This window comes from Lentzea roselyniae (assembly GCF_039537795.1).
In the GTDB taxonomy this organism is placed as follows: Bacteria; Actinomycetota; Actinomycetes; order Mycobacteriales; family Pseudonocardiaceae; genus Lentzea; species Lentzea atacamensis.
This window is the reverse complement of record NZ_BAABBE010000019.1, coordinates 55,069-110,106: the sequence shown is the minus strand read 5'-3', so window position 1 is coordinate 110,106 and position 55,038 is coordinate 55,069. Positions and strand designations below refer to the sequence as shown.

General features: G+C 69.1%; 58 protein-coding genes (2 of these 58 cut by a window edge). 27 read left to right on the top strand and 31 right to left on the bottom strand.

Going from position 1 to position 55,038, the window contains the following annotated elements; translation table 11 throughout:
- Positions 1-15: the 3' end of a maleylpyruvate isomerase N-terminal domain-containing protein gene (locus tag ABFX45_RS30270; RefSeq protein WP_109638583.1), read on the top strand. It extends 627 nt beyond the left edge of the window; only the last 15 of its 642 coding nucleotides appear in the window; the start codon falls outside the window, past its left edge; the stop codon is at positions 13-15.
- A 35-nt stretch (positions 16-50) separates the two neighbouring features.
- Here the strand turns inward: ABFX45_RS30270 and ABFX45_RS30265 are convergent, their stop codons facing one another.
- Positions 51-410 (bottom strand): DUF5997 family protein, encoded by a 360-nt coding sequence (locus ABFX45_RS30265; RefSeq protein ID WP_211337487.1) that lies wholly within the window; start codon positions 408-410, stop codon positions 51-53.
- Positions 411-467: 57 nt separating this feature from the next.
- Between ABFX45_RS30265 and ABFX45_RS30260 the strand changes: the two genes are divergently transcribed.
- The 3 genes from ABFX45_RS30260 to ABFX45_RS30250 all read left to right on the top strand — a co-directional run bounded on the left by ABFX45_RS30260 (position 468) and on the right by ABFX45_RS30250 (position 3,059).
- Positions 468-1,166 (top strand): LysR family transcriptional regulator substrate-binding protein, encoded by a 699-nt coding sequence (locus ABFX45_RS30260; protein WP_346133574.1) that lies wholly within the window; start codon positions 468-470, stop codon positions 1,164-1,166.
- A gap of 141 nt (positions 1,167-1,307) precedes the next feature.
- Complete coding sequence (locus ABFX45_RS30255; RefSeq protein ID WP_109638586.1) at positions 1,308-2,219, top strand: PucR family transcriptional regulator; 912 nt, start codon at positions 1,308-1,310, stop codon at positions 2,217-2,219.
- Between the two features lie 84 nt (positions 2,220-2,303).
- Positions 2,304-3,059, top strand: a complete 756-nt coding sequence (locus ABFX45_RS30250; protein WP_109638587.1) for a PucR family transcriptional regulator — start codon at positions 2,304-2,306, stop codon at positions 3,057-3,059.
- Here the strand turns inward: ABFX45_RS30250 and ABFX45_RS30245 are convergent.
- A complete protein-coding gene (locus ABFX45_RS30245; RefSeq protein WP_109638588.1) occupies positions 3,053-3,475 on the bottom strand; it encodes a YciI family protein in 423 nt (140 codons plus the stop codon). The genes ABFX45_RS30250 and ABFX45_RS30245 overlap by 7 nt on opposite strands.
- A 117-nt stretch (positions 3,476-3,592) precedes the next feature.
- Here ABFX45_RS30245 and ABFX45_RS30240 point away from each other — a divergent pair, with 117 nt between their 5' ends.
- Together ABFX45_RS30240 and ABFX45_RS30235 are read left to right on the top strand one after the other, a co-directional pair.
- Positions 3,593-3,985, top strand: a complete 393-nt coding sequence (locus ABFX45_RS30240; RefSeq protein ID WP_109638589.1) for a CoA-binding protein — start codon at positions 3,593-3,595, stop codon at positions 3,983-3,985.
- Between the two features lie 80 nt (positions 3,986-4,065).
- A complete protein-coding gene (locus ABFX45_RS30235; RefSeq protein ID WP_109638590.1) occupies positions 4,066-4,959 on the top strand; it encodes a ParB/RepB/Spo0J family partition protein in 894 nt (297 codons plus the stop codon).
- A gap of 4 nt (positions 4,960-4,963) precedes the next feature.
- Here ABFX45_RS30235 and ABFX45_RS30230 read toward each other — a convergent pair whose 3' ends face one another.
- The gene (locus tag ABFX45_RS30230) at positions 4,964-6,061 is read right to left on the bottom strand and encodes a helix-turn-helix transcriptional regulator (protein ID WP_170155073.1); all 1,098 of its coding nucleotides are present in this window, start codon (positions 6,059-6,061) and stop codon (positions 4,964-4,966) included.
- Positions 6,062-6,188: 127 nt separating this feature from the next.
- On the opposite strand from ABFX45_RS30230, the gene ABFX45_RS30225 reads away from it, so the two are divergent.
- The gene (locus ABFX45_RS30225; protein ID WP_233439836.1) at positions 6,189-6,776 is read left to right on the top strand and encodes an NUDIX domain-containing protein; all 588 of its coding nucleotides are present in this window, start codon (positions 6,189-6,191) and stop codon (positions 6,774-6,776) included.
- A 316-nt stretch (positions 6,777-7,092) separates the two neighbouring features.
- Here ABFX45_RS30225 and ABFX45_RS30220 read toward each other — a convergent pair whose 3' ends face one another.
- Positions 7,093-8,052, bottom strand: a complete 960-nt coding sequence (locus ABFX45_RS30220; RefSeq protein ID WP_146231658.1) for a hypothetical protein — start codon at positions 8,050-8,052, stop codon at positions 7,093-7,095.
- Positions 8,053-8,278: 226 nt separating this feature from the next.
- Between ABFX45_RS30220 and ABFX45_RS30215 the strand changes: the two genes are divergently transcribed.
- A complete protein-coding gene (locus ABFX45_RS30215; protein WP_346133570.1) occupies positions 8,279-10,117 on the top strand; it encodes a S8 family serine peptidase in 1,839 nt (612 codons plus the stop codon).
- 3 nt (positions 10,118-10,120) lie between these two features.
- Here the strand turns inward: ABFX45_RS30215 and ABFX45_RS30210 are convergent, their stop codons facing one another.
- Together ABFX45_RS30210 and ABFX45_RS30205 are read right to left on the bottom strand one after the other, a co-directional pair.
- The gene (locus ABFX45_RS30210; RefSeq protein WP_109638594.1) at positions 10,121-10,741 is read right to left on the bottom strand and encodes an L-threonylcarbamoyladenylate synthase; all 621 of its coding nucleotides are present in this window, start codon (positions 10,739-10,741) and stop codon (positions 10,121-10,123) included.
- Between the two features lie 19 nt (positions 10,742-10,760).
- Positions 10,761-11,942: a zinc-dependent alcohol dehydrogenase gene (locus tag ABFX45_RS30205; protein WP_346133567.1), complete on the bottom strand. Its 1,182-nt coding sequence runs from the start codon at positions 11,940-11,942 to the stop codon at positions 10,761-10,763.
- 77 nt (positions 11,943-12,019) lie between these two features.
- Between ABFX45_RS30205 and ABFX45_RS30200 the strand changes: the two genes are divergently transcribed.
- Complete coding sequence (locus tag ABFX45_RS30200; protein WP_109638596.1) at positions 12,020-13,666, top strand: glutamate--tRNA ligase; 1,647 nt, start codon at positions 12,020-12,022, stop codon at positions 13,664-13,666.
- A 528-nt stretch (positions 13,667-14,194) separates the two neighbouring features.
- Positions 14,195-16,792, top strand: coding sequence for a glycoside hydrolase family 3 protein (locus ABFX45_RS30195; RefSeq protein ID WP_346133565.1), 2,598 nt, complete (start codon positions 14,195-14,197; stop codon positions 16,790-16,792).
- 12 nt (positions 16,793-16,804) lie between these two features.
- Here the strand turns inward: ABFX45_RS30195 and ABFX45_RS30190 are convergent, their stop codons facing one another.
- The 6 genes from ABFX45_RS30190 to ABFX45_RS30165 all read right to left on the bottom strand — a co-directional run bounded on the left by ABFX45_RS30190 (position 16,805) and on the right by ABFX45_RS30165 (position 20,955).
- On the bottom strand, positions 16,805-17,098 hold the full coding sequence (locus tag ABFX45_RS30190) for a WD40 repeat domain-containing protein (RefSeq protein WP_109638598.1): 294 nt from the start codon (positions 17,096-17,098) through the stop codon (positions 16,805-16,807).
- A gap of 109 nt (positions 17,099-17,207) precedes the next feature.
- Positions 17,208-17,813, bottom strand: coding sequence for a YigZ family protein (locus ABFX45_RS30185; RefSeq protein WP_109638599.1), 606 nt, complete (start codon positions 17,811-17,813; stop codon positions 17,208-17,210).
- Positions 17,810-18,874: an ATP-dependent DNA ligase gene (locus ABFX45_RS30180; protein ID WP_112228279.1), complete on the bottom strand. Its 1,065-nt coding sequence runs from the start codon at positions 18,872-18,874 to the stop codon at positions 17,810-17,812. The genes ABFX45_RS30185 and ABFX45_RS30180 overlap by 4 nt, the downstream gene beginning before the upstream one ends.
- Positions 18,875-18,890: 16 nt before the next feature.
- Positions 18,891-20,000 (bottom strand): MAB_1171c family putative transporter, encoded by a 1,110-nt coding sequence (locus ABFX45_RS30175; RefSeq protein WP_346133562.1) that lies wholly within the window; start codon positions 19,998-20,000, stop codon positions 18,891-18,893.
- A 1-nt stretch (position 20,001) separates the two neighbouring features.
- Positions 20,002-20,514 (bottom strand): ImmA/IrrE family metallo-endopeptidase, encoded by a 513-nt coding sequence (locus ABFX45_RS30170; RefSeq protein WP_109638601.1) that lies wholly within the window; start codon positions 20,512-20,514, stop codon positions 20,002-20,004.
- 3 nt (positions 20,515-20,517) lie between these two features.
- Positions 20,518-20,955 (bottom strand): helix-turn-helix domain-containing protein, encoded by a 438-nt coding sequence (locus tag ABFX45_RS30165; protein ID WP_109638602.1) that lies wholly within the window; start codon positions 20,953-20,955, stop codon positions 20,518-20,520.
- A gap of 148 nt (positions 20,956-21,103) precedes the next feature.
- Between ABFX45_RS30165 and ABFX45_RS30160 the strand changes: the two genes are divergently transcribed.
- Complete coding sequence (locus tag ABFX45_RS30160) at positions 21,104-21,493, top strand: hypothetical protein (RefSeq protein WP_109638603.1); 390 nt, start codon at positions 21,104-21,106, stop codon at positions 21,491-21,493.
- Here ABFX45_RS30160 and ABFX45_RS30155 read toward each other — a convergent pair.
- Both ABFX45_RS30155 and ABFX45_RS30150 read right to left on the bottom strand, forming a co-directional pair.
- Complete coding sequence (locus ABFX45_RS30155) at positions 21,490-22,722, bottom strand: ThuA domain-containing protein (protein WP_346133559.1); 1,233 nt, start codon at positions 22,720-22,722, stop codon at positions 21,490-21,492. The two genes, ABFX45_RS30160 and ABFX45_RS30155, sit on opposite strands and share 4 nt — an antisense overlap.
- A gap of 84 nt (positions 22,723-22,806) precedes the next feature.
- Entirely contained in the window at positions 22,807-23,667 is an 861-nt protein-coding gene (locus ABFX45_RS30150) for a lytic polysaccharide monooxygenase auxiliary activity family 9 protein (RefSeq protein WP_346133557.1), read from the bottom strand.
- A gap of 68 nt (positions 23,668-23,735) precedes the next feature.
- Between ABFX45_RS30150 and ilvA the strand changes: the two genes are divergently transcribed.
- Positions 23,736-24,971, top strand: a complete 1,236-nt coding sequence (gene ilvA, locus ABFX45_RS30145; protein ID WP_346133555.1) for a threonine ammonia-lyase IlvA — start codon at positions 23,736-23,738, stop codon at positions 24,969-24,971.
- On the opposite strand, the gene ABFX45_RS30140 is transcribed toward ilvA, so the two are convergent.
- From ABFX45_RS30140 to ABFX45_RS30130, 3 genes are all read right to left on the bottom strand, one after another.
- Positions 24,972-26,174: a hypothetical protein gene (locus ABFX45_RS30140; protein ID WP_346133553.1), complete on the bottom strand. Its 1,203-nt coding sequence runs from the start codon at positions 26,172-26,174 to the stop codon at positions 24,972-24,974.
- Positions 26,175-26,265: 91 nt separating this feature from the next.
- Positions 26,266-26,913: a DUF4360 domain-containing protein gene (locus ABFX45_RS30135; protein ID WP_346133551.1), complete on the bottom strand. Its 648-nt coding sequence runs from the start codon at positions 26,911-26,913 to the stop codon at positions 26,266-26,268.
- A gap of 58 nt (positions 26,914-26,971) precedes the next feature.
- Complete coding sequence (locus ABFX45_RS30130) at positions 26,972-27,592, bottom strand: DUF4360 domain-containing protein (RefSeq protein WP_112228187.1); 621 nt, start codon at positions 27,590-27,592, stop codon at positions 26,972-26,974.
- Between the two features lie 306 nt (positions 27,593-27,898).
- On the opposite strand from ABFX45_RS30130, the gene ABFX45_RS30125 reads away from it, so the two are divergent.
- On the top strand, positions 27,899-29,017 hold the full coding sequence (locus ABFX45_RS30125; protein WP_346133549.1) for a DUF2341 domain-containing protein: 1,119 nt from the start codon (positions 27,899-27,901) through the stop codon (positions 29,015-29,017).
- Between the two features lie 83 nt (positions 29,018-29,100).
- On the top strand, positions 29,101-29,346 hold the full coding sequence (locus ABFX45_RS30120) for a mycoredoxin (protein WP_109638611.1): 246 nt from the start codon (positions 29,101-29,103) through the stop codon (positions 29,344-29,346).
- Here ABFX45_RS30120 and ABFX45_RS30115 read toward each other — a convergent pair.
- From ABFX45_RS30115 to ABFX45_RS30095, 5 genes are all read right to left on the bottom strand, one after another.
- Positions 29,343-29,834 carry a DinB family protein gene (locus ABFX45_RS30115; protein WP_346133547.1) on the bottom strand — a complete coding sequence of 164 codons (492 nt, stop codon included), beginning with the start codon at positions 29,832-29,834 and terminating at the stop codon, positions 29,343-29,345. The two genes, ABFX45_RS30120 and ABFX45_RS30115, sit on opposite strands and share 4 nt — an antisense overlap.
- Positions 29,835-29,872: 38 nt before the next feature.
- Entirely contained in the window at positions 29,873-30,934 is a 1,062-nt protein-coding gene (locus ABFX45_RS30110; RefSeq protein WP_428834202.1) for a glycoside hydrolase family 19 protein, read from the bottom strand.
- A gap of 104 nt (positions 30,935-31,038) precedes the next feature.
- On the bottom strand, positions 31,039-31,728 hold the full coding sequence (locus ABFX45_RS30105) for a chitinase (protein ID WP_109638614.1): 690 nt from the start codon (positions 31,726-31,728) through the stop codon (positions 31,039-31,041).
- 98 nt (positions 31,729-31,826) lie between these two features.
- Positions 31,827-32,210, bottom strand: coding sequence for a VOC family protein (locus ABFX45_RS30100; RefSeq protein ID WP_109638615.1), 384 nt, complete (start codon positions 32,208-32,210; stop codon positions 31,827-31,829).
- A gap of 40 nt (positions 32,211-32,250) precedes the next feature.
- Positions 32,251-33,513: a BNR-4 repeat-containing protein gene (locus tag ABFX45_RS30095; protein ID WP_109638616.1), complete on the bottom strand. Its 1,263-nt coding sequence runs from the start codon at positions 33,511-33,513 to the stop codon at positions 32,251-32,253.
- A gap of 53 nt (positions 33,514-33,566) precedes the next feature.
- On the opposite strand from ABFX45_RS30095, the gene ABFX45_RS30090 reads away from it, so the two are divergent.
- Together ABFX45_RS30090 and ABFX45_RS30085 are read left to right on the top strand one after the other, a co-directional pair.
- Positions 33,567-36,761 carry a GH92 family glycosyl hydrolase gene (locus tag ABFX45_RS30090; protein WP_346133545.1) on the top strand — a complete coding sequence of 1,065 codons (3,195 nt, stop codon included), beginning with the start codon at positions 33,567-33,569 and terminating at the stop codon, positions 36,759-36,761.
- Complete coding sequence (locus ABFX45_RS30085; protein WP_346133543.1) at positions 36,761-37,654, top strand: phosphotransferase family protein; 894 nt, start codon at positions 36,761-36,763, stop codon at positions 37,652-37,654. Before ABFX45_RS30090 ends, ABFX45_RS30085 begins: the two co-directional genes overlap by 1 nt.
- On the opposite strand, the gene ABFX45_RS30080 is transcribed toward ABFX45_RS30085, so the two are convergent.
- Entirely contained in the window at positions 37,649-38,557 is a 909-nt protein-coding gene (locus ABFX45_RS30080; protein WP_346133541.1) for an RluA family pseudouridine synthase, read from the bottom strand. The two genes, ABFX45_RS30085 and ABFX45_RS30080, sit on opposite strands and share 6 nt — an antisense overlap.
- Positions 38,558-38,650: 93 nt before the next feature.
- On the opposite strand from ABFX45_RS30080, the gene ABFX45_RS30075 reads away from it, so the two are divergent.
- Positions 38,651-39,514 (top strand): EamA family transporter, encoded by an 864-nt coding sequence (locus ABFX45_RS30075; RefSeq protein WP_346133539.1) that lies wholly within the window; start codon positions 38,651-38,653, stop codon positions 39,512-39,514.
- Here the strand turns inward: ABFX45_RS30075 and ABFX45_RS30070 are convergent.
- Positions 39,417-40,304 carry a LysR family transcriptional regulator gene (locus tag ABFX45_RS30070; protein WP_109638621.1) on the bottom strand — a complete coding sequence of 296 codons (888 nt, stop codon included), beginning with the start codon at positions 40,302-40,304 and terminating at the stop codon, positions 39,417-39,419. The genes ABFX45_RS30075 and ABFX45_RS30070 overlap by 98 nt on opposite strands.
- Positions 40,305-40,384: 80 nt before the next feature.
- Here ABFX45_RS30070 and ABFX45_RS30065 point away from each other — a divergent pair, with 80 nt between their 5' ends.
- Positions 40,385-40,987, top strand: a complete 603-nt coding sequence (locus ABFX45_RS30065; protein WP_109638622.1) for a hypothetical protein — start codon at positions 40,385-40,387, stop codon at positions 40,985-40,987.
- The gene (locus ABFX45_RS30060; protein WP_109638623.1) at positions 40,984-41,655 is read left to right on the top strand and encodes a fibronectin type III domain-containing protein; all 672 of its coding nucleotides are present in this window, start codon (positions 40,984-40,986) and stop codon (positions 41,653-41,655) included. The genes ABFX45_RS30065 and ABFX45_RS30060 overlap by 4 nt, the downstream gene beginning before the upstream one ends.
- Before the next feature lie 179 nt (positions 41,656-41,834).
- On the opposite strand, the gene ABFX45_RS30055 is transcribed toward ABFX45_RS30060, so the two are convergent.
- Positions 41,835-42,479, bottom strand: coding sequence for a methyl-accepting chemotaxis protein (locus ABFX45_RS30055; protein WP_109638624.1), 645 nt, complete (start codon positions 42,477-42,479; stop codon positions 41,835-41,837).
- Positions 42,480-42,664: 185 nt separating this feature from the next.
- Between ABFX45_RS30055 and ABFX45_RS30050 the strand changes: the two genes are divergently transcribed.
- Genes ABFX45_RS30050 through ABFX45_RS30030 form a run of 5 tightly spaced genes read left to right on the top strand, consistent with a single transcriptional unit; the run spans position 42,665 to position 49,117 of the window.
- A complete protein-coding gene (locus ABFX45_RS30050; protein WP_346133536.1) occupies positions 42,665-44,836 on the top strand; it encodes an NHL repeat-containing protein in 2,172 nt (723 codons plus the stop codon).
- Positions 44,833-45,798, top strand: a complete 966-nt coding sequence (locus ABFX45_RS30045) for an AAA family ATPase (protein WP_211337475.1) — start codon at positions 44,833-44,835, stop codon at positions 45,796-45,798. Before ABFX45_RS30050 ends, ABFX45_RS30045 begins: the two co-directional genes overlap by 4 nt.
- 13 nt (positions 45,799-45,811) lie before the next feature.
- Complete coding sequence (locus tag ABFX45_RS30040; RefSeq protein WP_346133534.1) at positions 45,812-46,918, top strand: DUF58 domain-containing protein; 1,107 nt, start codon at positions 45,812-45,814, stop codon at positions 46,916-46,918.
- The gene (locus ABFX45_RS30035) at positions 46,915-47,040 is read left to right on the top strand and encodes a hypothetical protein (protein ID WP_346133532.1); all 126 of its coding nucleotides are present in this window, start codon (positions 46,915-46,917) and stop codon (positions 47,038-47,040) included. Before ABFX45_RS30040 ends, ABFX45_RS30035 begins: the two co-directional genes overlap by 4 nt.
- A 10-nt stretch (positions 47,041-47,050) precedes the next feature.
- Positions 47,051-49,117 (top strand): transglutaminase TgpA family protein, encoded by a 2,067-nt coding sequence (locus tag ABFX45_RS30030; protein WP_346133530.1) that lies wholly within the window; start codon positions 47,051-47,053, stop codon positions 49,115-49,117.
- Here the strand turns inward: ABFX45_RS30030 and ABFX45_RS30025 are convergent.
- Together ABFX45_RS30025 and ABFX45_RS30020 are read right to left on the bottom strand one after the other, a co-directional pair.
- Positions 49,114-50,718, bottom strand: a complete 1,605-nt coding sequence (locus ABFX45_RS30025; protein ID WP_346133528.1) for a serine/threonine-protein kinase — start codon at positions 50,716-50,718, stop codon at positions 49,114-49,116. The two genes, ABFX45_RS30030 and ABFX45_RS30025, sit on opposite strands and share 4 nt — an antisense overlap.
- A 62-nt stretch (positions 50,719-50,780) precedes the next feature.
- A complete protein-coding gene (locus ABFX45_RS30020; protein ID WP_112228201.1) occupies positions 50,781-51,389 on the bottom strand; it encodes a DUF4230 domain-containing protein in 609 nt (202 codons plus the stop codon).
- A 129-nt stretch (positions 51,390-51,518) separates the two neighbouring features.
- Here ABFX45_RS30020 and ABFX45_RS30015 point away from each other — a divergent pair, with 129 nt between their 5' ends.
- Genes ABFX45_RS30015 through ABFX45_RS30005 form a run of 3 tightly spaced genes read left to right on the top strand, consistent with a single transcriptional unit; the run spans position 51,519 to position 53,299 of the window.
- Positions 51,519-52,409: a proteasome assembly chaperone family protein gene (locus ABFX45_RS30015; protein WP_233439840.1), complete on the top strand. Its 891-nt coding sequence runs from the start codon at positions 51,519-51,521 to the stop codon at positions 52,407-52,409.
- 9 nt (positions 52,410-52,418) lie between these two features.
- Positions 52,419-52,778 (top strand): MmcQ/YjbR family DNA-binding protein, encoded by a 360-nt coding sequence (locus ABFX45_RS30010; RefSeq protein ID WP_109638627.1) that lies wholly within the window; start codon positions 52,419-52,421, stop codon positions 52,776-52,778.
- Positions 52,778-53,299 carry a YciI family protein gene (locus ABFX45_RS30005; RefSeq protein WP_346133525.1) on the top strand — a complete coding sequence of 174 codons (522 nt, stop codon included), beginning with the start codon at positions 52,778-52,780 and terminating at the stop codon, positions 53,297-53,299. Before ABFX45_RS30010 ends, ABFX45_RS30005 begins: the two co-directional genes overlap by 1 nt.
- On the opposite strand, the gene ABFX45_RS30000 is transcribed toward ABFX45_RS30005, so the two are convergent.
- The 4 genes from ABFX45_RS30000 to ABFX45_RS29985 all read right to left on the bottom strand — a co-directional run.
- Complete coding sequence (locus ABFX45_RS30000; RefSeq protein WP_346133523.1) at positions 53,296-53,751, bottom strand: dihydrofolate reductase; 456 nt, start codon at positions 53,749-53,751, stop codon at positions 53,296-53,298. The two genes, ABFX45_RS30005 and ABFX45_RS30000, sit on opposite strands and share 4 nt — an antisense overlap.
- Positions 53,748-54,545, bottom strand: a complete 798-nt coding sequence (locus ABFX45_RS29995; protein ID WP_346133521.1) for a thymidylate synthase — start codon at positions 54,543-54,545, stop codon at positions 53,748-53,750. Before ABFX45_RS29995 ends, ABFX45_RS30000 begins: the two co-directional genes overlap by 4 nt.
- Before the next feature lie 130 nt (positions 54,546-54,675).
- A complete protein-coding gene (locus ABFX45_RS29990) occupies positions 54,676-55,002 on the bottom strand; it encodes an acyl-CoA dehydrogenase family protein (RefSeq protein WP_346133519.1) in 327 nt (108 codons plus the stop codon).
- On the bottom strand, positions 54,959-55,038 hold the end of the coding sequence (locus ABFX45_RS29985) for an acyl-CoA dehydrogenase family protein (RefSeq protein WP_346133518.1). 379 nt of this gene lie beyond the right edge of the window; only the last 80 of its 459 coding nucleotides appear in the window; its start codon lies off the right edge, out of view — the gene reads right to left on this strand; the stop codon is at positions 54,959-54,961. The genes ABFX45_RS29990 and ABFX45_RS29985 overlap by 44 nt, the downstream gene beginning before the upstream one ends.

Below are 55,038 nucleotides of genomic sequence, written 5' to 3'. Positions count from 1 at the left end.
TTCGTCCTGGGCTGAGAACTGCCGGGCGTCGAAACCCTGACCACGGCCTACTAGGACTCGTCCTCGAGGCGCGCCTTCTCCGCGAGCCGTGCCTCCTCGGCGCGGAACTCCTTGTAGGTCTCTCGCTCGCGCACCAGCCAGTCCGGGTTCTCTTCCTTGATCGCGTTGATCTGGTCGGTGGTGAGCGCCTCGGTGATGCCGGCACGCACCAGGCCGCTGGTCGAGATGCCGAGCTTCTGCGCGATCAGCTGCTTGGGGTGCGGGCCGTTGCGGCGCAGCTCCCGCAGCCACTCCGGCGGGTTGGCCTGCAGCTCGTTGAGCTCGTCGCGCGACACGAGACCCGCACGGAACTCCTCGGGCGTGGCCTCGAGGTACACGCCCAGCTTCTTGGCGGCGGTGGCGGGCTTCATGGTCTGCTGCGACTTCATGGCACAAAGAGTAACCGCAGCGTCCGGTAGCCTCAGCACGTGACCGGATCGTTCACGCTCGCGTACGTCCCAGGTGTGACGCCGGGCAAGTGGGCACGGGTCTGGCAGGAACGCCTGCCGGAGACCTCGCTGACCCTCGTACAGGTGACCGCCGCCGAAGCCGCTGGGAAAGTGCGGTCAGGTGAGGCTGACGCCGCGCTGCTCAGACTGCCCGGCGACCGCGAGGGCCTGCACGCGATCCCGCTCTACACCGAGACCACCGTTGTCGTCTTCCCCAAGGACCACGAGTTCGCGGCCGCCGACGAACTGTCCCTTCAGGACCTGAAGGAGCAGGTCCTGTGGCAGCCGCTCGACGACACGCTGGAGTGGGACGAACCGCCGGGGCAGCCGCCGGTCGAGCGTCCGGAGACCACCGCGGACGCGATCGAGATCGTGGCCGCCGGTGTCGGGCTGCTGGTCGTGCCGCAGTCGCTGGCGAGGCTGCACCACCGCAAGGACCTGAAGTACGTGCCGCTGAGCGACGCGCCGCAGTCACGGGTGGCGCTGTCGTTCCCGATCCGCGACGAGAACCCCGAGCTGGTCGAGCACATGATCGGCATCGTCCGCGGCCGCACGGTCAACAGCACCCGCGGACCGCAGCAGGAGCCGGCCAGGAAACAGCAGCAGCAGCGACGGAACCCCGCACCCAGGCAGCAGAAACAGCCGGCCAAGCGCGCGAAACCCCGCCGCGGTCGTTAGTGCGGTCGTGCACGGTGATCGTCTGACTCCGTCGTGCTCGAACCGCTGTTCTTCCAGCGGCAACGCTGCGTAGCCGGGAAGACGCCGGGTTGCCACGGCCGGTGCCGATTCACCGCAGACGTGCGAAAGAGGGGAGGGATCGTGCTCTTCGACGTCGGTCGCCTGCTGCACGAGGAGTTCCTCCCCGTCTACCGCGCCGCCGCCGCCGACACCGACGGGTGGGAGGAGATGGCCGTGTCCGTCGCGCACCGCGCCGGCTCGCGTCTCGCTTCGGCGAGGATCTCCATCGCGCACATGGTGATGGCGCTGCGGTCGACCGACAGGTTGCTGACCGAGGCCATGCTGGACGACGGCGGTGACGCCCGTGCGCTCGCCGCTGCCGGTACCGCGTTGGCCGCCGAGCTGATGTCCGCGTTCTGCGCCGGGGACGACGGGCTGGCGGACGCGGTGCTCGCCGGAAGCGCGCCCGACGGCGCGGCCGCGTTCTACACAGTCGTCTCGGTGCGCGGCGCCTTGCCAAACCAGGTGGTAAGCGCTTTCCGTGACCGTGGGCCAGTGCTTCTGGCGACATCCGGGCACCTTCTGCTGCCCGCCGCCGAAGCGGCGGCACTGTCGTTGTGCCTGGACGTGCAGGAGGAGTTCGGCGGTGAGGTGTGGTTCTCCGTCGCGGAACGGCCTGTCGCGCGCATGGCGTTGGCGCGCAGGGAAGTCGACGAGATCGATGCGTTGGTCGCGTCACTCGGCCGTCCGCCCGGGGTGTACCGGATCGACGACGTGCTGCTCGAGAGCGCCGTGATGGAGACCCCGGAGGCGCGCGACGAGCTCGGGAAGGTCCTCGCGCCGTTGCTGGCGAACCCCGTTCTCGTCGAGACGGTCCTCGCCTTGCTCGAAGCGGACGGCAACCGGGCGGTGGCTGCCAAGAAGCTGTTCATCCACCGCAGCACGATCGACTACCGGTCGTGGCAGATCGAGCAGCTCACCGGACTGTCCCCCGTCAACCCTCGCGACCTCGCCGTTCTCGGCACTGCGATCGGCATGGGCGGCGAACGTTAAGGCTGTCCCAAGCCATCTGTGCCAACTGTCGACAGTTGCCTACCGTCCTGGTGTGACACCGCAAGCCCTCCAGGGAGGCGACGCGTGACCACCGTGGTGGACAGCCGACTGCTCAACGACGTGCTGCGTGACATCCTCAGCCCGTTCGACCTGCCTCCCGTGGAGGACGTGGCCACCCGCCGTCAGCTCGCCAGGGCACTGCTTTCCGGTCGCGACAACGGGTTCGAGGGCCTCGCACTGGCCTACGCGGTGGTCGCGTTCAGTGCGTCCACTGAGGACGGTGTGGCCGAAGTGCTCGCGGCCGTGCGGGACAACGCCGACGTGCTCGTGCTCGACGGCACTCGCGGCGGCTACCTCTTGCTGCCGTGCGCTCAGGACCAGCACGCCGGACTGGCCAGGGAACTGCACGACCGCGTCGGCGGCGAGGTGTGGATGGCGGTCGCGTGGGCTCCCCGGCGCGACCTCGCCTCCGCCCGTGCGACGGCGGCGGACGTGCTGCGGATCGCCAACGGCCGTGCTCCGGGCGTCTACGAGCTGCGCCACGTGTTGGCGGACTTCGCGGTGCTGCGCCAGCCGCACGTCTCCGAACGGCTGGCCCGCATGATCGAACCCGTGGTGGCGCAACAGCACCTGCTGGACGCGTTGCGGGCGTTCATCTCCGAGGACGGCAACCGGGCGGCGGCGGCGCGGCGGCTGGACATCCACCGCAGCACGCTCGACCACCGCCTGCGGCTGGTCGAACGGCTCACCGGCCACCGCCCGGCCTCACCGCGCGCGCTGCTGACGCTGAGCGTCGCGCTGACCGCCCACTCGTGCCCGGAAGTGCCGCTGCCTCACTGACTCCGCGCGCTGATCTGCTCGCGGAGCCGGTCCTCCTGCGCCTTCTGCTCGTCCGTCATGACGTCCTCGAACGCCTCGGCGCCGTGGACCTGCCGGATCTCGACCTCGCCGCTCTGGAACGGCGCCTTCTTGAGCCACTCCACGGCGTCCTGCAGCGAGGGCAGCTCCCAGATCCAGAACCCGGCGATCAGTTCCTTGGTCTCGGCGAACGGGCCGTCGATGACCGTCGTCGCGCCCTTGGCGTCGAACGCGACCCGCGCGCCCTTGGAGCTCGGGTAGAGGCCGTCGCCCGCGAGCATCACACCGGCCTTCACCAGCTCCTCGTTGTAGTTGCCCATCGCGGTCAGCTCCTCGGCCGTGGGCATCTGGCCGTTCTCGGACTCGGGGGACGCCTTGACGATGACCATGAACCGCATCTCGATCTCCTCGTGTCTGGTGTGTCCGTGCGTTTCTACCGACGCGTCGATCGGGGCTCCCGGCTTTCGACGAGCTTGACCGAATTGTGACCGGCGTCACGCGGCTACGCTGGCCGCATGCGCGAAGACGTCGACTGGATCCTCGAGAACTGCCAGGTCTGGGCCATCGTCGGGCTCGCGGACAACCCGTCCCGCGCGGCCCACGGCGTGGCCAGGTTCCTGCAGCAACGCGGCAAGAAGATCGTGCCGGTGCACCCGTCCGCCGAGACCGTGCACGGCGAGCAGGGCTACCCGACGCTCGCGGACATCCCGTTCCCCGTCGACGTCGTGGACGTGTTCCGCCGCTCGCAGGACGCCGGCCGGTTCGCGGACGAGGCGGTGTCGATCGGCGCGAAGGCGGTGTGGTTCCAGCTCGGAGTGGTGGATCCCGAGGCGTACGAACGGACCAAGGCCGCCGGGCTGCGGATGGTCATGGATGTTTGTCCCGCGATCGAGTGGCGCTCCGGTTGACCAAGTAGCTAGTCTGCGACGTGAGGTTCCCGGACACCTGGGGGTACTGGGGACACCAAGCCTGGGGGGCTTTGTTTCGCATGCTCGTCGACATCAACGTGCTGCAGCCCGCGGACTCGCCGCGACTCGGTGGCTGCAGCGAGGAGTTCGTTCGTTCGCTGGCGTCCTCCGGTGCCGCGCTCGCGCCGATCGTGGTGCACCGGGGTTCCATGAGAGTCGTCGACGGAGCGCACCGCCTGCGGGCGGCCGCGCTGCGCGGGGAGAGATCCGTCGAGGTCGAGTACGTCGACGGACCGGCGGAGGACGTGTTCGTCCTGTCCGTCTCCCTCAACGTCGCGACGTTGTCCACCGCCGACCGCGAGGCCGCCGCCCGGCGCCTGCTGCGGTCGCGCCCGCAGTGGTCCGACCGGGCCATCGCGGCGTCCACCGGCCTCGCGGCCAAGTCCGTCGGGGTGCTGCGGCGCGCCGTGGGCGGCCGCGCCGCCAACCGGGTTGGGCGCGACGGCAAGGTCCGGCCGGTCAACTCGGCCGCCGGGCGGCGGCTGGCCGGACAGATGATCGAGGCACAACCATCGGCGTCGTTGCGGGACATCGCCCGCGCGGCCGGGGTGTCGCCGGGGACCGTCCGGGACGTCCGGCGACGGCTCAGCGCCGGGCTGGATCCCGTGCCGGAACGGATGCGGGCCGCCGAGCAGGCCGAGGTCGAGGTCCCGGCGGCACGGACCGAGGTGCGGGCACCGGGCGCGACCCTGCCGATCCTGCGGCGCGATCCGTCGTTGCGGTTCAACGAACACGGGCGGCTGGTGCTGCGGTGGCTGGAGGCGCACGCGGTGTCCTCCGGGGAGTGGGCCGCGGTCGTGGACGGGGTTCCGTCGCACTGCCGCGAGCTCGTCGCGGACATGGCGCGCGGCTGCGCCGAGGTGTGGGCCCAGATGGCAGAAGCCCTGGAACAGGAAAGCCGGCGCACCGCCTGAGCCGCTAGTCGCCGAAGAGGATCTCGCTGATCTCGCCAGCCACCTCGCGGCCCGCCGCGGGACGCAAGCGGGACAACAGCTTGCTGAACGCCGTCAGGTCGACGTGCACGGTCGCCGACTGCACCTGGCGGATGTCGTCCAGCAGCCCGACGACGAGCTCGCACGCGTGGTCCACGTCGCCCGCCGCGGCGTGGGCCAGCGCGCGGCGCAGGCCGAAACGGGTGCGGGCGCGCAACGCGGTCGGCGAGATCAGCGGGACCTGCTTGTCCAGGATGGCGGCGGCCTCGGCGTGGCGGCCGAGATCGTGGAACGACCACGCTCGGACGATCGCCACCTGGTCGACGAGACTCCTTGAGCCGTAAGGGGATTCGCCGGCCGCACGCTGGAGCTCGTCCGCGCGGTCCAGCGCGTCCTCACAGAGGGAGGAAGCGCCTGCGAGAGCGAAGCCCAGGGCTTCGCGTTGCGCGGCAGCGGCTTGCACGGCGGTGGAGCGGGACCTGCCCGCGCGGCGGGCGTAATCGACGGTCGCGCGCGCGTCTCCCCGGTACAGCGCGAACTCGGAGGCGCGGACCAGCGCCCAGGACTCCAGCTCCCGGTCACCGCCCTTCGCGGCGTACAGCACCGCGCGCCTGGTCAGTTCGGCGGCGGAGGCGTCGTTGCTGCGTTCCTGCTCCATCCAGCCCGCGTACTCGGCGTACCGGGCGGCCAGCAGCCACAGCGCGCGGCCCAGGCCGGGGTCGTCGGCGGAACGGGCCAGGGAGTCCAGGGCGTCCACCTGGGGGCGCAGGCTCGCGAGCACCACCCGAGGACTCAGCCGGTGGCCCAGCGCGCGATGGTTGTCGAACATCGCGTCGTAGGTGAGCAGAGTGGCGTGGTCGCTCGGGATCGGCCGGGCCGGGGCGTCGGCCAGCTCGATCAGGCGGCCGTCCGCCCGCAGCGCGTCGTCGAAGATCCGCGCCATCTCCTGGCTGGGCTGGACCTGACCGTTCTCGATCTTGCTGAGGTGACCTTTGCTGTACGGCACGAGGCCGGTCATCCTGCTGAGCGAGAGTCCGCGCTCGTTGCGCAGGCGGCGAACCTCCTGTGCGAACGTGGGCGACAACGGTTTCACCCCCTCCCGGACAGTGTGCCGGGTTCAAACACGGGGATACCGAATGTCCACGATTTGGCCGTTGATTGACGATCAACTGGGGATAACTGAAGCGGTTGTCGATGGTTCCATGTGAGTCATGGTGATGATGCGCTCCGACGAGGCGGCCGGCGTGGTGATGGTCTGGCAGCGCCTGGCGACCAACGTGGTCCACAAGTCCCGGATCCCGTGGTTCGAGGTGCACACCGACGACGTCGTGGCGCCGGATGGCGGACACTGCACCTACTCCCACGTCGTGGCGCCGGGTTCGGTCACCGTCCTCGCACTCCAGGACGACGATCACGTCGTGCTGACAAGACAATGGATCTACACGCACGGCGGCACCGAATGGCGGCTGCCCGGCGGCGCCGTCGACGACACGGACCCCGATCCGCTGGCCGCCGCACGACGCGAGCTCGCCGAGGAGACGGGGCTGAGCGCCGAGAAGTGGGAACAGCTGGGCGAGATCCACGGTGCCGACGCCCTGAGCAACCACGTCGACCACATCTTCCTCGCCACCGGCCTCACTCAGGGCGAACCCGATCTCGGTCCCGGTGAGGCCGACCTGCGCGTGCGGACCCTGCCGTTCCACCACGCGCTCGACCTCGTCCAGCGCGGCATGCTGCCGCACGCCGGAAGTTCGCACGCATTGCTCGTGATGGCGTTGCGCCGCACGGTCCAGAAATAACATCACCGGGGTTTCCTGATTTCGGAGGAAACAGGAAACCCGTTCTCATCCGACTGGCGGAAAGCCACTCTTGGTGCATCGGCGAGAACTTCAGCCGAAAGCCAGTCAGAATGAGAAGGTGAATTTCTCGATGAGAATGATCTGCTCACTCGCCACCGTCGTGAAGGTTGCCGCGATCTGCCTGTTCGTGGGATTCGTCGTCGGCAGTTTCCTCACGGTCTCGGTGATCTGACCCGGCTTCGGACTGCGGTTCTCCCTGATTGACAAAGGGAGGTGTCAGCCGTGGAACCGCATTTCATGATCTGAACGTGCCCAGCTAGACGCGTGGTGTCCACTGAACGCCGTAGCCGCGGCCCTGACGGGGGTGCGGGAACGACACGTCGATCTCGCCGATCTCGTCGATGGGCAGCTTCTTCGGCCAAGGAGTCAGGTCGTCGGTGTCGCGCGCCAGGGCCTCCTCGACGCGCCACACCGAGTCCGGCAGGTCGTCCCGGTCGAACCGAACGCGCAACCGGAACGACTCGCACATCCGCTCCGGCCAGAACACGTAGGTCGGACGCATCGACTGTCCTCGCGGCACTTTGACCTCGAGCGCGAACTGGTGTGTTTGTCCTGCGTTGAGGGGTCGGGGCAAGCGCAGCTTCATCAGGAAGCGCCGCGGGGACGGCCGTTCGTGACCGATGAGCTCCACCCCGTGCAACACCTCCACGTCCACGTCGCCAGGAGCGCCGTCGGGCGTGGGGGAGGGGATCGTGATGGACCACGCGATCTCGTTGACACCATCGGTGTCGGCCACGACGGTCCGGCGTTCCGTGCACGCGGGCGTCGGACCGTCCAGTTTGAGCAGCGCGTCGAACTCCTTGACGTGCCAGAGTTCCGACGGCGTCACGTGCGCCGTCGACGGTGCCGGCTGCAGTGCCACCTCCACCAGGCGCTGCAGCCCGGCCTCCATCCTCCTGCGCACCGTGCGCGCGCCGCGGTCCTGTTGCTTCGCGAGCCACTCGATGCGTTCGTTGAGGAACCGGAACTGAGCTTCCTCGTGCAGTCCGAGCGGCGCCAGAACGGCGTTGCGGACCTCCGCCGGGAAAGCGCGGACCGCGTTCGTGACCCAGTCGCGCAGTTTCGTTCGCACGGCTTCCGCGCCGTCGGTCTCCACGATGCCGCACACCTGGCGCAGCGCGGGCCCGACGTGCAAGTCGATTCCCGGAGTCTGCACCCCGCGCCCCCGGCACAACGTGCGCAGTTCTTCCATCAGCTGCTCAGGTGAGACAGACATCCGTCCTCCGCGCGGAAATGCTTTGCCGGGCATGTCGGGCATACCTGCTCCGACGTTACTCCGGATGCACCATCCGGGTGAACGTGAATATCGGCGGTCAAAGGGATTGTTCTACACCCTCGTCAAGATGATCACCGCCGTTCGACTGATGTTCTGACCTGGCCCTTCACGGTAACGTGCTGGTCACGGGCGGTGACTCCCTCCGGTCACCGCCGACCCTGCCGATGTGGAGGTTCGATTCGTGCTGCGCACAATTTTATCGGCCATATCCGCGTTCGCGCTGATCAGCGGCGTCCCCGCCGTCGCTGCCCCGGCGGAGAGCGCTTACCTGCTTCAGTTCCGCACGACCCTGAACGACGCCCAGCGCCACCAGCTCAAGGGCCTCGGCGTGCGGCTCGGCGCGTTCGTGCAGGACGGCACCTACGTCGCCCGCATGACGAGCACCTCACGCGTCTCGCGGCTGAGCTACGTCCGCGAGGTGCGCCCGTTCCAGGCCCAGCCGCAGATCATGGCGCTGGGCGGCGCCGCGGACTACCTGATCACGCTGGCCGAGCAGGACGCGCGCGACCAGCAGACCGTCGCGGCCAAGGTGAAGTCCCTGGGCGGCAAGGTGAACGTGATCTCGGCGAGCCGTGAGCACATCATGGCGACGCTGGACGCCGGTCAGGCGGCGCAGCTCGCGAAGCTGCCCGCCGTGATCGCCATCGACCCGGTGTCCGCGCCGGAGACGGACATGGCGATCTCGCGGGAGTCGTCCGGTGCCAACCACATCGAGGCCGCGGGCGGATACCGCGGCCGGGGTGTGCGGGGCGAGGTGATGGACGGCGGCCTGCGCACCACGCACCAGGAGTTCCGCGCCCGGCCGCCGTTGATGCACACCGGCAACTCGACGAGCACCTCGCACGGCACCTCGACGTACGGGCAGATCTTCGCGTCCGGCGTCTCGTCCGCGCACCGCGGCCTGCTGCCCGAGGCGCAGGGCATCTTCGCGGTCTACAACTCGGGCGACCGGTACGCGCACACCAAGCAGCTCGTCGACCCGGCCGGCCAGTACAAGGCCGTGTTCCAGAGCAACAGCTGGGGCAGCTCGCTCACCACGTCGTACAACTCGATCTCCCAGGAGATGGACCGGATCGTCTTCGACCACGACATCCTGATCTGCCAGTCGCAGAGCAACGCGGGCACCCGCAGCTCGCGCCCGCAGGCGTGGGCGAAGAACGTGCTGTCGGTCGGTGGCCACTACCACTACAACACCATCGGACGCGGGGACGACAAGTGGAACGGCGGCGCGTCGATCGGCCCCGCTGCCGACGGCCGCATCAAGCCGGAGCTCTCGAACTACTACGACCGCATCGACACCACGACGTCCACCAACGACACCGCCTACACCACGTCGTTCGGTGGCACTTCCGGCGCCACGCCGATCACCTGCGGCAACGCCGGTCTGATGTTCCAGATGTGGGCGGACGGCGTGTTCGACGGCGGTCCCGGCAAGGGACGTGACGCGTTCGCGTCCCGCCCGCACGCGGCGACCGCGAAGGCGTTGCTGATCAACACCGCCAACCAGCACACGTTCGTCGGTACCGCGCATGACCAGACGCGCACGCACCAGGGGTGGGGCACCGCGTCCGTCCGCAACCTGTACGACCGTGCGCGTGCGGGTGGCTGGAAGCTACCGGTGCTCGTGAACGAGACCGACCTCCTCACGACCGGTCAGTCGCGCAAGTACACCTTCACGTCCAACGGCCAGACGCCGCTTCGCGCGACGCTGGCGTACACGGACCCGGCCGGTTCGCCGACCGCGGCCAAGGCGACCGTCAACGACCTGACGTTGAAGGTCACCTCCCCCAGCGGCACCGTCTACTGGGGCAACAACGGTCTGCTGGCCGGCAACTTCTCCACGTCGGGTGGCGCCGCGAACACCGTCGACACCGTGGAGAACGTGCTGCTCTCGACGACCGCCGCGGGCACCTGGACGATCGAGGTGATCGCGACTGCCGTCAACGTGGACGGTCACGTCGAGACGGCCGCGACCGACGCCGACTACGCGCTGGTCGTGTCGTAGGGGTTACTCGAACCGGGACGGGTCACCCGCGCCGTAGCGGATGATCTCGGCCTCGCCGCTGGAGAAGTCCACCACCGTGGTGGGCGTGGTGCCGCACTCCCCGGAGTCGAGCACCGCGTCCACCTGGTGGTCCAGCCGTTCCTTGATCTCCCAGCCCTGCACGAGCGGCTCCGCCTCGTCGGGCAGCAGCAGCGTGGACGTGAGCAGCGGCTCGCCCATCGCCTCGAGCAGCGCCTGCGTCACGACGTGGTCCGGGATGCGCGCGCCCACCGTCTTCTTCTTCGCGTGCATCATGCGGCGCGGCACCTCCTTCGTCGCAGGCAGGATGAACGTGTAGTTGCCCGGCGTGGAGGCCTTGATCGCGCGGAAGACCGCGTTGTCCACCACCACGAACTGGCCGAGCTGGGCGAAGTTCTCGCACATCAGCGTGAAGTGGTGCTTGTCGTCCAGCTTGCGGATCTCGCGGATCCGGTCGATGCCGTCCTTGTTGCCCAGACGGCAGCCGAGCGCGTAGCAGGAGTCCGTGGGGTACGCGATCAGGCCGTCCTCCTGCAAGATCCGCACAGCCTGGTCGATGGCGCGCTTCTGCGGGTTCACCGGATGAACGTCGAGGTACTTGGCCATGCGGGGCAGGATAGGCCGATCAAGGTTTGAGCAGCACTTTGACCATGCCGTCGGCCTTCTTCTGGAACGTCTCGTACGCCTTGGGCGCGTCATCGAGCGGCAGGCGGTGCGTGGCGAAGTCGTCCACACCCAGCGGATCGGAGTCCGTGAGCAGCGGCAGGAGGTCCGGGACCCAGCGCCACACGTTGGCCTGACCCATCCGCAGCTGCAGCTGCTTGTCGAACATGGTCAGCATCGGCAGCGGGTCGGCCATGCCGCCGTACACACCGACGATCGAGATCGTGCCGCCGCGCCGGACCATGTCGATCGCGCTGTAGAGGGCCCTGAGACGGTCCACGCCCGCTTCCTTCATGAACTTCTGGGCCATCGCGTCCGGCAGCAGCCCGGTGAGCTGCTGGGCGATCTTGGCCGCCGGCGCGCCGTGGGCCTCCATGCCGACCGCGTCGATCACCGCGTCCGGGCCTCGGCCGGTGGTGATGTCCCTGACGACCTCGGTGAGGCGCTTGCCGGCGCCGCGCAGGTCGATCGTCTCCGTGCCGCGCGCCTTGGCGCGGGCGAGGCGTTCCGGGACGAGGTCGACGCCGATGACCCTGGCTCCCCGGTGCCGGGCGATGCGGCAGGCCATGTCGCCGATGGGCCCGAGACCCAGCACGGCGACGATGCTTCCTTCCCGGACGTTCGCGTACTCGACGGCCTGCCACGCGGTCGGCAGCACGTCGGACAGGTAGACGAACCTGTCGTCCGGCGGCCCGTCCGGAACCTTGATCGGCAGCGTGTTGCCGAACGGCACCCTCAGGTACTCGGCCTGCCCGCCGGGAACCTGGCCGTAGAGCTTCGTGTACCCGAAGAGCGCGGCGCCCGACCCGTGCTCGCGCACCTGTGTGGTCTCGCACTGGCTCTGCAGCCCCTGGTTGCACATCACGCAGTTGTTGCACGAGACGTTGAACGGGATCACCACCCGGTCGCCGGGTTTGAGCTGCGTGACCGCCGCGCCGACCTCCTCGACGACGCCCATCGGCTCGTGCCCGAGGATGTCGCCCTCGGTGAGGAACGGTCCCAGCACCTCGTACAGGTGCAGGTCCGACCCGCAGATACCGCTGGACGTGACCTTCACGATGACGTCCTCGGGCTCCTTGAGCGCGGGGTCGGGCACGCTGTCGACCCGGACGTCGCGTTTGCCGTGCCAAGTGACTGCCTTCATGCCCAGTGGCGTTCCCCGTCGCCGCACGTTGATAACCTGGGGGGACTTTCTTTCCCCGGTTTTGGAGACCCTCAGCGATGCTCGACCGTGCCGTCGTCGACGCCCTGTTCCCCTCGGACCTGCCCGAGCCGTCCTTCTGGGAGGAGCAGTACCCGCCGCGACAGCTGCCGGAGGGCGCGAAGGTCACGCGCCTGGGCCCGTCGCCGACCGGCTTCCTGCACATCGGCGGCCTGTACGTCGGCATGATCGACCGCGACGTCGCGTCCCAGTCCGGCGGCGCCTACATCGTGCGCGTCGAGGACACCGACCAGGCGCGTGAGGTCCCCGGCGCCGTCGACCAGTTCAACCGCGCGTTCGCCTACTTCGGCATCGAGCCCGACGAGGCGGACTCCGTGGGTTCGTACGGCCCGTACCACCAGTCGCAGCGCGAGCAGATCTACCTGACCTACGTGCGCGAGCTGCTGCGTCAGGACAAGGCGTACCTCTGCTTCGCCACGAAGGAGGAGCTGGCGGACATCACCGCGCGCCAGCAGGCCACCAAGCTCCCCACCGGCTACTACGGCCGCTGGGCGATCTGGCGTGACAAGACGGCCGAGGAAGTGCAGGAGGCCCTCGACGCCGGCCGCCCGTACGTCGTCCGCTTCCGCTCGCCGGGCAAGGCGGGGGAGCGCACGTCGTTCACCGACGCGATCCGCGGCCAGCTGGAGCACGAGGCCAACCGCAACGACGTCGTGATCCTGAAGGCGTCCGACCAGTCGCCGCGCCTGCCCACGTACCACTTCGCGCACGCCGTCGACGACCACCTGATGCGCGTGAACCTGGTGATCCGCGGCGAGGAGTGGATCTCCTCCGTCCCCACCCACCTGCAGCTCTTCGACGCCCTGGGCTTCGAGCGCGTCGAGTACGCCCACATCGCGCCGCTGATGAAGCAGCAGGGCGGCTCCCGCCGCAAGCTCTCCAAGCGCAAGGACCCCGAGGCGTCCGTCGAGTACTTCATCGAGGCGGGCTACCCGGCCGAGGCCGTGAAGTTCTACATGCGTGGCCTGGTGAACGCCCGCTTGGCGGACCTGCCGCTGTCCGAGGCCCTGGAGGCGCCGATCTCGCTGTCCGAGTGCGGTGTCGCCGGTCCGCTGGTCGACCTGGTGAAGCTCGAGGACATCGCCGCCGACCACGTGGCCACCCTGTCCGGTCCCGAGATCATCGAACGCGTCTCGGCGTGGGCGTCGACCTACGACCCGGCGCTCGTGTCCGTGCTGTCCGACGAGCGCGACGCCGCCCTCGCCGCCCTGCAGGTCGAGCGCGGCCCGGAGGTCGCGAACCCGCGCAAGGACCTCCGCAAGTGGTCGGACTTCCGCACGGCCTACGGGTTCTTCTTCCCGTCGCTGTTCGAGCTGGTGACCGACCGCACCGACGAGCGGCTGGGCGGCCTGTCGCCCGAGCTGATCTCCGCGTTCGCCGCCGACTTCGCCGACGGCTACGCGGACCTCGAAGACGGCCAGGAGTGGTTCGGCCAGATCCGCGAGCTCGCGGGCAAGCACGGCTTCGCGCCGAACCCCAAGGAGTTCAAGAAGAACCCGGACGCCTACCCCGGCTCGATCAAGGAGGCGGCGCAGCTGATCCGCGTCGCCCTCACCGGCTCGAACCGCAGCCCGGACCTGCACGCCATCGCGCGCACGCTGGGCAAGGACGAGGTGCTGCGCCGGGTGCGCGCCCTGGCCGGTTAGTCCCCTCGAATCGGCCCCTGGTTCCTTTGAGGAGCCAGGGGCCGTTCGTATGTTCCGGCGACGATCCGCCGTTGCAGCGCACATACTCCCGCCGTGACGGAAGAGAGCTGGCTGGCGGACAGGGTGCTGCACAGCGGTTGGGCTTGACTTTGGGTGCGACGTGCTGCCGTACCGGCCCACGCGCCCCCACCCACGCAAGGCGAGGCGACGGACGGCCCGGAACCCTCGGCTGGAGCTAAAACCCAGCTAAAACAACCAGCCCCGCGCGGTGTCAACCGTCAGCCGCGACCGCGACCCGAACCACGCGACCACCCGACCAGCCGCCGCCCGGCCGCCCACCCGAGCCACCCATCCGGACGACCGTCCCCCACACTCGTACGACGACCGGACCAGGCGCCTGCGATGCCCGGACGAGGCCCCGTTCAGGGGCCGAGACCGCTTTGGGAACTCCCTTCCGAGAGTTCCGGAAAAAACTCATGAGAGCGTTCCCATTGACGTGGACGTAACACGCCGTTGAGGATCTGCGGCATGCATTGGAGAAGCACTCTCGCCGCAGTGCTGGGGCTGACGCTCGCCGCCAGCGCGACAGCGGCTGTTGCCGCGCCGGAAGCGCACGGGCCGAAACAACCGGTCATCGGGCAGCCCAGGACCGAGCACGGGTGTGCCCGCATCGAGAAGTCACTGCCGACCCTCAAGGACTGGCCCAAGATCGAGAGCCAGCTCAAGGGCGACCGCAGGGACGAGGCCAGGATCAAGGCGATCCTGAAGGACATGACGCTGGCCGAGAAGGTCGGCCAGATGACGCAGCCCGAGATCGCCGCGATCACGCCGCAGGACGTCACGACCTACGGGTTCGGCTCCGTCCTCAACGGTGGTGGCAGCTGGCCCGGCGGCAACAAGAAGGCCACGCCGCAGGACTGGCTGAAGCTCGCCGACGCCTACTGGGAGGCGTCGAAGCAGACGCGCACCAAGATTCCCGTCATCTGGGGCATCGACGCGGTGCACGGCAACAACAACGTCTACGGCGCAACGGTCTTCCCGCACAACATCGGGCTCGGTGCCGCGCACGACCCGTGCCTCGTCCGCGACATCAGTGAAGCCACGGCCGAGCAGATTCGGGCCACCGGGCAGGACTGGGCGTTCGCGCCCACGCTCGCCGTGGTGCGCGACGACCGGTGGGGGCGGACGTACGAAGGGTTCTCGGAGGACCCGCGGATCACGCGCGCCTACGGGTTCGAGGCCGTCAAGGGCTTGCAGGACAACGCGAGGAAGCGCATCGGCGAGGACGGTGTGATCGCCACCGCCAAGCACTTCATCGGTGACGGTGGCACGACCGGTGGCAAGGACCAGGGGGTCAACCCCTCCACCGAGCAGGAAATGATCAACATCCACGGGCAGGGCTACTACGGGGCGCTGGCCGCTGGTGCGCAGACGGTGATGATCTCGTTCAACAGCTGGACGAACGACGTCATCAACGAAGGCAAGGTGCACGGCAGCAAGTACGTGCAGACCGGCATCCTCAAGGAGAAGATGGGCTTCGACGGCCTGCTCGTCTCCGACTGGAACGGCATCGGGCAGGTCACCGGCTGCACCAACGCCAGCTGCCCGCAGGCGATCAACGCCGGCATGGACATCATCATGGTTCCCAACGACTGGAAGGCGTTCATCACCAACACGATCGCCCAGGTCGAGTCCGGCGAGATCCCGATGGCCCGCATCGACGACGCGGTGACCCGCATCCTGCGCGTCAAGCTGCGCGCCGGCACGTTCGACGCGCCGAAGCCCTCGCAGCGGGAGCACGCGGGTGAGCAGGAAGCGCTGCTTCACAAGGAACTCGCGCGCAAGGCCGTGCGGGAGTCCGCGGTGCTGCTGAAGAACAACGAGCGCGTGCTGCCGCTCTCCAAGCGCAGCAAGGTTCTCGTGGTCGGCAAGAGCGCGGACAACATCGGGAACCAGTCGGGTGGCTGGACGCTCAGCTGGCAGGGCACCGGCAACACCAACGCCGACTTCCCCAACGGCACCAGCATCCTCAAGGGCATCCAGGACACCCTGGGCGCCGCCAACGTCACGTTCGCCGAGACCGCGGACAACGTCGACCCGAAGAACTTCGACGCCGTCATCGCCGTCATCGGTGAGACGCCGTACGCGGAGGGCGTGGGCGACATCGGCAAGCGGACGCTCGAGACCGCGCGCCTGTACCCGCAGGACCTCGCCGTGCTGGACAAGGTGTCCGGCAAGGGCACGCCGGTCGTCACCGTCTACGTCGGCGGCCGCCCGATGTACATGAACAAGGAGATCAACCGCTCCGACGCGTTCGTCGCCGCGTGGCTCCCCGGCACCGAGGGGCAGGGTATCGCGGACCTGCTGATCCGTGGACGCCACAACGGGTTCACCGGCAAGCTGTCCTACTCGTGGCCGCGCAGCGCCTGCCAGACGCCGCTCAACGACCCGAGCCAGGACCCGCTGTTCAAGCGCGGCTACGGCCTGCGTGACTGGCAGACCGGCAACGTCGGCAAGCTCGACGAGACGAGCCCCGGCGGCACCTGCTCCGGCGGTGGCGGTGGCACGGCGACCGAGGACCTGGAGATCTTCAACCGCACGGACGTCGCGCCGTACAAGAGCTACATCGGCTCGCCGGAGAACTGGGGCGGCACCGAGATCGGACCTGATGGCCAGGCCTCGCACGCCGAGATCAACGTCGTGCAGTCCGACGTCAACGTCCAGCAGGACGCGCTCAAGGCGACGTGGACCGGCACCGGCCCCGGCCAGGTGTACCTGCAGAGCCCGGCGGGCACCGACCTGCGGAGCTACGGCAACGCCAACGCGGCCATCGTGTTCGACGTGATCGTGCACCAGGCCCCGGCCAACCGCACGGTCATCAGCGCGCACTGCGTGTACCCGTGCCTGGGTGAGTTCGACGCGACGAACGCGTTCCGCGGCCTCCCGATCGGGCAGAAGTCGACCGTGAAGCTCTCGGTCAACTGCTTCGCCGACAAGGGACTGGATCTGGAGAACGTCAACACGCCGTTCCTGGTCTACACCGACGGCGCGTTCCAGGCGTCGTTCGCCAACGTGCGGTGGGTGCCCAAGGCGGGCGCTGATCCGGACGTTCTTCCCTGCACGTAGCCCGAAAGTGCCCTACCGGCAGAACTGCCGGTAGGGCACGTCCAGGTAGTGCTCCTCCCACTGCTGCGGGGTCATCCGGCCGGGCTCGCGTGCGCACAACCGCGCGATCGTCCGGTCGAGACCGACGTCCCACAGGCGGATCGTCGTGTCGTTGCCCCCGGACGCGGTGTAGGTGCCGTCCGGGCTGAACACCGAGCCGCGCACGAAGCCGTTCGCGTCGGCGATCCGCACGATCGGTTCCCGCGTGTGCCGCTCGCTCATCCGCCACGGCCACACCGTGCCGTCCCAGCCGCTGCTCGCGTGCACCTGGCCGTCCGCGCGGTGAGACCCGCAACCCGACGACCCGCCGCCGGACCCGAAGACGTGGTCAGGACCGTCGCGGGCGCGCCTCTCTCGGGGTGGGGCGCCGCCGGCGCTAGCCGGCGACGTCGAGATCGACCGGCTCGCCCCTGATCGCGGTCACCGCACCGCCGGTCTGCGCGGCGAGCCAGACCTCGAACGCCTCCGGCTCCTTCGTCAGGACGGTGAAGGTGACGTCGTGGCCGTACTCGGTGTCCGCGACGTGGTGGCCGGCGGCGCGCAACGCGTTCTCCAGCTTGCCCGCCTGGTCGTGGTCCACGGCGAGCAGGACGGTCTCGTGGCGCTCACGGGTGAGCGTGCCCAGCGCGTCGATCGCCTCCGACACGGCCCGCCCGTAGGCACGGACCAGGCCTCCCGCGCCGAGCTTGATGCCGCCGTAGTAGCGGGTGACGACGACCGCGGTGTCGACGAGGTCCCGGCGCGTCAGCACCTCCAGCATCGGCACGCCGGCCGTGCCCGCGGGTTCGCCGTCGTCGGAGGAGCGTTGCGTGTCGCGCGTCCGGAACGCCGTGCAGTTGTGCGTGGCCTGCCAGTGCTCCTTGCGGATCCGCGCGAAGAACTCCGCCGCCTCCTGCTCGGAGGCGACGCGGGCGACGTGGCACAGGAACCGCGACCGCTGGATCTCGATCTCGTGCGTGCCGTCCCGCCTGATCACCTTCACAGCTCGATTGTCCGCCGCCTCTCGGCTTCGCCGAACAGGGCGTCCAACTCGGCCGGCGGCACTTCCTCCAGCTGCTCGAACGTGCACTGCCCCGGCTCCTTGTCCGGCCGGAACCGCACCAGCCGCGCGGTGTGCCGGAACCGGCCGCCCTGCACGTGCTCGTACCGCACCTCCGCCACCCGCGACGGATCGAGCAGCACGACCTGGAGCTGCTTGCCGGGGTTCCACCGGCTGTTCATGCCGGGCCCCTCGTAGGTCGCCCACGCGGCCCACGGGTGTTCGGCGGGGTCGCGCAACGGTTCGAGCTCCTCGACCAGCTCCCGGCGCCTGGCCGCGGTGAAGCTGCTCGCCACGCCCACGTTGCGCAGCTCACCGTCCTGGTAGAGCCCGAGCACCAGCGATCCGACCGTCTCGCCGTCCTTGTGCAACCGGTAGCCCGCGACCACGCAGTCGGCAGTGCGCTCGTGCTTCACCTTCCACATCACGCGCTTGTCCGGCTCGTAGACGCCGTCCACCGCCTTGACCATCACGCCGTCGAAGCCCGCGCCCTCGAACCGGGTGAACCAGTCCTGCGCCACGCCGGGGTCCGTCGTGGACGGAGTCAGGTAGATGCCGGGGACCTCGGTGACGATCTGCTCCAGCATCTCGCGGCGCTCACCGAGCGACAGGCCGGTGACGTCGGAGTCGCCGCACGCCAGCAGGTCGAACGCCACGAAGCTCGCCGGGGTCTCGAGGGCCAGCTTGCGGACGCGCGACGCGGCCGGGTGCAGCCGGAGCTGGAGGGTGTCGAAGCTCAGCCCGTCCGGCGTGACCAGCACGATCTCGCCGTCCACCACGCACCGCGGCGGCAGCGCCTCCTTCAGCAGCTCGACGACCTCGGGGAAGTAGCGGGTGAGCGGCTTGTCGTTGCGCGAGCCCAGTTCCACCTCGTCGCCGTCGCGGAACACGATGCAGCGGAAGCCGTCCCACTTCGGCTCGTACGCGAGGCCGTCCCCGCGCGGCAGCTCGGGCACGGACTTCGCGAGCATCGGCTTCACCGGCGGCATCACGGGCAGGTCCACGCCCGTGACCATAAGCTCAGCGGAGAGCCACCGCGAGCTTTTCGAGCTCCCGCACGTCGGCGTCCAGGCCGTCACCGTCCGGGACGGCCAGCGTGACCGGGCGCCGCATCGTCACCGCGCCGGACCTCCGCGTCTCCAGCCCGGCCCGCAGGCGCTCGGCGAGCGGCAGCTCCTCCGGCACCTCGGCGACGTACGGGCTGATCCGCACCAGCCCGTCCCGGCACTCGATCACCCGCCGGTAGTAGCGCCGGTGCACCCCGCGCAGCGAGAACGTGTCGCGCTTCGACGGCACCCGGTGAAGCGCGTCCTCGGGGAACGACTGGTGCAGGAGCGTCCACAGTGGAGCGAGCTGGTGGTAGGCGCGCAGGTGCCGCAGCCACAGCCGCGTCGCCGAGATCCGCATCGCGGCGATCGGGTAGACGACACCGACGCAGCACAACAGCACACCGGGCAGCAGGAACCACACGGCGGTGGTCAGCAGCCAGCGGGGGAGCGGCTCGCCGAAGTAGCGGGAGACGTTCGACGCCACGAAGATCGCGTCCGCCGGCACCAGCAGCCCGAGCCCGGTCGAGGTGATCAGCAGGCCCCTGCGCAGCCGCGGTTCGGCGCCGCGGGCGTAGCGGCGTGCCCAGACGAACATCGCCGCGAACCCGTAGAGCAGGTAACCGTTGCCCAGCGCGTAGAACACCGTGATCGCGAGGACGCCGGTCGGGCCGCCGCCCAGCGAGTTCGGCACGCGCGCGGCCGCGACCCGCAGGTCGTCCGGGATCGCCAGCACCGCCCACGTCATGACCGCGATGCCCAGGACCAGGGGCGCGAGCTGGAGCAACGCCTGTCTGCGCGCTCGCGCGTCGTCCAGGGCGGAGAAGATGAAGAAGCAGATCAGGCTGTAGACGCCGATCTGCAGCATCGAGTGCTGGATCAGCTGGCAGACCATCGGGTCGAGCCCGAGGAACCACCTGCCGTCCGCCGCAGCCCTGCCGAACGGGTGCCCGATCGCCCAGCCCGCGACCAGGCCCGTGACGCTGCGCAGGCGCGGGTCGTGCGGGCGGCGGGCCAGCAGGTAGAGCATGATCGCGAAGCAGCTCAGGGCGACGATGCCCTGCGTTTCCTTCAGGTACTCCACGTCAGAGCCACCCCAGGCGGTCCGCGAGCGAGGAGGCCATGCGCCGCGCCGGGCCTTCTGAGGCGCGCGGCGCGACCTTGTCCAGCACCGACGCCCACTCGAGGATGATCGTCGCGACCGTCTCGGCCTCACGCTCGTGCGCGGTGTCGTACGAGGTGCGCCGCAACGCCCGGCGCACGGCGTCCGGTTCGAGGTCGGGGTAGAGGCCCGCGAGCAGGTCGTCGTCCTGCTCGTCGCTGGTGTGACCGGCCAGGAGATGCCCGAGCTCGTGCAGGATGATGTGGTTCTGGTGCGCCTTCGACGTCTCCCGCTGGTACAGGATGTAGTCGGCCTCGGCGGTGGCGATCCAGACGCCGAACGGGCCGGGCACCGGGATCGGGTGCGCGATGAGCCTGATGGGTCTGCCGCGCTGGTCACCGACGCGGCGGCAGAGCTCCTCGACGTCCAGGGGCGGCTGGATGTCCAGCTCGTTCAGCAAGCGGCGGCACCGCCTGCGCAACTCTCGTTCGGCCACGAGTCATCCTTCGCCGCGCTCGGCCTGTTCCTGCCGGTAGACGACGTCCAGCAGCTCCATGACGAGGCGGCGGCGGTCCGGCGACAGCTCGCCCGCGCGCATGGCCATGAGCTGCGCGTCGCTGCCGGAGGCGATCTGGTGGAGCCGGGTCTGCTCGTCCTGCAACGACTTCAGCTGCTCGTCGACGCGGTCGGTGACCTCGTCGTCGAAGAAGTAGCTCACGGGCACGCCGAAGAACCCCGCCAGTGCCTGCAGGTGCTTGAACGTCGGGTTGTCCTTCTTGCCCTTGCGCAGCTGCCAGATGTAGCTCTGGGAGATCGTCACGCCGGTGTCCGCGATCGCCGCCGCGACCTGCTCGTTGCTGTACTCCTGGCCGGAGCGGGCGGTGTGCAGGGCGAAGAGGTGGTTGAGCTTGTCCGCCAGGGACCGTTCCCCCGCCATGCCGGCTCCCCCCGTTGCGCGCAGTGAACGTTTCCACCCATGGAAAGGGCTATCTGGGTGACGGGATTTTCGCCAGTTGAAACCCCGCCTCTGGTCAACATAGACTCCTGGCGATCCTGTCTCAACTGCGGTGAGGAGGAGTTCGGACATGGCGCTCGCAGAGCGACAGGCCTCCTTTCACCGGACGGTGATCGATGTCGTCTACAAGACCATGGACCAGCTCGCGCGGGCGGACTCGCCGGACGAGGTGTTCGAGCTGCGCGAACAGCTGCGCGCCGCGCTGCCGTGGTGGCGCGGGCTGCTGCGGGTGCACGAGCCGAACGAGCGGCACCGGTGCAGGTCGTGCCGCACCTGGTACGGGCGGCACCGCCCGTGGCCCTGCCCGGTGTGGCGGGACGCGGTGTCCGCGCTGCACCAGCTCAACGACATGTACGGGTTCCTGGCCAGTTCGGGCTCCGGCGGTCCGGTACCGGGGGAGCGGGTGGTCGTGAGTGGTTCCGGCCGCTCCGACGACCAGAACCAGTCACGACCCGGCTAACCCAGCTTGAAGCTCTGCGCCGCCGACCCGTCGCACGCAGCCTGGACCAGCTGCACGCCGTCGGTGCTGCCGGGCGGCGCGGAAAGGCACTTGCCCGAGTGCCGCGCGGTCAGCGTCGAGTAGCCGTCCGCGCCGGTCGTGACGCGCCACTGCTGGTTGGAGCCGCCGCCGTAGGTCCACAGGTGGATGCCCGCACCGTCCGAAGTGGACACGTTGCTCACGTCGAGGACCTTCGTGGCGTCGTTGCGGTATTCGATGCGGGAGTAGCCGTCGCTGGTGGCCACCGCGCGGAAGTTCTGCGCGGTGGTCGAGTTGCACGTGTACTGCTGGACGACCGTGCCGTTCGCGAGGCCCGCGGCGCGGGCGTCGACGCACTTGGCGTTGGCCTTGTTGACGACCGTCTTCCACTCGGGCTGCGGTTGCGGGCTGCCGCCACCGCCCAGCCAGAGGAGGCTGTCGATGAGGAAGTTGTTCTGGGTGGCGCTCGCGAACGTGGACGACTTCGGGATGTTGTTCTGGTAGTCCATCGCGTTGTGGCCGAAGTTGGCGTAGATCATCTTGAAGTTCTTGTTCGTCCACATGATCGGGTAGTACCCGCTGCGCCACTGCTGGTTCGGGTCGGTGCCGAGCGGGAAGCTCGACGGGTCGACGCTCGCCAGCACCTGGATGTCCGGGTTCTGGCGCAGGTCACGCGACCAGCTGTACCACTCGCTGACCGACGAGGTGAACCTCTCCGGCAGGCGCAGGGTCGACGGGTGGGTGCGGGTCTCGACCTTCAGCACCGCGGTCGTCGGCTCCCAGGTGTTGTTGACGAAGTTCCCCTTGCCCAGAAACGTGTTGTGGTACCAGTTCCACTCGGCCGCGTTCTGCGTGAACGCCGAGACGTGGAAGCCGAACCACGCGCCGCCCGCCTCCACGTACCGCTGGAACCCGGCGCGCTGCGTGCCGCTCGGCAGGTTGTCGAGGAAGACCACCACCTGGGCCTGCGCCGGCGTGAGGGTGTTCAGCCGGTTCCAGTCGTTCGTGGCCTCGTAGGTGAACCCGTTCTCCTGCCCGGCACGGGTGAGCCACGGGTTCGCTTCCTTGACGAAGGCGATGTGGGCCGGGTCGTGGGTGCCCGAGTAGAAGCCGAGCACCTTGAACGGCGCGGCGTGTGCCGTGCTCGTCGTGGTGACCGGGACGAGGGTTGCGGCGAGCATCGCCAGCAATGCCAACAGTTTTCGAGCCATGCGGGCACACACCTTCACATCACGGGGGTTGCGCGCCCGAAGATCATCGTAGGGATGGTCTAGACCTCGTGGGTACCGGGACGTTCACAGAATTCTTTTGCGCCACAACAGGAACCCGCCCAGCACGGCCAGGCCGCCGAGCGCCGCCACCACGGCGGACATGCCGAACCTCGTGGCGCTGGAAGGAGGCTGTTCGGCGCTCGACGCAACAGGAACGGGTCGCGGGGTGCTCGACTTCGGCGTGGAGGGCGCGGCTGAGCTGGACGGCGTCACCGGCGTCGCCGCGGCGGGTGGAACCGGCTTGGCTTGAGGCGCCGGAGCGGGCGCCGGCGCGGGGGCGGGGGCGGGTGCCGGTGCCGGTGCGGCGATCTCGACGTCCGTGCACGAGTAGTACGTGTCCGGAGTGTCGGTGTTCTGCCAGACCGTGTAGATCAGGTGCCGGCCGGTCCGCTTCGGGAGCTGGACCTTGAACTCGTAGGAGCCGTTGACCAGCGGAGGAGTGGGGACGGTGAGGAACTGCTCCAGGTCCGCCCACCGCAGCGGCCGGGCCGGTGAGTAGCCGTCGCGCGTCACGTAGAACCGGAACGAGCCCTGGTGCGGGATCGTCGCCCGGTAGGTGAAGGCGGTGCTCCTGAGCCTCGTCGCCGGCCACTCGGCGGAGGGCAGGTCGAGCCCGGCGTACTTCGGGATCCCGGCGCTGCACAGCTTGCCGTCCGGCACCCTCGCCTGGTCGCGCCCCGCCACGTTCGCCAGCCGGATGTTGTCCCACTCCGTGGACGGCAACCCCGCCTGAACGGCACTGCGGCAGGGCGAGGATGATGCTGTGGTCTGACCCGGCGAGCACAGGAAAGCCCTGCTCGCGGGGTCGGTCGGCGCGCCATGGGCGTGCGCGGGAACCGCGGAGACCATCATGAGCAGCGTCAGAACGCCCACAAGGCGAAACACGAGCACCTCCCCTGTCTTTCTAGGGGTACGCGTGCCAGACCCGAGTCGTTCACGGAAGATGTAGTGCCATGTCCTTCGCTGATGAGGTGTCCGCGGCCGCAGCCCGGCTCGGTGGTGTCGCCCGCACCACACCGCTCGAGGTGAACCAGCGGCTGTCCGAGAGGACCGGCGCGCGGGTGTGGTTCAAGCGCGAGGACCTTCAGGTCGGCCGCTCCTACAAGCTGCGCGGCGCGTTCAACCTGCTGTGCCAGACTGAGTTCGCGTTCGGTGGCGCGGTGTGCGCGTCGGCGGGCAACCACGGCCAGGGCATGGCCTACGCGTGCCGCCGGCTCGGCATCGAGGGCCGCGTGCACGTTCCCCGCACCACCCCGCGCCAGAAGCGCGACCGCATCTCCGCCCTGGGCCAGGGCATGGTGCGCCTGGTCGTGGACGGCGACACCTACGACGACGCGGCCGCGCTCGCGAAGGAGTACGCGCAGACCACGGGCGCGACCCTGGTCCCGGCGTTCGACGACCGCCGCACCGTCGCGGGCCAGGGCACCGTCGGCCTGGAGATCGTCCAGCAGCTCGGCGGCGCGCCCGACGTGGTCGTGGTGCCGGTCGGCGGTGGCGGGCTGCTGTCCGGCGTCGGCACGTGGTTCAAGGAGCGCTTCCCGCGCACCCGCGTCATCGGCGTGGAGCCCGCGGGTGCGGCGAGCATGATCGCCGCCGTCCAGGCCGGACACCCGGTGACGTTGCCCGAGGTGGACACGTTCGTCGACGGCGCCGCGGTGCGCAGGGCGGGCGACGTGACGTTCCCGATGGTGCGCGACAGCGGTGCCGAGCTGCTCACCGTGGCCGAGGGCGCGGTCTGCACGGAGATGCTGGAGCTGTACCAGATCGACGGCATCATCGCTGAACCCGCGGGCGCGCTGGCCTCGGCGGCGTTGCTGGAGGAGATCTCGGTGACGCCGGACTCGACGGTCGTCTGCCTGCTCTCCGGCGGCAACAACGACGTCTCGCGCTACGCCGAGGTCGTCGAGCGGTCGATGGTCCACCGCGGCCTCAAGCACTACTTCCTGGTGGAGTTCCCCCAGGAGCCGGGCGCGCTGCGGCGGTTCCTCGACGAGGTGCTCGGCAAGGACGACGACATCGTGCAGTTCGAGTACATCAAGCGCGACAACCGGGAGACCGGTGCCGCACTGGTGTGCATCGAGCTGGGCCGCCGCGAGGACTACGACCTGCTGTGGGCCCGGATGAAGGAGTCCCCGCTCAAGATCCAGCACGTGGCACCGGGCACCACCGCGTACCGCTTCCTGATCTGATCAGGCCGTGCCGAGGCGGTGCAGCACCGCGCCGGTCGCGACGTCCAGCACCTCGACGAGGTGAGCCGAGCGCTGCACCGCGATCCACGGCAGGTGGTGGTGCCGCACCACCGGTGTGGCGAATTCCACGACTGTGCGCGACTCCTTCTCCAGCCGCACCCGGACGGTGCCGCCCTCGCGGGTCAGCAGCGCCGGCCGGTTCGCGACCTTCGTCAGGCCCAGCACGTACGCGCCGGACGGCACTGGGATGACCGTGTCGTCCAGACCCGGCCCCCACACCGTCCACCCGGCCGCGCGCAGTCCGGCGGTCCAGTTGCCGGGCCCGAACAGCACCTGGCCGGCACCGTCGAGCCTGGTCTGGAAGGGGGTGGACTCGGGCTGGTGCAGTGCTGCGTTCGACGGTTCCAGGACGATGTGGACGCCGGCGCAGCGCAGTGTCCACCACTGTCCGGCGCGGCGGAAGTAGACGCCGAACTGCCAGAACTCCTCCATGTGGAGGTACAGCGGCGACAGGTCGTGCGCGGCCTCGTCGCGGGCGCTGAAGTCGATCGGCACGCGCAGCTTCCGCAGGTACGTGTCCTGGTCGCCCTCGATGTGCACGACCAGCTCGCCATCGACCTCGATCAACGCGACCAGCATCTCGAAGCTCGTCTCGGACACGTAGATCGCGGCCAGCACCGGACCGGGCAGCCGGAATCTCGCGGCGGGCAGTCCGCACCGCCACAGCACCAGCTCGTCCGGCCCGTCACCTCGGGCGACCAGCGACGGACCCGCGCTCGGGAAGATCGGGAACCGCAGCGACGTGCCCCGCGCCCCGGATTCCAGCAGCCGCCGCGACTCCTGTTCGGACGGTGGCTCGACGTGGATCAGCGTGCCGTCCACCGTGACGCGCACCCGCCCGTCGCCGCCCTCGGCCAGAGTCACCGTGCGCTCGGCGGATGGGCGTTCTCCGCAGATCAGCCAGTCGTAGCCCAGCGAGCTCCGTTCGCGGCCGGCCGCCGGGACGACCTGGACGCTGTCCGCTGTCCGCTCCAGCGCCACGATCACGGCCAGCCGCACCAGGTCCAGCCGCGCGGAGAAGTGCGGCAGGTCGTCGAGCAGCACCGGGAACCGCGAGTACCGCGGTACGGGCAGCGGCTCGGCGATCGCGTCCACCATCGCGTGGAACTCCGGCCCCAGCTCCACCCCTGCCAGCGAATGCATCTTCGTCATCGTCCCCCCAGACGTCGGGGACGATCTTTCCAGGCGGGGAGATGCCGGGCACCCCTTTCGAGAGGAGTGCCCGGCACCGGGACTACGGCCTCGGTGGTGGGCAGGTCTTCCACGCGAAGTGGTAGGTCGTCTCGATCGACCCGTCGGTGGAGTCCATCGAGATGAAGCTCGTGACCTTCTTCGGGTCCGACGTGCCCGCGTTGACGCGCAGCTCCGTGTTGATGTTGAAGTTCCGCTTCTCGCCGCACGGGTGGTAGACGATCGCCGCCACGTCGGTCGTGTCGGTCGCCTGCCAGTCGTCGCTGAACGGACCCCGGTAGTTGTGCTGCTTGTACCGCGTTTCCGACATGCCCTGGAAGTAGTAGTTGGCTTTCTCCAGTGCCGTGGCGCCGCGCTCGAGGTGCGCGAAGCCGCGGTAGTCGGTGGACGCGATGCCGTAGGTGAAACCGGACGGCACGTTGACGCGCAGGTTCAGCTGGCAGTTCTTGCGGAAGTCGGTCGGCTTCGCCTCCGGCCCGACCTGTGCCATGAACTCGCTGTACGTGACGGTGAACGCCTTGTTGTCCGGGCTGACGGCGACCGCGGCCGTACCCGGCTTGCAGCCCGACCCGTTGATGGTCACGACGTCGATGGTGATGATGTCCGGCGGGGGCGTGGTGCCGGGGGCGCCTCCGGGCGGAATGATGATCGTCGACGCTGCGAACGCGGCCGCGGCCAGTGTGGTGAGCATGGGGCACCTTTCCGTCTGAAGTTCAACAATGAACGGGCGGCGGCAATCGGTGCCTGGATCAGCAGCGCTTCCAGGAGAACTGGTACTTCGTGCTCACACTGCTGTCCGTCGAATCCATCGTCATGAAGCTCGCGGCCTTCGACGAACCCGCGTTGACCCGCAGCTCGGTGTTGATGTTCAGGTGCCGGACTTCACCGCACGGCGCGTAAACGATTTCCGACACCTGGGCGCGGTCGGTCGCCTGCCAGTTGTCGCTCTTCGGGCCGGTGAAGTTGTGCGTGCGGCTCGCGCCGTTCGACATGCCCTGGAAGTAGTAGTTCCCTCTTTCCGTGCCCGTCGCCCCGGCCTGGAGGTGGATGAACCCGCGGTAGTCCGCCTGGGCGATGCCGAACGTGAAGCCCTGCGGGTAGCTCACTCTGATGTTGAGCTGGCAGTTCTTTCGGAAGTCTGTCGGCGCTGCGCCTTGTCCGGCTTGGGCGAGGTAGTCGCTGTAGGTGACCGTGAATGCGGTGCGGTCATCGGAGGCCGCGACCGCGGCGGTACCCGCGGGACAGCCGGATCCGTTGACGGTGACCACGTCGATCGTGACGAAATCGGGAACGTCGGGTGCTGCGTGTGCGGCAGGCGCGGTAAGGACCGCGGAGAGCGCCAGGGCAGCAGCCGCCACCATTTTCAGCATGGCGAGCCTTTCTTTCTGGAGTGTGGTACCGGCGGCGGAAGTCAGACGATATCGGAAGCCCTTGTCGGAAAAGGGCCGCCGAATGGGTGACTGAATTGCTCGGCAATACGTTGAGGAAAGCACGGCTAATTGCACGGCCGAAATTTCGGTCTGTGCGCGAACCATGCTCACCCACGGTGTGACGAATTAACCTGACGATTGCCTGACGATCGTGTCGCGCTACGCCGTTCGAGTGACGCGGGGCTGACAGGCAACAAGGTTTCCAGTACACCTGGGGTGTCCGCCGCCCCGGACAAAAGGGACCACATGCAGAAGACAGGGCGCACTCTCACCATCTCCGCCGCGTTGCTCGCGGGCCTCCTGCTGCCCGTGATGGCGTCACAGGCACAGGCGGGATGGGCGCACCAGCGCAAGATCACCATCGACACGTTGGCCGCGGGCGCGAACGTCGCGGGCGACGTCAAGGGCTTCCCGGTGCCGGTGAGGCTCGACGCGACGAACTTCGACTTCGGCCAGGCCAGGCCGGACGGCGCGGACATCAGGTTCGACGACGCGGCGGGCAAACCGCTGCCGTACGAGATCGAGAAGTGGGACGCGGGCGCCAGGCAGGCGGCGATCTGGGTGCGCACTGACGTGAAGGGCAACAACGCGAGCCAGTCCGTCACGCTGAAGTGGGGGAACCCCGAGGCGAAATCGGAGAGCAACGGCGCCGCGGTCTTCCCGAAGGCAGACGGCTGGATCACCGCCCACCACCTCGCCGAGAAGGGCGCGGCCGCCGGCTACCGCGACTCGGTGGGCAACCTCAACGGCAAGGGCGTCAACATCGCCGGTGACGCGACCGGCGCCGGCGTGGTCGGCAACGCGCTGTCGCTGAGCAGGGCCCGCAGCGAGTACGTGCTGCTGCCCGGCAGCGAGTCGAGCGGCCTGTTCAACCCGCTGCCGTCGAAGGGCACCTTCTCGATCTGGTCGAATGCGAAGACGCACCCGGCCGCGTACATCGCGATGTTCTCAAAGGGGGAGACGGGCTTCCGCATCCACTACTTCGGCGAGGGCGACCAGACCGAGCCGTGCATCGACGTCGCCAACTACGACTGGTGCCCGCTGCCGTCCGGCGCCTACACGAAGGTCAAGAACAACACCTGGTACCACTTCGTCTTCGTCATCGACAAGCCGAACGCCTACTACTACATCAACGGCAAGCTCGAAGTCGGCAAGACCGACACCAACGCGTGGAAGACCACCGGCACCGAGCCCGTGACGATCGGCAACAACGAGAAGACGCCCGGCAGCAACAGTCGCAAACGCTCGTTCGACGGCCTGCTCGACGAGGCGCGGATCCTGTCCGTGCCGAAGGACAAGAACTGGGCGAAGCTCGACTTCGAGTCGCAGAAGCCGGGCTCGAAGCTGCTCAAGCACAAGAAGTGAGTTCGGCCGCACCCGGGATGAAGCACTCCTCGTCGAGCGTTGATACTCATGACGTTGACCAACCTCGATGAGGAGTGCCTCTGATGGCTCCCGACCAGCTGACCGTCTACTCGACCTCGTGGTGCGGCTACTGCCGGATCCTGAAGAACCAGCTCGACCGCGAGGGCATCGAGTACGTCGAGATCAACATCGAGGAGACGCCCGGCGCGGCCGACTTCGTGATGAGCGTGAACGGCGGCAACCGCACGGTGCCGACCGTCCACTTCCCGAACGGCAAAGCGCTCACCAACCCGTCGCTGAGTCAGGTCAAGGAACAGCTGGCGGCCTAGTCCGAGAAGAGCTGGGCGGTCGTGGAAGCGCCGTCCAGCGCCTCGCGGATGATGTCCGCGTGCCCGGAGTGGTGCGCGGTCTCCTGGAACACGCGCAGCACGATGCGCCGGATCGTCCACGGCTCCGGGTTCGGATCCCACGGTGCCGGTGGCATCGGGACCAGTTTGTCGAGATCGGCGGCGCGCACCGCCGCGTCGGTCGCGCGTCCCGCCTCGGCGTACGCGGCGAGCAACTCCTCGAAGGAGTCGCCGTCCCAGACGTACTGACCGGTGTCGAGGATGCCATCCGGCATGCCGGGCTGTTCCGTGAGGATGTGGGTGTAGCCCAGCTCGCCCCGGGTGAGGTGCTTGAGCACCCCGCCCAGGGTGAGCTCGCTGACCGTGGTGCGCTTGACGGCGTCGGCCGCGGTCAGACCCCGCATCGTGATGCGGAGCATCCGGCGCTGTTCGTTCAGCATGTGCAGCAGTTCGTCGTGCTCCGAGGTCATGCGGAGCACGTTAGGGCCGAATTAGGACAGCTCCGGTCCTAGCAGTACAGGTTCGCACCGGTGGGTACTCCGAGAATGCCGGTGAACTGCTGGTACTTCGAGACCCGGCTCTGCACCTGGGCGGGGTTGCCGCCGTTGCACTCGAGCGATCCGTTGATGCTGCGGATCGTCTCGCCGAACCCGTTGCCGTTGACCATGGCGTTGTGCGGGGTCATGGTGCCGGGCCCTGTCTGCGTGTTCCAGTACCAGAGCGCCGTCTTCCACGAGATCGCGGCGTCGGTCGCGACCTGGTCCGGGGAGACCAGCAGGTTGATGCCGAGGTAGTCGCCGGCCGCCTTGTAGTTGAAGTTCCACGACAGCTGGATCGGGCCGCGGCCGTAGTAGGCGTAGGTCCCGGCCGGGCAGCCGTAGGGCCTGCTCTCGTCGCAGAGGTCGTTGCCCTGGTTGATCTCCCTGATGTGCACCAGCCCACCGGTCTCGTGCGAGGCGTTGGCGAGGAACGCCGCCGCCTCCTGCTTCTTCACGGTGTCGCTGCCCGTCTTGGCGAACGCGGGGAACGCGCTCATCGCCTCGACCAGGCCGCTGTAGGTGTAGAAGCTGTTGCGGGACGGGAACATCTGGTTGAACTGGGCTTCGCTGACGACGAAGCTGCCGCCGCCACCACCTCCGCCACCGCCGTTGCAGTTGTACGGATCCCAGTACCAGGTGGAAATCGTCGGGCTGTAACCGGGATTGTCGTGCTCGGCGATGTAGTACGCGCCTTCGAACCTGACGATGGAGCCGGCGGTGTACCACTGTCCCTGCACCCAGTCGGGGTAGGCGCAGGTGCCGCCGCCACCACCTCCGTCACAGTTCGTGGGTTCCCAGTACCAGGTGGAAACCGTTGGGCTGTAACCGGGATTGTCGTGCTCGGCGATGTAGTACGCGCCTTCGAACCTCACGATCGAACCTGCCGTGTACCACTGACCCTGCACCCAGTCGGTGAACGTACACGCCTGTGCGGACACTTCCGCCTGTGAGGAAGCGGAGGGCGTGATGACGGCCAGCGCCGCCGCCATCACACCTGCCGCGATAGACGCCAAGATGCGTTTTCTCAGCAAGGTCACCCACTCCTGGAGTCTGCGCGCCCGAGGAATCAAGGATGTGAACACCGCTGAGATTGGCACCATTGGTCCAGACCAGTCAAGGGTCTAGACCTGTTCTGTCAACAGTAGAGGTTGCCGCCGGGTGCGACGCCGATGATCCCGGTGAACTGGCGGTACTTCGACACGCGGCTCTCGACGGCGCCGGGGTTCTTCCCGCCGCACTCCAGGGATCCGTTGATGCTGCGGATCGTCTGGCCGAAGCCGCGTGAGTTGACCATGGCGTTGTGCGGGGTCATCGTGCCTGGCCCGTTCTGCGTCATCCAGTACCAGATCGCGGTTCGCCACGAGATGGTCGCGTCGCGGGCCACCCGGCTCGGCGTGCGCAACAGGTCCACGCCGAGGTAGTCGCCTGCCGCCTTGTAGTTGAAGTTCCACGACAGCTGGATCGGGCCGCGGCCGTAGTACTGCTTCACCCCGGCCGGGCAGCCGTACGGTTTGCTCTCGTCGCAGTAGTCGCCGTCCTTGTTGATCTCCTCGATGTACACGAGACCTCCGGTCTCATGGGAGACGTTGGCGAGGAACGCCGCGAGCTCCTGCTTCTTCACCGTGTCGCTGCCCTGGTTCGCGAACGAGCCGAACGTGGCCATCGCGTTCTTCAGGCCGCTGTAGGTGTAGAAGCCGTTGCGGGACGGGAACATGCGGTTGAACTGCGCTTCGGTGACGATGAACGGCGCCGCCGTCGCCGGCTGCACGAGCGTGAAGACGCCGAGCAGCGCGACGATCAGGGCGGCGGCGCGTGTTCCGGACATGGGGACCAACTCCTCAGAGCATCTGCGCGCCCACTGTGAGTTACCGCTCTCACGGTGGCAGGCCGGGCACCCCGAGCACAAGAGGTGGTCTATACCTTTTAGGAACCGGAACCGTAAGGCCTGGTGATGATCTCCAGCGCGTGGCCGTCGGGGTCGTCCCAGTAGACGCCGCGACCGCCGTCGTTGCGGTTGATCTGGCCCGGCTTGCTGTGGAACGGGTCGGCCCAGAAGTCGAGGCCGCGTTCCTGGATGCGGCCGAAGATCTGGTCGAACTCCTCCTCGGTCACCAGGAACGCGTAGTGCTGCGACGTGATCGGGCCCTGGCTGGTGAGGTAGTCGAGCGAGACGCCGTTCGCGACCTCGACGACGAGGAACGGCCCGAAGCGGACCGGCTCCGGCAGGCCGAGAAGCGCGGTGAGGAAGCGCGCCGAACGCTCCTGGTCGGTGACGTGGACGATGGTGTGGTTGAGCTGTACGGGCATGACACCTGCTTACTCCAGGTGTCATGCCCTTGTCCTGCGGTCAGCCGCGGAGCGAGAACACCGGCCACTTGCCCGTGTGGTTGGTCTTGCGGGTCTCGTGATCGATCGTGTTCGCGACCAGGTCGCTCGGCCGGTTCTCCACGAAGTTCGCGTAGAACGTCGTGTCGGCGCCGGCCGAGTACGGCACCACGAGGTCGTGTTTGGCGGTGGCGGAACCACCGGGCGTCCAGGACTTCACGAGGAGCCGCTTGCGATCCGCGCTGGCGTAGGAGAAGTCGACGCCGGTGCCGATCGCGACGAGGTCCTTGAACAACGAGGTCGAGGTGTCGACGGTCGTGGAGGTCCAGGTGTTGTTCGCGAAACGGGCGAGCACGATCTTGGCGCTGCTGCTGGTGTGCACGCCATAGCCCAGCACGAGCGAGCCGTCGCCGAGCGGCACGGTCACCGGGTTCTCCTCCGGCAACGTCTTGCCCGCCGGCAGATCCGCCGGGTTCGTCGTCACGACCCGCGTCTTGTCGAGGTCGGCCGCGTCGACGACGGTGCCGAGCGTCGCGCCGCCGGCGGTGTGCATGCCGCCGGAAGCCGTGTCGAGGTAGGCGACGTAGATGTTCTTGCCGCCGCCGTTGTGTCCCTTCGGGCCGCCGTGCATCGACCAGGTCAGGTAGATGCGGCCGTTCCGCTGTGTCACGCCGAACGCGTACACCTCGGCGTACCGGTCTGCTGTCCGGCCCGAGTCGATGATCGTGCGCGGTGCGGACCAGGTCCTGCCGTGATCCGTCGACTTGATCATCTTGTAGGTGCGGTACGGGTGCGACAGGTCCGTGTTGTGGCTGTAGAACAGGTGAATCGTGTTTCCGGTGACGACCGGCTCGGGGTAGGTGTTCCTGTCCGTGGAGATCGTGCGGGCGGTCCACGTGCCGGTGATCGACCGCGGCGCCGGCGCGGTGTAGAGCTGCAGCGACGTCGTGTGCGTGGCGCGGAAGACCGCGAGCCTGCCGTCGCCGAGCTGCGTGAGCACCGGGTAGTCGTGGTAGGCGTTGTCGTGCGTCAGGTTCAGCGCGGCGACCTTCACCGCCGCCGACCACGTGTTCGTGCCGTGGTCGAACGCCTTCACGTAGATGTCGTGCCTCGTGCCCGAGTACGTCACGAAGGTCTTGTTGACCGTCGCGTCGTACACACCCGCGCCGTTGGTGCGCAGGCAGCCGTAGACGGAGGTCGTCGTGACGGTGTCCAGGGTGGGTGCGGCTTGCGCCGGTAGGGTGAAAATCCCGATTAGCAGCAGCGTTGCGGCCAATGCGCGCATCGCCGACCTCCGATGGGTGTCGGGGCGGCGACGATCGGACAATACTGCCTTTCATGCGGACACTGGTTGTAGCCGGGCTGTTACTGGGTCTGACAGTTCCTGCTCAAGCGGCACAGGCTGACGCAGACCCCTCGTCCTTGGTGAACCCCTTCGTGGGTACGCAGAACTTCGGCAACACGTTCCCGGGAGCATCGGTCCCGTTCGGAATGGTGCAGGTCAGCCCTGATACGGGAGGACAGGGCGGCTACGACTACAAGGCGACCTCCATCTACGGCTTCTCGCAGACACACCTGTCGGGCGTGGGCTGCGGCGTCATGGGCGAGCTGCCGGTGATGCCGACAGTCGGGTCCGTTGACAACGTTGACATCAACGCTTACAAGTCGGCCTTCAGCCATTCGGACGAGGCCGCGCAGCCCGGGTACTACCGCGTCGGGCTGTCCCGGTACGGGGTGAACGCCGAGCTCACGGCCACTCCGAGAACCGGTTGGCAGCGCTACACGTTCCCGTCGTCGGCCGCTGCCAACGTCCTGTTCAACACCGGGCGTTCGAACCAGACGGTGCTCGACTCCGAGATCCACGTCGTCGGTGACCGGACGATCGAGGGCCGGGTGCGCAACGGCCGGTTCTGCGCGGGCAAGGACGAGCACACCGTCTACTTCACGGCGTCGTTCGACCGGCCGTTCGCCTCCTTTGGCGCGTGGCGAGGGAGCGTTCCCACGCCGGGTGCCCGTGACGCGGCCGGAACCGGTGGCAACGGCGCGTGGGTCACGTTCGACGCAACGGCGGACCGCGATGTGGTGCTGAAGATCGGCCTGTCCTACACCGGGCTGGAAGGCGCTCGGAAGAACCTCGCGGCGGAGGCTCCTTCCCACGACTTCGACGGTGTGGTGACCGCGGCCAGGGACGTGTGGAAGAAACAGCTGGACGCGGTGCGGGTGTCCGGCGGGTCGCGGGACCGGCAGGTCGCCTTCTACACCGCGTTGTACCACTCGGTGCTGCATCCGAATCTCGCCGGTGACGTGGACGGCAAGTACATGGGCTTCGACGGCCGGGTACGCACGGCTTCTGGCTACACGCCGTACCAGAACTTCTCGCTGTGGGACACGTACAGACCACAGAACCAGCTGTTGCAGATCCTGGAACCCCGTGTGGCCCGTGACGTCGCACTGTCCGTTGTGGCCAGTGGCAGGGACGGGGGATGGTTGCCGCGCTGGGCGTTGGCCTCGTCCGAGACCAACATCATGACCGGTGACCCGGTCACGCCGTTCCTGGTCGAGGCCTGGTCGAAGGGGTTGCTGCGCGGGTACGAGGAAGAGACGTACCAGCTGTTGCGCGCCAACGCTTTGTCGCTGCCTCCCGCCGACTCTCCCTACAACGGACGGTCCGGCGTCAACTACTACTCGGACCGCGGCTACATCCCGTCCGGCTTGAAGCTGGGCACGGACTGCGCGCACAAGGGCGGCGACAACGACTGCGTGCACCCGGCCTCGGCCACGCTGGAGTACTCGGCGGCGGACGCGTCGCTGGCGCTGATGGCACGCGGTCTGGGTCATCGCTCCGACGCGCGCCTGTTCGCTGATCGTGGCCAGTGGTACCGAAACCTGTGGGACTCCTCCACCGGTCACTTCCGGCCCCGCACCGTCGCCGGCACCTGGCTGTCGCCGTACAACCCGGTCGACGCGGCGCACCAGTTCCACGAGGGCGGCGCCTACCAGTACCAGTGGCTCGTGCCGCAGGATCCGGCCGGTCTGGTGTCGCTGATGGGCGGCCGCCGCGAGACGGAGAAACGCCTCGACGCGTTCTTCGCCTACGAGAAGCTCCTCGTGGACCCCGCCGGCACCGCGCGCCACGACTGGATCACCGAACCGTACGACTACTACGGCAAACCGACCTACAACCCGAACAACGAACCCGACCTGCTCGCGCCCTACATGTACCTGTGGACGGGCACGCCGTGGAAGACCGCGACGGTCGTGCGGGCCGCGATGACGTTGTTCACGACCGGCCCGGACGGCATGACCGGCAACGACGACCTGGGCACGATGTCGGCCTGGTACGTCTTCTCGTCGCTGGGCATGTACCCGACCTTCAACGGTTCGGACTTCTTCGCGCTGTCGTCGCCGCAGTTCCCGTCCGCGACCGTCCGGATCGGACAGTACGGCTCGCAGGGCGGTACGTTGACGGTCTCGGCGCCTGGTGTCTCGGATTCGGTGCGGTACGTCCGCAGTGCCTCGCTGAACGGCCGTGATGTGCACAAGACCTGGCTGTCGTGGTCTTCCTTGGCACGCGGCGGAAAGCTGGCGTACGAGGTGTCCTCGCGGCCTTCGTCCTGGGGCACCGGTCGTTCGGACGAGCCGCCTTCGCTGAACGACGGCAACGTTGATTCGCGGCGTGCCTTGTCGGCGTCGTTGCGGAACAGCGAGATCGTGATGCCGACATCGGATTCCGCGCAGTCGCTGACCTTGCAGCTCGACGTGCTGGCGCAGTCGCCGTCCGGCACGACCGTCCGGCCCGAGGTGACCGCTCCGGCCGGCTGGAAGGTGAGCGGAGCACGGCCGGTTGTCATCGTGTCGCGACATCTGCCGGTGCAGAAGACCGTGCCGTTGACGGTGTCGGTGCCCGCCGGGGTGGCTCCGGGGTCGTACGAGATCTCGGTGAAGGTCGAGTCCGTTGCGGTGAAGGCCGTCGTCGAGGTGAAGCCGGCGGCGGTGTGCGCCTTCTCGACGTGTGCGGTGGACGTCGGACCGGAGCGCAACCACGACGGCACGGCCACGGTGGCTGACTCCGCTTCCGGGAACTTCGACGGTGGTGGCTGGAGTTACGACGCGGCGTTGTTGCCTGCCGCCGGTCCTGTCACGTGGGGCGGGATCACCTACCAGGCGCCTGATCCCACCGGGACCGCGGCGAACTTCGTCGAGGCACGCGGGCAGGGACTGTTGCTGCCCGCCGGGCAGTTCTCCTGGCTGCACGTGGTCGGTGCGTCGCACAACGGGCCGGTGTCCACGTCCTTCACCGTCTGGTACACGGACGGCACCTCGGCCGAGGTGACCGCTTCGGTGCCGGACTGGGCGGCCGGTGGCCCGGTGGTGCTGGAGATGCCGCACCGGATCAAGGCCGGGCAGGGTGTAGACGGGCCGCCGGTCCGGCTGTTCGGGCAGTCGTTGCGGCTGGACGCGGCCAAGACGGTCCGCTCGGTGACTTTGCCGAACGACCCGCGAGTGGAGCTGTACGCGCTCACACTGGCCTGATGGAGCGACTGAAAAGCGGAGTGCGGTCCCGCGTCTGGGCCGACGGCGACCGCATCGTCAAGCAGGTCATCGGCGATGCGGCCGCCTTCACCCGCGAGGTCACCGCGCTGCGGCTGGCCGAACACACCGGAATGGTGCCGCGCGTCCTCGACGTCGACCCGGACACCCGGACGGTCGTGATGGAGCGGCTGCCGTCTCATCCGTTCGACGACGACTGGGTGATCGACTACGCCCGCGGCCTCGCCCGGCTGCACCAGGCCACTGGTCCCGAGCACGCCGGAGCCCTGCCGCGCCAGGAGGTTCCCGATCCGGAGCCGTTCCTGCGGTTCGTGCGCGCGCTGGACGTCGAGATCGGGGACGCGGAGACCGAGCTCACCTTCACCGACACCGGCAAGTTCGACCTCCTGCACGGCGACCCGTGTCCTGGCAACGACATGTACACCGAAAGCGGAGCCCGGTTCGTCGACCTCGAAGGTGCGATGCTCGGCGACGGGCTCACCGAGCTGGTGTACCTGCGGATGGGTTTTCCGACCTGCGCGACCGTGTCCGAGACCCCGAAAGAGCTGCGGGAGGCCGCCGAGCAGGCCTACTTCTCCGAACGCGGCAGAGCCGAGCCGCTGGAGGACGCCTGCGTGCGGTGGCTGGTGCAGGGTGACGCGCTGGTGCAGCGGGCCGAGCGGGACGGCACCGACCACCTCGCCAGGGTCGTCGACGAGGACTGGTTCTGGTACAGCACGACCGCACGCGGCCGGTTGATGTTCCGGGCGCGGGTGGTGGCGGGGTTCACCGAGACCCATCCCGCGATGAGCGCGCTCGCCCGGCGGTTGCTCGAGCGCATGAACCGGATCTGGGAGCCGCAGCCGATCGCGACCCGGCGCACGCACATCTCATGACCAGGCGGACAGCTTCAGCCCTGACGTGAACGAACGCTCATCGCCCGTGATGGGGTCCACAAAGGACAAGGTGCGGGCGAGGAGCTGCAGAGGCGAGGAGAAGTCGTCCAGCGGGCGTTCCCGGAGCACGGGGTAGAAGTCGTCGTTCACGATCGGCACGCCCAGGCCGGACATGTGCAGGCGCAGCTGGTGGGTGCGGCCGGTCAGCGGCTTCAAGTGGTAGCGGCCCAAGCCGTTCCGGTGCTCCACCAGGGACACGTGCGTCTCGGCGTTCGGCTCGCCGTCGACCTCGGACGCGGTGATGATGCCGCGTTCCTTGATGATCCGCGAGCGCACGACCCGCGGCAGCTCCAGCGCGGGGTCGTAGCCCGCGATCGCCTCGTACTCCTTGCGCACCAACCGGTCGCGGAACATCGTCTGGTACTTGCCGCGCAGCTCGCGGCGCACCACGAAGAACACCAGGCCGGCGGTGACGCGGTCCAGGCGGTGCGCGGGGGAGAGGTCGGGCAGGCCCAGTGAGTCGCGAAGGCGGACCAGCGCGGTCTGCATGATGTGCTGGCCGCGCGGGATGGTGGCGAGGAAGTGGGGCTTGTCGGCCACCACGATGTCGTCGTCCTGGTGGACCACGCCCACCTCGAACGGGACGGGCACCTCGATCGGCAGGTCGCGGTGGAACCAGATGTAGCTGTCGGGCACGAACGGCGCGTCGATGCCGAGCGGGCCGGAGACGGTCCAGATGCGCTCCTCGCGCAGCATCTCCTCGATCCGCTCCGGGGCCACCCGCGGCAGGCGTTCGACCAGGTGGTCGCGCAGGGACGGCCAGGAGCCTGCCGCGGGCAGCTTCAGCCGCGCTGCGTCCAGGCCGTTGCGCTGGGGGAGAGGGGAGGAGGGTTTGAGTCTCATCGCACCCGTCAGTCTAAATGGTCGGAAAAACCGAACGATATCGCTCGAAAACATTCGCTGTACCGAAGAGACCTGGTCACCGAGGCTGTACGCATGGCTGTCTTCCTGGTCCTCGGTTCGGTCATCTCACTGCAGTTCGGCGCGGCGTTCGCCAGTCAGCTCTTCGGGCAGATCGGCGCACCGGGGGCGACGGCGTTGCGGCTGGGCATCTCGGCGCTGATGCTGGCCGTCGTCGTGAGGCCGAAGTTCCGGCAGGAGACGATCGTGCTCGGCCTGACCATGGCGGGCATGAACGGCACGTTCTACCTGGCGCTCGACCGGATTCCGCTCGGCGTGGCGGTGACGATCGAGTTCCTCGGGCCGCTGGGGCTGGCGGCGATCCTGAGCAGGAGAGCCAGGGACTTCGTGTGGGTCGGGCTGGCGCTCGTCGGTGTGGTGATCCTCGGGGTGCGCGAGTACACCGGGGCGCGCCTGGACCTGATCGGTGTCGTGCTCGCCCTGCTCGCGGCCGCGTTCTGGGCCTGCTACGTGCTGGCCGGGCGCAAGCTCGCGACCGAAGGACTCGGCACCGGCGGTCTCGCCGGGGCGAGCCTGATCGCGGCGGCGCTCACGCTGCCGTACGGGCTCTCCACCGCGGGTACCACGCTGTTCGAGCCCAAGATCCTGTTGCTGGGCACGCTGGTCGCGTTGCTGGCGTCCGCGATTCCGTACACGCTGGAGATCAGGGCGCTCAAGACGTTGCAGGCCAGTACGTTCGGTGTCGTGCTGGCACTGGAACCCGCGGCCGCCGCGCTGGCAGGCGCGGTGCTGCTCGGCCAGCACCTGAGCGTGATCTCGTTGTGCGCCATCGGGTTGGTCATCACCGCTGGGGTTGGAGCAGCGCGACGGAAAGCGCCAGCGCCTCCCGAAACGCCTGTACGGCGGGATGCTGACCTCGTCCTGCCCGTGCCGCAGTGAACAGCAGCCGCGACTGGGAAACCGGCAGCTCGTGCAGGTCGACGGTGACCTCGCGCTCGTACCAGACCAGGTCCGGCAGCAGCGAGACCGCGAGACCGCGTTCCACGAACCGCAGTTTCACGAGCACGTCGGTCGAGGAGAAGCGCACGTCCGGCTCGTAGCCGTTGCGGCGGCACCAGTTCACGTTGTAGGTCCGCTGCGGGTAGCCGGCGGGTTCCATGATCCACGGATGGGAGCCGATCTCGGCCATCGACAGTCCACGCGGGACGGCCAGCCGGATCGGGTCCCGGTACAGCTCCCGGTACTCGAGGCCCGCGAACCGGGGCTCCGGCTGGTCGGGCCACTCCTCGAGGAAGACGAGGTCGAAGTCCCTGGCGTTCAACCCGGAAAGCGCTTCCGCCGGATCGAGGACCTGGAACTCGATCCGCAGTGACGGGTGCTCGTCGCGCATGCGCGCCAGGGTCGCCGGGATCAGCGCGAGCGCCGCGGTCTGGAACGTCGCGACCCGCAGCGTCCCGGTGATCTCGTGCAGTGAGGCGGCGACCTCCGACTCCGCCTGTTCCAGACGGGCGAGAACCTCCTCGGTGTGGCGCACCAGGATCTCTGCCTGCGGGGTGAGGCGCACTCGCCGTCCGACCGGCTCGAGCAGCGGCACCCCGACCTCGGTCTCCAGCAACGACAGCTGCTGCGAGACCGACGAGGGGCTGTAGTTCAGCGCCTGGGCGACGGCCGCCAGCGTGCCCCGCTGGGAAAGCTCGCGCAGCAACCGGAGCCGATGGAGGTCGAACATCGGATCATTATCCGATATGGTGCCGCTACCGCCCCCTGAGAACGCGTGCTGTCCTCAGCACGTTTTGAGGAGGTATCGGTATGTCCAAACGACTCCGCATCGTCGCGGGGATCGCTCTGGCGACCGGGCTGCTCGTGGCGGGCTCTCCCGCACTGGCGCAGGTGGAAACCGGGCCGTGGACCAGCGAGTCGCCGTCGTTCAACGTTCAGCAACGCGGCTGCGGTGTGGTCAGCAACCTCACGTTCCAGCTCACCTGTTCCACCGCGAGCGGTGATCAGCGTGCCGAGCGCCGGTACGCCACGTACACCGGCGGCACGCGGCAGTTCGAGGGCAGCTTCCGGATCACGAGTCTCGGAGGCACCCGCATCAGTCTCAAGCAGACGTTCCGGGACGCTCCCACCGCGGGGCCGTTCTGGATGCTCGCCGTGGAACGCGGCGGCCGGCTGTACGCCGTGCACGGTGGCGCGACCATCGCCACCGGGGCGACCGTGGGCACGACCGTGCGCGTGAACACCGTGCACAACGTGGGCAGGGAGCACCGCACGTACATCAACGGCTCGCGCAAGCACACCTACGCGAGCTCGGGCACGAGTTTCTACGACAAGTTCGGCGCGTACCGGACGTCGAGCGGCCAGGGACCGGCGACGGTCGTCTGGAGCAACATCCGGTTCTGGCGCAAGTGATCAAGCGCGTTTCCCTGGTGGGACTGCTGTTCCTGGCTGCCTGCGGCCAGGAACGGCAGGACCCCGTGCTGACGTCCGAGCTGACCTCGCCGACCGACGTGACGCTGCGCTGGCGTCCGCAGGAGGGGGCCGCCGGGCAGGTCGTCGAGTACGCGAACGCGGCCGACGGCGACTACGTGGTGCTGGAGTTCGTCCCGCCGGGCAAGACCTCCTACCAGCACCCGGACCTGATCCCGGAGACCGGGTTCTACTACCGGGTCCGGCCGTTCAGCGGACCCGCTTCCTCCACCGTGGACATCACGCTGCCGCCCGGTGAGGAGGTGCCGGAGACCGACGGGCACCAGTGGGCGGAACCGCGCAAGGGCGGCGGCGGCACGCATCCGGTGTCCGCGCCGGAGGCGGTGCCGGGAAACCTGAAGGCGGAGGTGAAGCACGCCAACGGGATCCTGTTCACGTGGGAGGACCACGCCTCCGACGAGGAGGGGTACCTGATCGAGCTCAAGCCGGCGGGCGCGGCCGACTACCGGGTCGCGGCGCAGCTCGATCCGGACGTCACCTCGTTCGGGCTGATCACACTCCCAGACGAGAAAACCGTGACCTGTCGGGTGCGGCCCTACCGGTTCGGAGCACCGTCGAACCTGACTCATCAGAAGACGGGGAAGGTCTGAGCGCCTGTCTGGCGCTCCAGGCGCTCGCGGCGAGCAGTAACGCCGCGAGCGCGTAGGGCCACACCGCGCGTTCGGTGACGGCGAGGCCGATGTTGATCATGGAAAGCAGCCCGAAAACGGAGCTGAGCAGCCACCACGTCAGATGATCTTCGTGTGCACGGGAGGTCATGAGGGCCGGGTTACCCGTTTTCGAGCTCCTTCACACCCTCTTCGTCTTCTTTTTTCTCGCCGCGGCGGCGCATGAAGCCGAAGCCGGGGATGCCGAGGATCGCCTGGCGCACGTCGTTGGTGACCTCGAGCAGCTGGTGCACCTCGGGACCGACCCTGTCCAGCGTCGCGAGGATCGGCAGGATGTCGTTGATCAGGTGCTCGGTCAGCACCGGCAGCTCGTCGACGAGCTTGATCGCGGCCTCGACCTCGTGCGCCGAGAGCTCGTTCACGAACCGCGCGGCGAGCGGCTGGGCCTGCTTGGCGATCGGCTCGTAGATGCCGATCAGCTCGTTGGCCGTGTGCGCGGTCTGGCCGGCCGTCGCGACGACCTGGGTGGCCCGCTCCGCGACGTCACCCGCGCTCGCCGTGATCGCGCGGACCGCGTCGACCGCCTTCTCCGCGTCCGCCACGACCTGCCCGGTGCGGTCGACCAGCTCGTCGGCCTTCCTCACGATGCCGTCGACGGCGTCGACCGTGCCGCTGACCTTGCGGACGAGCTGCTCGACCTCGCCGATGAGGTTCAGCACGCGGCCGGGTACGGCGGCCACGGCCGCGGTGGTGTCGATCGCGGTGCCGAGTGCCTGCTTGGCCAGTCCGAGGCCGGGAATCTCCATACGACCACTTTGCCCTATGTGTTGATCGGTTCGGGGGAGCGCCATTCAGGATCCGGAACTGTCAGACCCCGTCATTGCATTCGTTGATGTCGGCCAGTCGGCTGACCGGGCGAACCGGGAACCGTGCACCGTCCGAAGTTGTCAGAGTCGAGGGCTAGCATCCCCGGCGGGCGAGGGAGGCGCACATGGTTTGGTGGCACCGGTTCAGACGCATCATCTCCGGTGGAGGACGGGAGTCGGCGAGTTTCGTCGCGGCGCTGCTGGGTGTACTGGTGCTCGCGGGCGCCGCGCTCGGGCAGGGCATCTCCCGGACGTCGGTCGCGGTGTCGGACGGGCTGACCTGGCTGGGCGACGACCAGCGCGGTGAGGTCGTGCAGGTCAACCCGGTGTCGGGCAAGCCGCAGACGCGCCTGCAGATCAGCGGCCCCGACTCGCAGCTGGAGATCGCGCAGGAGGACGGCAGGCTGATCGTCCTGAACCGGCGGACCGGCGAGATCACGGTCATCGACCTCGCGACGCTGCTCGCTTCCGGCCGTCGTCAGGCGCCACCCGGTGCGGCGAGCAAGGTGCTGGTGGCGAACGGGATGGTGTTCGTCGTCGACCGCGCGTCCGGCACCGTGCACACCGCGGATCCGTTGACGCTGGCCGACATCGGGCAGAAGTGGGAGGCGGGTCAGCCCCTCGCCGACGCCGTCGTGGACGAGCAGGGCGTGCTGTGGCTGGTCGACCACGGTGGCACGTTGCGGTCGCTCGACTGGTCGGAGGACGAGGAGCGGTTCCAGGAGCGCACGCAGCGCCAGGTCACCGGTGCCGGGCCGCGCACGGTGCTGGTGCCGCACGACCAGGGCGTGACGCTGATCGGTCTCGACGGCGGTGTCGTGGTGCGCGACGGCACGGGTGAGGACGTGGCGCGCTCGACCGACCGCACCGACGCCGAGGTGATCGCCGCGCAGACCGCGCCGACGGATCTCGTGCCCGCGTCGGTGCCGGACTCGGCGGTGGTCGTGCTCGTCGTCGACGGGCAGGTGCGCCGTGTCGACGTGGGCGCGATGGGCTGTCCGAAGCCCGGCCGGCCCGCGGTGTTCCGCGACAAGGTCTACGTGCCGTGCAAGGGATCCGGCAAGGTCATCATCCTCGACCGCGGTGGCAACCGCGGTGGCGACGACGTGCGGACGTCCGGTGGTTCCGACCCCGAGCTGGTGTTCGACGACGGCCGGTTGTTCGTGAACGTGCCGGGCTCCTCGACCGGCGTGCTGGTCGACGCCGACGGTGCGACGCGCTCGTTGACGATCCGCAGCCCCGAGCTGCCGGTGAAGGACCCGGACCGCTCGCCGCCGCCGTCCGTGCCGCCGCCCCCGCCGCCGAACCCGAACGAGCCGCCGAAGCCGCCGCGCAACCCCGGCAACGGCAACAACGGCAACAACGGGCCGACCTCGGAGGTGCCGCCGCCGCCGTCGTCCACACCGCCTTCCACCGGCGGCACGGCGCCAGCGGCTCCTGCGGGCGTGACAGTGCGGGAGAAGTCGCGCACCACTTCGGCGGTGGTCGTGACGGTGAGCTGGAGCGCCGTCTCCTCGACCGACCCGGTCGTGGGTTACACGGTGACGGGTTCCGGCTCGTTCAGCGGTGGTTCGGTGTCGGCGCAGTCGGCCGGTACCTCTGCTGATCTGTCTCTGCCGTGCACGGGTTCCACGTTCTGCACGAGCGGCAGGCTGGAGGTGACGGTGCGGGCCTCGACGGCGTCCACGGCGGGTGCCGCGGGCATGGCGTCGTTCACCGTGACGGCGCCGAACACACCACCGCCGCCGAACAACCCGCCGCCGCCCCCGCCGCCGCCGCCGAACAACCCGGCGCCCACCCCGCCGCCGGTCACGACGACGACCACCACGCCGCCGCCACCCCCGCCACCCCCGCCACCCCCGCCGCCACCGTCGCTGCCGACGGCGGGTGCCACCGTGATCACTGGGCTGACCGGCGGCCCTCGGGTGCCGACGAAGCGCCTCACGTTGACTCCGCCCGCCGACTGGGCCAACCACAACGGTCGCTGCGAAGTCGTGAACACGACGTGGGACTACGCGATCGGCATTCCCTGCAACGCGACGTCCGCGCAGATGACGGTGGAGGAGGGCTCGAACCGCATCGTCGTGCGCGCCTATGCGGCGTCCGGTCCCGGCCAGGTCGACTCGGCGGCCAGGACCACGAACTTCACCATGGACGAGTGCAACGGCAAGCCGACGTGTGTGCCGCGCATGGCGCCCGCCGGAGCGCAGACCGCGCCGATGGGCGCGGGTGGCCTGGGCCTGCTGGCGTGCGCGTTCCTGTTGCGCATCGGTGTTCGCAGAGAAGAGGACAAGTGATCGACACCGGAGAGGTCTCGGCGTTCCGCGACCTCCACACCCGACTCGGTGACGCGGTCGAGAGCGCGGTGCGCGGCAAACGCGACGTGATCGACCTGGTGCTGGTGGCGATGTTCGCTGGTGGCCACGTGCTGCTGGAAGACGTGCCGGGCACCGGGAAGACGACGCTGGCCCGCGCGGTGGCGGGTGCGCTGGGCGGCCTGTCGCGGCGCGTGCAGTTCACGCCGGACCTGCTGCCGTCCGACGTCACGGGCACCTCGGTCTACGACCCGCAGACGGGGCAGATCCGGTTCCGGCCGGGTCCGGTGTTCGCGAACATCGTGCTGGCGGACGAGATCAACCGCGCGGCGGCCAAGACGCAGTCGGCGTTGCTGGAGGTCATGGAGGAGCGGACGGTCACGATCGACGGTGTCGGGCACGCGGTGCCGGACCCGTTCCTGGTGGTGGCGACGCAGAACCCGATCGACCTCGACGGCACGTACCGGCTGCCGGAGGCGCAGCTCGACAGGTTCATGCTGCGGACGTCGATCGGCTATCCGTCGCTGGACGACGAGCTGGACGTGCTGCGCCCCGGCAGTGGTGCCGGGCGGATCGCCGACGTGCGGACGGTGACGTCGCCGCGCGAGGTGAGCGCGTTCAGCGGCCGGTTGTCGCTGCTGCACGTGGCCGACCCGATCCTGCACTACATCTCGGCTCTGGGCTCGGGCACGCGGTCGGACGAGCGGCTGCGGCTCGGCACGTCGACGCGTGGCCTGCGGACGCTGGTGCGGTGTGCACAGGTGTACGCGGCGTCGAAGGGCAGGCATTTCGTGGTGCCGCAGGACGTCCAGGACATCGCGGACCCCGTGCTGGCCCACCGCCTGGTGCTGACGCGGGAGAGCGTGCTGGCGGGCGTGACGACGTCCGAGGTGCTAGCCGACGTGCTCTCGCGGGTGCCGGTGCCCAAGCCCGCCTCGCAGTGATCCGGGACGCGCGATGAGACTCACCCTGCGCGGCACCGGAACCGCGGTGCTGGGCCTGCTGATGCTCGGCGTCGGACTCTGGTGGCGTTACGCGGGCATGGCGGCGTTCGGCCTGGCGTTGACCGCTCTGGTGGTCGCGTCCGCGGTCTCGGTGCTGGTCGCCTCGCCGCTGACCGTGTCGCGAACCGTCCGCCCGCGTACAGTGCCCCGGCTGGCGCGGTGCGGCGGGCGGCTGGAGCTGTCGGCCACGGGCCGGTGGCCGGTGGCGCTCGACGCCGTGGACATGGTGGCGGGTTCACCTGCCGCGGTGGACGTGCCGCTGCTCAAGCCGGGCGTGGTGGAGGCGGTCGACTACACGATCCCGACCGAGCGGCGCGGCGTGTTCGACGTCGGGCCGTTGACGTTGCGGCGCAAGGGACTGGCAGGTTTGGCCCAGGCACGAACCGTGCTCGGCGAGGTGGTGCAGGTGCGGGTCGTGCCGCGCGTGCTGCCGGTGCGCGGGCTGCCCTCCGGTGCGCGGCGAGGCCAGGTGGGCGCCGACGAACGCGTGGAGCGCGGCGGCACGGACCTGGTGGGCCTGCGCGAGTACGTGCCGGGCGACGACCTGCGCCGCCTGCACTGGGCGACCTCGGCACGCACCGGCACGCTGATGATCCGTGAGGACGCCGACCCGGCGCGCCCGCACCTGGCCGTGTTGCTGGACGACGACTCCTCGTCGTACGAGGACGAGCAGCGCTTCGAGGAGGCGGTCGAGGTGGCGGCGTCCCTGATCACCTCGGCGCTGGACCAGGGCCATCCGGTGCGGCTGATGACGTCGTCCGGCGACACCGACCTCGAGGAGACGCAGGACTCGGCGCCGATCCTGGCCGCCCTGGCAGACCTGGAGCTGCGCGACGTAGACGCCCTCCCGACGGTTCCGGTGCGCGACCTCGACGTGGTGGCCGTGATCAGCGGAACCGCCGTGCCCGCGCTGGTGCTGGAGGCGGGGCGGGCCGCGTTCGGCACCGTGCTCGTGGTGGACGAGAAGCGTCCTGTGGGGGCGGCGGGGTCGGTGCTGGTGATCAGCGGGGCGCGGGCCGAGGACCTGGTCGACTCGTGGAACGCGGTGGTGGCGCGGTGAAGCGGTTGCGGGCGTCGGCCGGTGCGGGCGGTGGTGGCGCGGTGAAGCGCGCGTGGGTGGCTGCTGGTTTGGCTGCCGGGCAGCGAGAGCCGGTGCGGTCGTGGAACGTGGTGGTGGCGTGATGAAGCGCGTGTGGATGGCTCCTGGTCTGCTCGCCGAGCAGCATGGGCCGAGGCGGGCCTGGAACGCGGTGGTGGCCTGGTGAAGTACGCGTGGGTTGCCGCTGTCCTCCTCGTCGCCTCGCTCCAGCTAGCGCAGGCGTGGGACGGTGCGTATGTCTACTTCGGACTCGCCGCGTTCACCGGATTCCTCGCGCTGCTGTTGAAACGGCTCTTGCCGGCCGGGCTGGCGGCCCTCGGGGTCATGGTGCTCGCGATGGCGGGCGGGTTCTTCGCGGCCCGTGGCGCGTCGCCTGACCGCGACCCGGCCTGGGTGCTGCTCGACACCGTGCCCCGGTTGCTCACCGCCGCTCGTCCCGCGCCGGCCACGCCCGAGCTGCTGGTGCCGGGGCTGTTGCTGATCATCGGGGTCTCCACGGCGGCCGTGCTGTCGGTGGCCAGGCGGGGGACGGCGTTGTTCGTGCCCGCCTTGGGGGCGGCGGTGCTGTACGTGTCGGCGGCGCTGCTCACCACGGGCAGGGCGGACCGCTACGGCTTGGTCGCCTTGGTGCTGGTCGTGTTGCTCGCGCTGGGCTGGCTGGTCATCGACCGGCGCGGGCCCGTCGTGCCGCCCGCGGTGCTGGCGACGGCGTTGGCGGCCTTGACGTTGCTGACGGTCGTGTTGCCCACCAACGGTTTTGAGCCGCGCAAGCTCGTCACGCCGCCGGTCACCAACGTGGCCATCGCGAACCCGTTGCCGCAGCTCGCTGACTGGGCCGCGCAGGGGGACGCCGAGCTCTTCCGGATGCGCGGGCCCGAGGTGCCGGTGCGGCTGGTGACGCTCAGCCGGTACTCGGGGGCGTCGTGGGAGGCGGCTTCGACGTACGGGCCGCTCGGTGTGGTGGACGCGCCGGATCTGCCCACCGGCAGGAAGTTCCAGGACGCGAGCGTCGATCTGCGGATCACCGGGCTGCAGGGCGAGTGGCTGCCCGGCGTGGGGAAGCCGCAGGCGGTGTCGGTGAGCAACGCGATGGTGGATCCCGACACCGGGTCTCTGGTGGTCGCGGACGGTCTGCGGACGGGGCTGAGCTACACGGTTCGCGGTGTCGTCGAGACGCCTTCCGACGCGGACCTCGCCGAGGCCGCGGTGCCCGTCGACGCGACCCGGTACACGGCTTTGCCGCGGCTGCCGTTCACGCTGGCGGAGTACGCGCGGCAGGCGACGCAGAACGCCCGCACGCCGTACGAGAAGGCCGTGGCGCTGGAACAGGTCGTGCGGCTCAACCGGCGGCCGGACGCCGAGGCGCCGGTCGGGTCTTCCTACGCGCGGCTGGAGACGTTCCTGTTCGGTGCGGCCGGCGAGGCCGGGGCCGGGGCGGGGACGGCGGAGCAGTTCGCGTCGGCCTACGCGGTGCTGGCGCGGGCGGTCGGGCTGCCGACGCGGGTGGTGGTCGGGTTCCAGCCGGTGCCGGAGCAGGACGGCGAACGGATCGTGCGGGCCGCGGACGCCACCGCCTGGCCGGAGGTGTACTTCAGCGGGTGGGGCTGGGTGGCGTTCGATCCCGTGTCCGGCAACGGAAGCGGGCCCAGCGCCGCGTCCAAGCGCGAGGTGCTGAACCGGCTCGCGTCCACGACCGCCAAGCCCACGCCGACGTCGCTGCCGTCGGTGCCGCCGCTGGTGCAGCCGACCGCGGTGCAGCCGGACGTGGTCGCCGCTCCCGAGGCGCCGAAGGGGTTCCCGTTCTGGGTGTTCGCGCCGGTGCTGCTGCTGGTCGCGCTGTACGTGGCGCGGACTTCGCGCCGGCTGCGACTGCGGGCGGCCGGGCCGGTGGGGGCGTGGCACGAGGTGCTGGACTCGTTGCAGCTGGCGGGCTTGAGGCCGAAGGCCAGCCGCACCGTGCCGGATGTGGGACGGGAGTGGGGCGAGGCCGGGGTGAGGCTGGCCGCGATGGTGGACCAGGCCGCGTTCGCACCACAGCCGCCGCGGCAGGAGCACAGCTGGCGGCTGGCCCGGCAGGTGCGGAAAGCGGTGCGGCGCAAGGCTTCCTGGTGGCGCAAGGCGGTGTGGGCGATCGACCCGCGGCCGTTGTTCCGCCGTTAGTTCCTGGCCGCGCAGACCTTGGCCGAAGCGCCTCGTTCGCCGTTGTAGCCGAAGGCCGCGATCTGGAAGCAACGGCGGATGCCGCCGCCGTCCTCGATGACGTACTTGGTGCCGCCGCCGGTCACCCTGGTCACGGCCTGCGGCTTGGCGCCGGTCACGTCGATCACCACGAACTCGGCCTGGCCGCCGCTCGGGTCCGACCACTCCAGCTCGATCGCCTTGCCCTGGTACTCGGCGCGTTTGAGGACGGGCACGAACTTCGGGTCGGCGTTCGGGGGCGGGCCCCCGGCGGTGGACTCCGAGGTCGGCACCGGGAGCGTCGTGGACACCAGTGTCTGTGTCTGCCGGTCGTCGGGGCGATTGAGGAGCAGCCCAGCGAGGACACCAGCGGTCACCGCCACCACGGCCAGCAGCGCCAGGACGCCGGAACGCTTGCCCTTGCGGACCGGGGCGGTCATCGGCTCGGACGGGGGCACGTCGAGGGTCGGCAGCACGGCCACCTGCCGGGGTGGCGGTGGCGCGACCAGGTCCTGCTGACGGTAGGTCAGGTCGGCGAGCCTGCCCTGCCACGAGTCGTCCGGTTCTTCTTCCGGCTCCTCGGCGGGCTCGTCGTCCTCGATCTTCGGGCGCGGGCCGAAGCCGGGGGCCTCGGTCGGGCCGTCCGGGAAGACCGTGGTGCGCTCGCCGAGCATGATCGTCGAGTCGGGGTCCACAATGGACACTGACGGCGCGGTCGACACGCCCGCGCTCACGGCCATCAGCGCGTCGCGCAGTTCCAGCGCGGAGGTGAAGCGTTCGGCGCGGTCCTTGCGCAGGCAGCGGCTGATCACGGCGACCAGCGACACCGGCACGTCGAAGCGGGTCAGCGAGCGGGGTTCGGCGCTGCTGACGCGGCCGACGTAGGACAGGAGCGTGTCCTCGTCCGGGTTGTCGGAGGCGAACGGCGGCTTGCCCTCCAGCAGCGTGAAGAGGGTCGAGCCGAGCGACCAGACGTCGTCGGCGAACGACGGGGTGCCGCCCTCCAGCATCTGCGGCGCCGCGTGGCGGTAGCTGACCATCTGCAGCGAGGCCGAGTGACCCGCGTCGGTGCCGCGGGCGATGCCGAAGTCGGCCAGGACGTAGGAGGTGGGGAGCACGAGGACGTTCTGCGGTTTCACGTCGCGGTGCAGGATGCCCTGGCCGTGCGCGAACGCCAGCGCGTCGGCGACCGCGATGCCGGCGGCGACGACGTCCGGCACGGGCAACGGGCCCATGGCGCGCAAACGGTCGTGCAGAGAGCCGCGTTCGTAGTACTCCATGACGATGCAGGGGCGGCCGTCCGGAAGCGTGCCCGTGTCCAGCACCGTCACGATGTGCGGGTGCTGGCGGCCGAGCTCGACGGTGATCGCCAGCTCGCGGCGGAAACGGGTCAGCGTCGCGGGATCGGTCACCTGCAGGACCTTGACGGCGACGTCGCGGCCCAGGCCGTCCTGGCGGGCCCGGTAGATCGTGCCCTCGCCACCCTGCGCGATCACGCGGAAACCGCTGTAGCCGGGTAACGCGATCTCGGGTGCCGACGCGGCACCCGCGGCGGGCGCCCACGCCATCAGATCGTCTTCCACCAACGAATCCTATCCCGCTGCGGCCGGCTCACCCCGACGTTCGGCGTCACCGCGGAAAGGGTTCAGTCGCGAACCACGTTCACCTGGAATCCCAGCGACTGCAGCATTCCCGTCAGCATCACGCGGGTGTTGTCCTGCGCGCGCTTGCGCAGCTCCGACTGCTTCGCCGCCTCCGACAGCTTGGCCTCGGCCGCGACGTAGAACCGTTGCTGGTCAGGGGGTCCCGCCAGGGCCTGCAGATCGTTGATCAGGCCGCGTTGCTGGCTGAAGACGTACGAGCGGTCGTGGTGGAGGTTCGGTTTGTCCAGTTGCGCCTCCGGCAGGCGGATCTCGACGGTCTTGCCGTCCGGCGACACGACCAGCCCGTCGTCCTTCAAACTGCCGAGGTCGACGTAGGCGTTGACCGACCCGGCGGCGACGAACAGCGTTCGTTCGCCGGCGAGTGCGGCGGGCACCCACTTCACGTCGTGCTCGATGTCCAGCACGACCTGGAACTCGCCGGAGGCGGCGTGGTACTGGCTGAGGTCCCGCACCGACTTGAGCACCGCGGGCTGGCTGCGGTCGATGGAGTCACCGGAGGGCTTCCACTGCCCGAAGACGTACAACGCCGCGCCGAGGATGATGAAGACGGCAACGACCAGAGCTCCACGCGTCACCCAGCGCCTGTCCACCACGTTGGAGTACCCGTGAGGTGATGCGCTCACACGATGCGTATGGGCTAATCGACCCGTGCGGAATCAGTCACGTGTCCATCTGGTTGGCTTTGGACGAGACTGAAACGACGGTTTTGGAGGCTTGCGGTGCTGGACCCGGAGAACCTGTACGAGGTGGACTCGGAGGTGCCAGACCTGACGGGTGCTGTGCTGCTGCATCACTTCGAGGGCTTCATGGACGCCGGTGCCGCGGGCCGCCTGCTCGCCGAGCACCTGCTCGAGACGCTCGAGAGCCGTGTCGTCGCCCGCTTCGACGCCGACAGCCTGATCGACTACCGGTCCCGTCGGCCGCTGATGACCTACGCGACCGACCACTGGGAGGACTACGCCACCCCCGAGCTGGTCGTGCACCTGCTGTGGGACAGCGCGGGTCACCCGTTCCTGCTGCTCACGGGCCCGGAGCCGGACCGGAGCTGGGAGGCGTTCGTGCTCGCCGTGCGGTCGCTGATCGACCGCTGGGGCGTGCGCCTGACCGTCGGTTTCCACGGCATCCCGATGGGCGTGCCGCACACGCGTCCGCTGAACGTCATCGGCCACGCGACCAGGCCCGAGCTCGTGTCGGAGTACCAGCCGTTCTTCAACCGGGTGCAGGTGCCGGGCAACGTGTCCGGCCTGCTGGAGTTCCGTCTCGGCCAGGCGGGCCACGACGCGCTGGGCTTCGCCGCCCAGGTGCCGCACTACCTCGCGCAGTCGCAGTACCCGACCGCGGCCGTGACGCTGCTGGACGCCGTCGCGCGGGCGACGGGCCTCGCGTTGCCGATCGGGTCGCTGATCGACGCGGCCCAGGCCGCGGACGCCGAGATCCACCGGCAGGTGGCGGAGTCGGAAGAGGTCGCCCAGGTGGTGGAAGCGCTCGAGCGGCAGTACGACGCTTTCATCCAGACTGTCGGGAACACCGATCTCCCCAGCGCGGACGAACTGGGGGCCGAGTTCGAGCGGTTCCTGGCCGAGCAGCAGCGTCCGCCGGACCACCTGTAGGAGCTTGAGATGGCCACCTGGAACGACGTGCGCCGGATCGCCACCTCCATGCCCGACGTGACGGAACGGGTGCGGGAGGGCGTCGTCGACTGGAGGGTCAAGGACAAGCTGTTCGTGTGGGAACGCCCGCTGCGCAAAACGGACATCGCCGCGCTGGGCGCGTCGGCGCCGTCCGGGCCGATCCTCGCCGCCAGGGTGCCGGACCTGGGCGCGAAGGAGGCGCTGCTGGCCTCCGACGGCACGGTCTACTTCACGACACCGCACTTCCACGGATATCCGGCGATCCTGGTGCGGCTGGAGCACATCGAGGTGGGGGAGCTGGAAGAGTTGATCGTCGAGGCCTGGCACGCGCGGGCGAGGCGCCGCTAGTGGAGTTCTTCTGCTACCACCGGGATCGGCCCGGTTCGTTGCCGCTGCGCGAGAAGCTGACCGAGGAGCACTGGTCCTACATGGACCGGTTCGAGCTGATCGCCCGCGGCCCCACCTTCACCGGTGACGTGCTGACGGGCAGCGTGCACATCGTCGACGTGGCGTCTCCGGTCGAGGCCCGTGCGTTCGCGTTCGACGAGCCGAACTACCAGGCCGGCGCCTACAGGGACGTGCTCGTGCGCAGATGGCGCAACGTCCTGGGACGAACGATGTGGGACTTTCCCGGAGGCGGGGAAGGTGGCGGCCACCTGGTGCTCGGGTTCGGGTCGGGTGAGCCCGTGGACCTCGCTCCGGCACGTGCGGAGAGCCTGATCGCGTACGGGCCGTTGCTGTCCGACGACGGCGCGGCGTGGCTCGGTACGGCGGCGCTGGTCAGGTCCGCGGATCCGGCCGCGGTGCTCACCGTCGAACGGTATGCCGCCGTCGAGGTGCACGAGTGGGAGTTCGGCGGCCGCCGCTAGTAGCTGACGAACCGGTAGTGCAGCCCTGACTTGGACTCCTGCCACGCACCGACCGTCTTCGGCTCGCGGTCGATCTTCGGCGCGTACGTGTCGCCCTCGAAGGTCTCGCGGATCTCCGTCACCTCGACGCGGTCCGCGAACGGCAGCGTGGCCGCGTAGACGGCGGAGCCGCCCATCACCCACAGGTCGCCGGTGACGTCAGCGAGCGCCTTCTCCAGGCTGCCGAACGTCTCGGCGCCCTCCTGCGGGGTGCGCGACAGCACCAGGTTGCGGCGGCCGGGCAGTGGGCGGAAGCGCGGCGGCAGCGACTCCCAGGTGCGGCGGCCCATCAGGACGGCCGAGCCCGCGGTGATCTCGCGGAAGTGCTTCATGTCCTCGGGGATGTGCCACGGGATGGTGTTGTCGCGGCCGATGACGCCGTTGGCCGCCTGGGCCCAGATGAGGCCGATCACACTGCCACCGGAGCCTTGATGCCGGGGTGCGGGTCGTAGCCGGAGATCGTGAAGTGCTCGTAGGTGTAGTCGAAGAGGCTGTCCGCCGGCGCGAGCGTCAGCGCCGGGAACGGCCGGGCCTCGCGGCTCAGCTGCAGCTCGACCTGCTCCACGTGGTTGTCGTAGATGTGGCAGTCGCCGCCGGTCCAGATGAAGTCGCCGACGCCGAGACCGGTCTGGGCGGCGATCATGTGCGTCAGCAGGGCGTACGACGCGATGTTGAACGGCACGCCGAGGAACAGGTCCGCGCTGCGCTGGTAGAGCTGGCACGACAGCTTGCCCTCGGCCACGTAGAACTGGAAGAACGCGTGGCACGGGGGCAGCGCCATCTGCGCGATCTCGCCGACGTTCCAGGCGGACACGATGATCCGCCGGGAGTCGGGGTTCTCCCGCAACGTGCGCAGCACCTCGGCGATCTGGTCGACGTGGCCGCCGTCCGGGGTCGGCCACGAGCGCCACTGCACGCCGTAGACCGGGCCGAGCTCACCGTCAGGGGAGGCCCACTCGTCCCAGATCGTCACGCCGTGGTCCTGGAGCCACTTCACGTTGCTGTCGCCGCGCAGGAACCACAGCAGCTCGTAGGCGATCGACTTGAAGTGCACCTTCTTGGTGGTGATCAGCGGAAAGCCCGCGGCGAGCGGGTAGCGCAGCTGATGGCCGAAGATCGACCGCGTGCCGGTGCCGGTGCGGTCTTCCTTGCGCACGCCCTCTTTCAGGACGTGCCGGAGGAGGTCTTCGTACTGCGTGTCGGCCATACGGGTGAGCCTAATCCAGTGCCGCACCAGTGCCGCGACAGCCAGCCTTCGCCGCGTCTTCGACGCTCAGCGGCACCACGATGCGGCCGTTTGACCGCCGAACACGGGGCAAAGGCCGACTGCCACGGCACTAGAACCGCGCGGTGTCCGGGCCGAGCCCGAACCGGACCATCGAGTACGTCTCCAGCAGCCGGCGGGACACGATCGTGTGCTGGTTCGCGGCGTGGGCGTCACGCAGGCACCGTTGCAGCGCCGACGACTCGAACACGGACGTGCCGCCGCCCAGCGCGAACGCCTTCTGGGTCACCTCGGTGGCCTCGGCGGACGCGAACGCGCAGGCGAGCCGCAACCGGCCCTTGACTGTGTCCGGCACCTCCGAACCGGCCACGGCCAGCTCCCAGACCGCGTTCAGCTCATCGGCGAGGAACGCGCGGGCGGCCGAGAGCCTGGCCTCCATCAGGGTGACGTCGATCTGGTCGGCGAGGCGTTTCGA

Excerpts from the sequence above, each read along its gene's own strand:
- ABFX45_RS30265 (WP_211337487.1), bottom strand. The coding sequence starts at position 410 with ATGAAGCCCGCCACCGCCGCCAAGAAGCTGGGCGTGTACCTCGAGGCC.
- ABFX45_RS30245 (WP_109638588.1), bottom strand. The coding sequence starts at position 3,475 with ATGCGGTTCATGGTCATCGTCAAGGCGTCCCCCGAGTCCGAGAACGGC.
- ABFX45_RS30240 (WP_109638589.1), top strand. The coding sequence starts at position 3,593 with ATGCGCGAAGACGTCGACTGGATCCTCGAGAACTGCCAGGTCTGGGCC.
- ABFX45_RS30235 (WP_109638590.1), top strand. The coding sequence starts at position 4,066 with ATGCTCGTCGACATCAACGTGCTGCAGCCCGCGGACTCGCCGCGACTC.
- ABFX45_RS30225 (WP_233439836.1), top strand. The coding sequence starts at position 6,189 with ATGGTGATGATGCGCTCCGACGAGGCGGCCGGCGTGGTGATGGTCTGG.
- ABFX45_RS30220 (WP_146231658.1), bottom strand. The coding sequence starts at position 8,052 with ATGTCTGTCTCACCTGAGCAGCTGATGGAAGAACTGCGCACGTTGTGC.
- ABFX45_RS30210 (WP_109638594.1), bottom strand. The coding sequence starts at position 10,741 with ATGGCCAAGTACCTCGACGTTCATCCGGTGAACCCGCAGAAGCGCGCC.
- ABFX45_RS30205 (WP_346133567.1), bottom strand. The coding sequence starts at position 11,942 with ATGAAGGCAGTCACTTGGCACGGCAAACGCGACGTCCGGGTCGACAGC.
- ABFX45_RS30200 (WP_109638596.1), top strand. The coding sequence starts at position 12,020 with ATGCTCGACCGTGCCGTCGTCGACGCCCTGTTCCCCTCGGACCTGCCC.
- ABFX45_RS30195 (WP_346133565.1), top strand. The coding sequence starts at position 14,195 with ATGCATTGGAGAAGCACTCTCGCCGCAGTGCTGGGGCTGACGCTCGCC.
- ABFX45_RS30165 (WP_109638602.1), bottom strand. The coding sequence starts at position 20,955 with ATGGCGGGGGAACGGTCCCTGGCGGACAAGCTCAACCACCTCTTCGCC.
- ABFX45_RS30160 (WP_109638603.1), top strand. The coding sequence starts at position 21,104 with ATGGCGCTCGCAGAGCGACAGGCCTCCTTTCACCGGACGGTGATCGAT.
- ABFX45_RS30155 (WP_346133559.1), bottom strand. The coding sequence starts at position 22,722 with ATGGCTCGAAAACTGTTGGCATTGCTGGCGATGCTCGCCGCAACCCTC.
- ilvA (WP_346133555.1), top strand. The coding sequence starts at position 23,736 with ATGTCCTTCGCTGATGAGGTGTCCGCGGCCGCAGCCCGGCTCGGTGGT.
- ABFX45_RS30140 (WP_346133553.1), bottom strand. The coding sequence starts at position 26,174 with ATGCATTCGCTGGCAGGGGTGGAGCTGGGGCCGGAGTTCCACGCGATG.
- ABFX45_RS30135 (WP_346133551.1), bottom strand. The coding sequence starts at position 26,913 with ATGCTCACCACACTGGCCGCGGCCGCGTTCGCAGCGTCGACGATCATC.
- ABFX45_RS30130 (WP_112228187.1), bottom strand. The coding sequence starts at position 27,592 with ATGCTGAAAATGGTGGCGGCTGCTGCCCTGGCGCTCTCCGCGGTCCTT.
- ABFX45_RS30125 (WP_346133549.1), top strand. The coding sequence starts at position 27,899 with ATGCAGAAGACAGGGCGCACTCTCACCATCTCCGCCGCGTTGCTCGCG.
- ABFX45_RS30120 (WP_109638611.1), top strand. The coding sequence starts at position 29,101 with ATGGCTCCCGACCAGCTGACCGTCTACTCGACCTCGTGGTGCGGCTAC.
- ABFX45_RS30115 (WP_346133547.1), bottom strand. The coding sequence starts at position 29,834 with ATGACCTCGGAGCACGACGAACTGCTGCACATGCTGAACGAACAGCGC.
- ABFX45_RS30105 (WP_109638614.1), bottom strand. The coding sequence starts at position 31,728 with ATGTCCGGAACACGCGCCGCCGCCCTGATCGTCGCGCTGCTCGGCGTC.
- ABFX45_RS30100 (WP_109638615.1), bottom strand. The coding sequence starts at position 32,210 with ATGCCCGTACAGCTCAACCACACCATCGTCCACGTCACCGACCAGGAG.
- ABFX45_RS30095 (WP_109638616.1), bottom strand. The coding sequence starts at position 33,513 with ATGCGCGCATTGGCCGCAACGCTGCTGCTAATCGGGATTTTCACCCTA.
- ABFX45_RS30090 (WP_346133545.1), top strand. The coding sequence starts at position 33,567 with ATGCGGACACTGGTTGTAGCCGGGCTGTTACTGGGTCTGACAGTTCCT.
- ABFX45_RS30085 (WP_346133543.1), top strand. The coding sequence starts at position 36,761 with ATGGAGCGACTGAAAAGCGGAGTGCGGTCCCGCGTCTGGGCCGACGGC.
- ABFX45_RS30080 (WP_346133541.1), bottom strand. The coding sequence starts at position 38,557 with ATGAGACTCAAACCCTCCTCCCCTCTCCCCCAGCGCAACGGCCTGGAC.
- ABFX45_RS30075 (WP_346133539.1), top strand. The coding sequence starts at position 38,651 with ATGGCTGTCTTCCTGGTCCTCGGTTCGGTCATCTCACTGCAGTTCGGC.
- ABFX45_RS30070 (WP_109638621.1), bottom strand. The coding sequence starts at position 40,304 with ATGTTCGACCTCCATCGGCTCCGGTTGCTGCGCGAGCTTTCCCAGCGG.
- ABFX45_RS30065 (WP_109638622.1), top strand. The coding sequence starts at position 40,385 with ATGTCCAAACGACTCCGCATCGTCGCGGGGATCGCTCTGGCGACCGGG.
- ABFX45_RS30055 (WP_109638624.1), bottom strand. The coding sequence starts at position 42,479 with ATGGAGATTCCCGGCCTCGGACTGGCCAAGCAGGCACTCGGCACCGCG.
- ABFX45_RS30050 (WP_346133536.1), top strand. The coding sequence starts at position 42,665 with ATGGTTTGGTGGCACCGGTTCAGACGCATCATCTCCGGTGGAGGACGG.
- ABFX45_RS30040 (WP_346133534.1), top strand. The coding sequence starts at position 45,812 with ATGAGACTCACCCTGCGCGGCACCGGAACCGCGGTGCTGGGCCTGCTG.
- ABFX45_RS30010 (WP_109638627.1), top strand. The coding sequence starts at position 52,419 with ATGGCCACCTGGAACGACGTGCGCCGGATCGCCACCTCCATGCCCGAC.
- ABFX45_RS29995 (WP_346133521.1), bottom strand. The coding sequence starts at position 54,545 with ATGGCCGACACGCAGTACGAAGACCTCCTCCGGCACGTCCTGAAAGAG.
- ABFX45_RS29990 (WP_346133519.1), bottom strand. The coding sequence starts at position 55,002 with ATGGAGGCCAGGCTCTCGGCCGCCCGCGCGTTCCTCGCCGATGAGCTG.